Below are 56,990 nucleotides of genomic sequence, written 5' to 3' on the forward strand. Positions count from 1 at the left end.
CTTGCTTTTGTCGCCGACGGTCAGCACAGCGTGCTGCTCTCGAGCCACATTACGTCCGACCTCGATCGCGCCGCCGACCGCGTCATCTGCATCGATAACGGCTCGATTGTGTTTGACCTGCCGCGCGAGGACATTACCGACCGCGCCGGCATCGCCCACTGCACCCAAGCGCAGGCCGCCGAGCTTATGGCTTGCGTCGAAGGTGCCCATGCCGCCCGCCACGCCTATAGCGTGGACGTGCTCGTGCCCAACCGTCGCGAAACGCTCGAGGCCTTTCCCGAGATTCCCTGCGATCGGGCAACCATTGACGACTATCTTCGCCTCACGCTGAAAGGGGCTTCAAAATGAAACGCGCCTTTATGTCCGAGCTCGCCATCGCTCGCACGCTCATCCCGAGCATTGCGGGCGTCGGCCTGTTCATCTTCGTCGTGCTAACCCTTGCCAACGCATCGGACGGCGATTCCGGTATGAGCGCCGGCGCCTGCGCGGTCAGCGCCATGTCGCCCATCATGGTCATGAGCTCGCTGGCCGGCTTCGACAATCAAAACGGATGGGAGCGTTATCGGGCAACGCTGCCTCTCACGCGCAAAGACATAATTTGCGTACGCTACCTGTACATCGTTGTCTTCTCGGCCATCATGGCCTGCGGCGCCGTGCTTTTGAACATCATCGCCCTTCCGTTCTTCAACAGCGCGGGCATGGCCTCGACAGGACAAACCATCTTTGAGATCGCAATTGCCTCGGCAGCATCGATGCTCATCTCCCTCATGATGGTGTTCTTGGCACAGCCGCTGTTCTTCCGATTTGGACACATGGAGGCACTGCGCCTATCCGTTGGCCTGTTTGCCCTACTCGGATGCCTTACCATGGCAGCGCTGAGCTCCTCCAACCCCATCAGCAACTGGCTTATGTCGATTGCCGGGGCGAATCCCGATCCTGCCGTCCTTGGCTGTCTGTGTGCAGGAATTGCCGTACTGGCGCTCGCACTATGTGCAATCAGCTGCGCTGTCAGCACCAAGGTTTATCGAGTACGCGATCTGTAATCGACAGCTAAAAAAGCTTAGGTGGTACCCCGCTTATTTTTTCAATGAAACAAGGCGGCATAGCGTCACCACCGCCCCTCACAGCAGGCCGTCTAGTTCTTGGCAACCAAAAAGACACCGTCAGCATATCGAAGGTGAATACTTTTCCGAGAAGTGAACGAGTAAAAACAGTACCCTGTAGCATCGACATTTTTAAGGACTCAATTCCTGCGGTTTTTGTCTAAGAATCCTGCAGTTTTGTTCGAAAAAGTGTGCATGTTCCAGGGGTCCAGATTTACTCGTTCACTTCGCGGAAAACCATTCACCTTCGATTCGAGCCTTAACCAAATGCCCTCTCGAACTATGGCCCCTGTCTCACCACAGCGATATCAAAGCTTCATGGCGGGACGGTATCATCGGACGAGCGCCGTAAATCTGGCGCGGTTGTTCTTTGGGGAGGCATTTCACCCGTGTCGTGGGTCGTCGCAGCATTTGCGTCAGCATTCTTTGCCGGCATCACATCCATCTTGGCCAAATGCGGCATCAAGCAGACCGACTCCGATGTCGCGACGGCCATTCGCACCTGCGTGGTGCTCGTTTTCGCCTGGGCAATGGCGGGCATTTCTGGATCCATTGGAACCATTGGCAGCATCGAACCCAGATCCTGGCTCTTTCTCGTCCTCTCGGGACTCGCTACCGGCGCTTCGTGGATCTGTTACTTTAAGGCGTTGAGCATCGGAGACGTCAATAAGGTCGTACCGGTCGACAAGATGAGCACCGTGCTCGCCGCGCTGATCGCCATCGTGCTTTTTGGCGAGACGAGCAACCTTGCGGTTAAGCTCGTGGGAACCGCCGTCATTACCCTCGGCACTTTTTTAATGACCGAGAAGCAGCAATCCGCCGGACCCGAACAGCAGCAAGACCGGACCTGGCTCGCTTACGCCCTCGGCGCCGCCATGTTCGCAGCACTCACCTCCGTCCTCGCCAAGATCGGCATCGAAGGCGTCGAGTCAAACCTGGCCACGGCAATCCGCACCTGCGTGGTACTGGTTATGGCATGGGCAATCGTGGCAGCTAAAGGCAAGATGGGCCAAGCCGTGCACGTAGACCGCTACGAGCTCGTATTTCTCGCGGCATCGGGCATCGCGACCGGAGCATCGTGGCTGCTCTATTACTATGCCATCGCCGCAGGCCAGGTGAGCGTCGTGGTGCAGATCGACAAACTATCGATTGTCGTATCGGTACTATTTGCGCGCTTGGCATTCAACGAAAAGGTCTCGCGGCGCAGCGCCATCGGTCTCGCCCTCATCGTACTGGGCACTGCGGCGCTCGCGGTTTGGAAGTAGCACGGCCAGCAGCCGCTACATCCTCACACCTGGCTTGGGATGCCTGTACTGACCGTGGGATGCCGTGCGCTTACCGTGCGAGATGGCAAATTTGGGACAACAGTGCAGGCAACGAAGGCAGGCTGCGCACTCCGGCTTTGTCCAGACGGGAAGGCCGTCGCGCATCTCAATCGCCGCCATGGGGCAGCGCTTGGCACACAGGCCGCAGCCGATGCAGCGATCGGCATCGACGGCAAACTTGCTCGTCTGTTGCATGCGCGGCAGCCCAATTGCGTGATACGCGCACGATGCAAACAGAGGCACGCGATGGCGCATCATGTTACCCGTGCGGCGTGCCCGCACCGCCTCGATCACGGCATCAATCTGCGCCTCGGCAGCTCTATTGATACCCTCAACCTTTTGAGGGTCAGACAGGTCGAAAACAGGCGTCCAGGTATCGGGCATCTTGACGCTCATCGCCGCATCCAACTCGAGCCCACGCTCGTGCAGCAGGTCGCGGGCAAACTTGGCAGATTGGCCGGTCGTCGAACCGTACGTCGAAACATAGAACGTATAGGGGCGCTCGCCGCCCTTTGCACCGGCAGCAATCGACAGGTCGGCAGTCTTCAAAAACTCGATCATCGGTGTCGGCAGACCCCAGGCATACACCGGAGCAACAAATCCCAGCTGGCAGGGGCCTTCCGTCGCAACAAGGCGAAGGGCTTCGGCATCAAAACGCTCAATCGACACAACCTTGTCGTCTGTCGCCGCCGCAATGCGACGCGCCACATGTTCGCTGTTCCCCGTCGCGCTAAAGTACAGGATCATCTCGTACCCCTCTGGAGTTGACTCGCGATTAACCGCGCCATTTGTGCAGCGGCTTGGGCAGTGGGATACCGGCGGCGATGACGGCGGCGATGATCATACAGACGATGCCTTTGAGCGGGAAGCACATGAGCAACAGGCCCACGACCATAACGGGTTGGCGCATGACGGCGCCCATCGTCGAGGCTGTGCAGACGGCGACGCAAAAGACCGGATCGGCGCCGGTGAGGATGGCAAGGCCGTAGCCCAAGCTCACACCCGAGAAGATAACCGGGAAGAAGTGGCCGCCACGCCAACCAAGGTTGATGAGGGCGGGCGTCAGCATGGCCTTAACAAGACCGGTCGCGATCAGCACGCCGGCGGGGATGGTCAGGTAGGTTTCCATGAGCACACCGGCCTGGGTCTCGCCGGCAAACATGGTGTAGGGCAGGACCGTGCCACAGATGGCGAGCGCCAGACCGGCTAGCATGGCCTTGACGACAGGACGTTCCCCTATTGCATGGGCAAATGCTTCGCTCGCGTGCTCAGAGACAAAGTACAGCCAGCCGCAGACCGTGCCGATCAGCGACAGAGGGATGAGCCAGGTAAGCTCCAGGTTGCCCACCACGGCAGCCTCGAACCTCGGCATACCCATGCCGCCGCCCATGAGCTGGCCGAGCAGCAGGTAGGTGCCCAGGCCGCCAGCAATCGCGATGCCGTAAACCACGGTCTTTTGCGCCTTGGGCAGCCTGATGGTGATCTCACCAGATTCGGAATCCTCGCCATCGCCGGCACCCTGGCCGTCAGCACTTCCGGCAAGCGGCGCCACAAAGCCAAACACGGGCGCGGTAAAGAGCGCCGTCAGGGCAGCCTGGGTGCCCAGCAGCGTGAGCTCCCTAAACTCGGCGCCAAAGCGACGCATACGATCGCCGACCCAGCTGCACAGACCTGCGATAACGCCGGTCAGACCGGCCTCCGGCCCAATACTTCCACCAAACAGCAGCGGCAGCAATGCCGCGAGCGAAAGCCTGCCCAGGTTGTCGTACGGGTAGCGCCCGTCTTGCTTAACCTTTGCCATCACCTGGTTGAGGTCATCGGTCTTGATGCCCGTCATCTTTTCGTACAGGCCAATCACCAAGCCGCCCAACAGGCAAACGAAAAACGGGTACGGCAAAAAGCCAAACGGGCCGCTGGCGAGTTCGGGCGAAGAGACACCCAGCATATGCGGGACCTCGGTCCACAAATAATCAATGCCGTGCTCCATCGCAAAGAAGAACAGCCAGACTGCGGCACCTGCGAACGCACCGGTCACGGCAACGCTAACTAAAAACAGCGCGCGGTTTGTGGGTTTGGCAAGGTTATCCATCGGGTCCTCCCGCGGTCAAAGTCGACATAGATACGTTTATTGTAGAGCGAGCGTTGCCGAACGAGCTAACCATCTGCGCCGCAAACGGCACCATTGGGATTCACAGTGAGGAAGGCTCAAGACTTATCCGTTGATAATCGAGGCAATCTCGCGCAAATCGTCGGCAAAGTAGATGCCCTGCTGGCGCCTCAGGCTCGAAAGCCCTTTATCAATCATGTGCCCGAGCAGTGCCTTGAGGTCGTTGTAGTAACCGTCCAGGTTATACAGGATGCACGGAGCACTCAGGTGCCCCAACGACACCGCGGACATAACCTCGGCAATCTCCTCGAGTGTGCCCGTGCCGCCCGGAAATGCGATGAACGCATCGCCGAGCTCAATCATCTTGGCTTTTCGCTCGGCCATATCACTCGTCACGATAAGGTCGTCGATTCCGTCGTGCTGAAACTCGGCCTCGATAAAAAAGCTCGGCTCCACGCCCGTCACATGTCCGCCAGCATCGAGCACGCTATCGGCGAGCGCGCCCATCAGGCCCGATTTGGACCCGCCGTATACCAGCGCGTGGCCGTTGGTGCCAATCCAGTTGCCCAGCTCCTGTACCGCAGGCAGAAACGCCGGGTCATTACCGACGCTGGCACCCAGATACACGGTGATATTCATTTCAGTCCCCCTCGTCGTGACGCGCGGCGCCCGTTCTAGCGTTGGCGCCGGCGATATTCGCGCACGCGGCGCGACAGGTCGGCGAGCTCGTCACGATCGAGCTCTTCCAAATGCTCAAGATCGTCCATAAAGCGCGCCATGGTGTCCTTTTGGCGCAGCTTGATGAGCGTATTGCAGTAGTTCACCGCCACGCCCGTAAGCATGGCGATATAGAAGATACTGATGACGCTTAGGATAACGGTAATGCCGCGGGCAACCGGCGTTTCGGCGGGGATATCGCCAAAGCCGATCGTCGAGACCGTCTCAAAGCTAAACCAAAGTCCATCGCCAAACGTAAGGGTCGTGGGCTCGGACAGCCAGACGGCCGTCGAGCACAGCAGATAGAAGATAAGAAACAGGCCCGTGATGCGCGCAAAGCCAGCCTGTCGCAACACATCGGCAAGCGTCCTCAACTTGTTCATCGCGACCCCTTTTCCCAGACGTCCAATCACGTTTGCTCGGTATTGTCCCACAACCGGCAGTTAGGGACGTTCCTTTTGTGCCGGCAGAAAGGGGCTGTCCCCAACTGCCGGGCGGGAGCGTTTAGCGGTGCAGCCGCCGGCTAGGCAGGCTGAGCTGGTATCCTTATGCGGTATTGTCTCGATTCGTTAGGATTGCACGTGAGAGCTACCGTCGCCCTTCGTTTAGTTATATCTCGCGCCTTGGTCATCGTGCTTGTCGCGCTTACCGTGCTGAGCGCCGCCGCGCCCGCCCCCGTCTATGCCGCCAACACCGTTCAACAGGTCAAGACGGTCCGCGTCGGCTGGCTCGTCAACAACGAGGGCTTCCAGGACGGCACCCCCGGCGAGCGCCTCTCGGGATGGGGCTACGAGTACCTCCAGACCCTGTCGTACTACACGCCCGGCTGGCGGTACGAATACGTCTCCGGCACCTTCACCGAGCTTATGGACATGCTCGAGGCAGGCGAAATCGACCTCATGCCCAACATCTCCTACTCCGAGGAACGCGCCCAAAAGCTGCTCTTTTCCTCGAACCCCGAGGGCACCGAGCGCTACTACATCTACGCCAAGCCCGATCGCGACGACCTCGCAAAGGGTGACCCTCAAGCACTCCAGGGTCTCACTATCGGCTGCAACCCCGGCGTTATGCAAACCTTCGTTGGCCAGCAATGGCTCGCCAACGAAGGAATCGCCTGCGCATACAGGGAGTATGACGGAGGATCCGATCTCTTTAACGCGCTCGCAGACGACGAAGTCGATGCCGCAATCATGAACGACACCATTTCGTCGCCCGAGGCGTCGCCCATGTTCTACGTTGGTTCAAGCGACTACTACCTTGCCGTCCCCAAAAGTCGTTCCGACCTGATGAACGACATCAATGCTGCCATGACGGCAATCGCCCGCGTCAACCCACGCTATAACGACGAAGTCAAATCTAACTACTCGACCCAAAACAGCGGTTCATCATCGCTCAACAGCCCCGAACGCTCCTGGCTCAAAGCAAATGGCAACACCATCACGCTCGGCTACATTACGGGCAAACTCCCCTACTGCAACGAAGACGAAGACGGCGAAATGGAAGGCTCGCTCGCATCGCTTGCAACGACGCTGCACGATCAATTTGGCATTACGGTCAAAACCGTCGCCTTTGATAGCTACAAGATGATGTCGAAGGCCCTGTCAAAGGGAAGCATAGACGTTGCGCTGCCAATATACCGAGATTACTGGTTTGCCGAGCAATCGGGCGTTGTGCAGTCGGTATCGTTGGGGACTATATCCTTCACCGCCATCCACACCGGAAGCAACCTGAACAAAGACCTTCAGAACATCGCCTGCACCAAATCATCGATTATCAACCGAAATGTACTTGAAAGTCTGTTCCCCACAGCGACCGTGACCGAATACCAATCCGACGATGAAGCGTTCGACGCCCTCAGGAAGGGAACGGCGCACTGCATCGTCGCTCCCAGTTCACGCGTAAAAACCATCGGTGACCGTTATGATCTCGAGGACTGCGAGACGGCCGAACTCCCTGACACCCGTGAGCTCTCGTGCTGGATTTCGCGCGGAAAACCCGAGCTGTCGGGAATCATCAACAAGGGCATCATCAATGCCGGAGAATCGCTCTCCGCAAGCAATTACTCCTCAACGTCGTACACGGCGCAAGAATCGGACACGTTCCAGTTTCTCCACCGCAACCGCACCGCCATTGCAGCTACCCTCATCGGTATGTTGTCGGTCGGCATCGTCCTGCTCATCTGGGCGCTCGTGCGCGCTCGAACCGAGCGCAAAAAAGCCGATGCTGCCAACGCTGCTAAGACGGCATTCCTCACGCGCATGAGCCACGACATCCGTACGCCGCTCAACGGTATCCTGGGCCTTATCGAGATCGAGGAATTGAAGGAAGGCGATATGCAAGTCGCCCGCGAGAGCCGTGCCAAGGCGCGCGTTGCCGCCAATCACCTGCTCTCGCTGATCAACGACATCCTCGAGATGGGCAAAATCGAAGACCGCAAGCTAACACTGGAGCATGCGCCTTTTAACCTCAAAGAGCTCTGTGACAATACGCTGGTTCTGTGCAAGCTCCGCGCATCCGATAACGGCATCACCATGCAGGACAATAGTCTGCCATACGCCACGGGGCCATACATGGTCGGCAGTCCCATCCATATCCGACAGATCATGATCAACCTGTTAGACAACAGCATTAAGTACAACAGGCACGGCGGCTCCGTCACCTTTAGCTCAAAGACCAAGCCACTCGATAACGGGCGCGCGCTCTTTTGCTTTAGCGTTTCGGATACCGGCATTGGCATGGCTCCCGAGTTTTTAAAGCATATCTATGAGCCGTTTGCCCAAGAAGGTGACGATGCGCGCAGCAAGTTCCAAGGAACCGGCATGGGCATGCCAATCGTCAAGTCGCTTATTGAACTGATGGGTGGCACCATCGAAGTCACCAGCGAACTCCATGTGGGCACCACGTTCTACGTGGAAATTCCGCTCGATATCGACAAGAACCCCCAGACGCGGGCGAATACGGTCGAGAGGGCGCTCGACTGCTCGCTCGCCGACATGAACGTGCTGCTCGCCGAAGACAACGAATTGAATGCCGAGATTGCCCAGACGCTGCTAGAATCCGAGGGCGTCGTGGTCACCCGCGCCGCCAACGGCAACGAAGTCGTCGATCTGTACCTATCGCATCCCGCCGGCAGCTTCGATGCGATCCTGATGGACATTATGATGCCGGACATGGACGGCTACAAGGCAACCCGCGCGATTCGTCTGAGCGAGAAGGTCGATGCAGCCGATATCCCCATCATCGCGCTCACCGCCAATGCCTTTGCCGAGGACGCCAAGGCGGCACACGACGCCGGCATGAACGCCCATCTGTCCAAACCGCTCGACTTTAACAAGCTCAAAAACATACTCGCCCGCATCAAGAAAAACGGAGCTGTTTCGCTATAGTTTGTGCTCAACAACCATACGCAGCAGAAAGGACGCCAACGATGTTTAGGCCCTTACGTCGAAAGAAACGCGCCATCACCGACGAGGAAGCGCGCGAACTGCTCGCTACATGCAAGCGCGGCGTCTTTGCCGTCAACGGCGACGATGGCTACCCGTACGCCATTCCCGTCAACTACTTCTTCGACGCCGAGCACGACAAGATTTATTTCCATGGCGCCAAGGCTGGCCACAAGGTCGACGCACTCAAGCGCGATGACAAGGTCTGCTTTACCGTTTACGGCAACGAGTGGTACCAGGACGGTGACTGGGCTCCCTACGTTATGAGCACCGTCGTCTTTGGCCGTTGTCGCCTGGCGAATGACACCCCCGCGTTTATCGAGGACAAAGTCCGCCAGCTCGCCCTTAAGTACTACCCTTCTGCCGAGGAAGTCGAAGAGGAAATCGCCAAGGACATTAAGGGCGTCCAGCTCTACGAGATTACGATTGAGCATCTTTGCGGCAAGCAGATTCAAGAAAAGTAAGCCCCTCAGCAGGCCTCATCAATAACAATATGGCCCGGTTCCAACCCACCTTGGAACCGGGCCATATTGTTATAAAGCGTCGGCGGCGATGTGCGCCAGCGCCTCGACGAGCTCTTGCGAGCTCACAGGCTTGCTCAGGTGCGCGTCCATGCCTGCCTCACGCGAAAGTCTGCGGTCGTCGGCAAAGGCGTTGGCGCTCACAGCGATAATCGGCGTGGTCACGGCATCCTCGCGATCGAGTGCTCGAATCCGACGCGTGGCCTCAAGGCCATCGATACCAGGCATCATGATGTCCATCAACACCACGTCATACTCGTGCGGTGCGCTCGCGGCAAACGCCTCAACGGCAGACTCGCCATCCTTAGCATGCGTCACGACGGCACCGGCACGGCTGAGCGTAAACTGCGCGATCTCGGCATTCAGATCGTTATCCTCTACGAGCAAAACGCGCAGGCCCTGGAGCGCATCGCCATCGCCCGCATCTACGCGAACTGCCTGAGGAATCTCGGAGCGCTTACATTTCTCAAACGGCAGGCGGATGGTAAAAGTCGTCCGCTGCCCCAAGACGCTCGTAAAGCTCATGGTTCCGCCCATAAGCTCGACCAACTGTTTTGCGATAGGCGCGCCCAGGCCAGTTCCCGATGAAGCGCCTTCCACCTGTTGCTCCTCGCGGCAAAAAGGCTCGTAGAGGTGCTGTTGGAACTCCTCGCTCATGCCAATACCGTTGTCGGCGATCGTGTATTCATAGACGGGGACGCCATCCGCTGGCTCCACCTCGCGGCACACCAGGCGAACATAGCCGCCCTGGCGGTTGTACTTGACGGCATTGCCGGCAATATTGAGCAACAAGCGCTTGAGGTGCGTCACGCTCACCCGTGCATAGGGATGATCAAGCGCCTGCTGGTCGCAGATAATTGTCACCAGACGCTCCTCGGCCTGGCGCTCCAAAATATCGCGCACTTCACAGTTGAGGGCCACCAAATTTATGGGTACGAGGTTCAGGTCGATCTGTCCGCTCTCCAGGCGGCTCATATCGAGTGCCTCGTTGGCAAGGTCGAGCAGCAGTCCCGATGCCGTCCAGATCTTTGAGCGGCACTCGGTCTGCTTTTGCAGATCGTCCGCATTGGCATCGCCAACCTCGACCATGCCGCGAATGCCGTTGATGGGCGTGCGCAGATCGTGGCTCATGCGACGCAGAAACTCCGTCTTTGCCGAGTTGGCAGACGAGGCCTCACGCGCCGCCTTTGCCAGCTTGTCGCCATAGTCGCGCTCCTGCTGCAGCAAGTCCGTCAAACGTCGACGATCAGCGCGGCGACGCACCGTCACAACAACGGCTATAACACCGCCGTAGAGCACCAGCACGCCGGCGGCAACAGCCGCGGCGACCTCAAAGTAGCGCTGCGCCGAGGCATAGGTGTACACATAGAATTTGTGCGCTTTTCCAAATGTGCCCAAATACCACTCGCCGTCGGCGTTAACCAATCTGACCTTACCAGCCAGGCATCGATCCTTAATACCGTCGACAATGAAGACATCCGTCGCAGGCAGATCGAACACGCCCAATACGGTGGGTTCAACGGCATTGGTCGCAACGACCTTGCCGTCGCTTTCGATCACGATATTGCCGCTATCGATGGTTTCATAGCCATCAAGCAAGCTCTGCAGTTTGAGCGTATTGCTTGCAACTGCCTTCGCGCTCTGATGCCTTACTGCGACAACGATGCCCTCGTCATCCTGCCGGGTTACGCAGCCAATGTCTGCGACCGAATCATCCGCAAGCGTGATGCGGGCGGTATAGGACTTAAGCGGATGGGCTGCCACCTCCAGCACGGGTGATTCTTTGAGATACGTAGCGAGCGACCCGTAGTCCACATCGCCCGTCGAGGACTCGGACACCAAATTGCCCGATGCGTCCGTCACGATCAGCGCGCTCACGTTGAACTGGTCGGCGTATTGCTCCAGCATGGCGTTATCCACCGAACCGTCGCGCTCCATATCGCGGGCAGCCTCTCCGGCGATTTCCATAACGCGTATCAGGTTTTTGGTCGTATAGGCGCTGTTGAATGCATCGTAGGAAAGGCTCTGCGTCGCCACGTAATCGACAACGTCGGCAAAGCGCTGCTCGGCTTGGGCCGTCGTGTAATCGTAGCTCATCATGCCGGCAACAACCGAGAGCGCTATCCCCAGCAGAGCGACAAGGAGCCATGCCCCTGTCGAACGATTGTCCCGCTCCTGAGCGGCGTGGTCGGGCGCATCGATCATGACAGGCCCTCCATATTCAAAAATGGCGAAGGGTCATCGAAGTACTTTGACGCCAGGCGTTCCATGGTGCCATCGGCAAGCATTTCTTGGTAGGCATGAGTGAGCTTGACGTCGATGCCACGCGTATCGTTGATATCGAAAGCGGTGCCCAAACCGACCTCTAGCAGCGGCTCATCCAAAATGCGATATGCCACACCATAGTCTTTTTCGTAGGTGAGGAACGAGGACTCATGCGCGGCGATAGCGTCGACCAGGCCCTCGACGAGCGCCGGGTTCAGGTATGAACCGTCCGAAAAGCTGTAGAGTTCCTTGATCTGCGGAACGTTTTCATTTATGCGATTGAGCAAAATGTCCTCGGGCTTGGTGGTGGACTGAACCGCCACGATCTTATCCTCAAGATCGGCAAGCGTGTAGATATCGCTCTGGGGATCGACCGCGACCACCTGGCGGCTCGCAAGGTACGGGCCGGCCCAACGATATTCGTTTTCGCGACCCGTCATACTAAAGCTGCCCATGACACAATCGAGTTCGCCGCTCGCCAGCAGCTCCTTCTTCTTTTCCCAGTCGATCAGCTGGTATTTTGGCTTGTAACCAATGCGAGTCAAAGCCTCGGTCAATATCTCGACATCCAGGCCAACGATATCGCCGTACTCGTCGGTATACACAAACGGTGGATAGAGGTCGCTGCCGACGTTGAGCGTCTTAAGGTTGTCGTCTTTGGCCTGCGAGGCATCCAGGCCTTCTAATGCAGACGTCGAGGCTCTGCCATTCGACCCGGAACAGCCGGCTATCGCTACGACAAAGGCGCACGCTACCGCAAGCGCAACAAACAACGAAATGGCAACCGAGCGACGGGACCTTTTCATCGAGCTCCATACGATCCTGTTTACAGACTGAAATGGTAAAAAATAATAGCAAACAAAACCACACGAGTGCCCAATGGCTACAGACGTTTTACCATGTGGGGCCTTCCAGCCGACTTGGTAGAAGGCCCCGCATGCAGCGCTCACTTACCGTGCATTAAAAACGTAGCGGTCCAGGCGGTCGCACGCTTCCTTTACGCGCGAAAGCGGCAGCGCCAGATTCACGCGAATGTGGCAGGGCCCGTGGAACGGGCGGCCGTCCTGATATCCCACGCCCACGCGCGCCCCCTCGTCGAGCAGCCACTGAATATCGCGGCCATGCTCGCGACACCACTCGGTGCAGTCCAGAAACACCATGTACGTGCCCTGCGGACGCGAATAGGACACGCCCTCAAAATGCCCGTCCACGTAATCGCAGAAGTACTCGATATTGCCGGCAAGCACCTGGTTGAGCTCGTCCACCCACTCGTAGCCCTGCGGCTGGTAGGCACCGATAAGCGCATGCATGGAGAGGACATTCATCTCGTTGTAGTGGGTCTTGTTGGACACGGCGCAGATGCGGTCACGCAGCGTCTCGTTGTAGACAATGTGGTAGCTGCCGACAAGGCCCGCCAGGTTAAACGTCTTGCTCGGCGCATAGAGGGCAACCGTGCGCATGCGGGCATCCTCGCTCACCGACTGCGTCGGGATGTGCTTGTGCCCCGGCAGGATGATATCGGACCAAATCTCGTCCGAAATCACCACGCAATCGTGCTGGCGATAGATGTCCATGGCGCGCTCGATTTCGTCGCGCTCCCATACGCGGCCGCAGGGATTGTGCGGCGAGCAGAACACCGCGGCATGGATGTGGTTTTGGGCGAGTTTGCACTCCATGTCCTCAAAGTCCATGCGCCACACGCCCTGATCGTCGAGCTTAAGCGGGCTATGGACAATACGATAGCCCGCGGCCTCAATGGACTTGGTAAAGCCGATGTAGGTGGGGCTGTGGACCAGCACCGCATCGCCCGGCTGGACATACGCGCGCAGCGTCGACACGACACCGCCCAGCACGCCGTTTTCGTAACCGATATGTTCAGGGCGCAGGCCCTCGACGCCATTGCGGCGGCTCTGCCATTCGATGATGCGGTCGAAATACTCGGAGCGCGGATTGAAATAGCCAAACATGGGGTGCTGGGCGCGCTGAATGATGTGTTCCTGGACCGTGGGCACCGTGGCAAAGTTCATGTCGGCCACCCACATGGGAATGCGGTCGAAGCCCTCGTCGGGTGCGTTCGGGGCCATACCGGGGATCTCACCCCAAGAGTCAACGGCGATGGCGTCCATGCCGTGGCGGTCGATGATTGAAGTGAAGTCGTATTTCATGCTGGACTCCCGTGCAAAGTTGATTGTTTTGGTAGGCGTTATTGTCCACCAGCGTGGGCGGTTTTGGCGCGGGGTTTGGCGCTTAATTTGACGGGTGCGGACGAATGGCTGGTTAGTCTTGCGCGTCGTTGACGGCAACTACGGTTAGCTGGGTTTCATCGACCGTAAACGATATGTCGAGCCCGGCGTAAGCCAGATGATAGACGCGGTGTGGCTCGTGCTTGCTGCCCGCGCGGCGCGGGTCTTGGCGAAGGACCTCGACCAAGCCGAGGAGCTTTGCGGGCGGGACCATATCCTGCAGTGCTTGCGGAAACTCAACATCGAGCTCTTGCCACGAAGCATCCTCGATCCAGCCTCCGGTCGCATCCGGGTGGCAGTCCGCAAACGGAATGTAGGGCTTGATGTCGTAGATGGGCGTACCGTCGCGCAGGTCGGCCCCCAACACATGGATGATGGGGCCATCGTCGGTGAGCTCGACACGATCAAGCTTGACGCAGGTGAGCCCGATGGGATTAGGGCGAAACGGACTGCGCGTGGCAAACACTCCCACACGTTCGGCTCCGCCCAGACGCGGCGGGCGCACGGTTTTCGACCATTTTGCGTTGGTGCCGGACCTGTCCTGCGTTTTAGCGTCGACGGCAATATCCTTAGCCGTGCCGCCGGGCGTTCCGTTTTCGAAGCGCCACAGCAGCCACAGGTGAGAGAAGGAGTCCAGGCCCTCAACCGCTGCATTGGAGGCAAATTCCGGCTCAAAAACGATGTGCCCCTGCAGATGGGGCGCCAAAAAGCTGTTGCGCGGAATGCCGAACTTCTGCGGCAGGTCGGTATGTATGCGTGCGATAGGTTCCATGCCGGTCATTGTACGGCATGGAGGCGTGGGGCGTTGCGCGCAATTCTTCGCCGCGGTCCCCCGTCGTGCAACCAACGGTTGCTTGGAAGGGCGCCTGCCGCCGCGTATGCTTAAGCCATCAACCAGCAGAAAGGAGCCGCTATGGCCTTTGCAGAAAAGCTCATTGCTGTCCGTCGCGCCCATCACCTTACCCAAGAGCAGCTTGCCGCTAAGCTCTTCGTCACACGCCAGGCCATCAGCCGGTGGGAGCGCGGCGAGGTCACACCGGGCATCGACATGATGAAGCTCATCGCCGCCGTAACCGGAGAACCGCTGTCCCACCTGCTCGAAATGCCTGAGCACTATTGCCAGAGCTGCGGCATGATACTCACGCCCGACGACTGCGGCACCGATGCCACGGGCACCGCGACCGATCATTACTGCAAGTGGTGCTACGACCACGGCAAGTACACCTATGACACCACCATGGAGGCAATGATTGAGGATTGTGCCCCGCGCCTGGCACAAAACACCGGCATGTCGCTCGACGAAGCCGTCTCGCTCATGGGCGCCGTCCTGCCGCAACTGGAGCGCTGGCGCACCGTGCAGGAAAACGAGGCGCGCTACGGTGCCGAGGCGCGGGCGCGCTACGGCGATGAGGCTATCGATGCAGCAAACGAAGCGTTGCTGGACATGGACCCCGAGACATGGAACGACATGAAGGAACTTGAACGCACTATTCTGGGCCAGCTCTCAATTGCCATGGGCATTGGCGACCCAGAGAGCAACGAGGCTCGTAAGCTTGTCGCGATGCATCGTCGCTGGATTGCTCTCAACTGGGGATGCGAGCCCCAAGACGAGGCGTACCTGGGCCTCGCCCACGGTTATCTTGCCGACCAGCGCTTTGTTGACTACTACGACAAGCCCTGCGCCACCGGAGCCACGGCGTTTCTGGTCCAGGCCATCGAGTCTTCGTTGACGCGCGCATAGACCGCGGCGGCTTTGGGTATTTCAATCAAAACCTCAACCGATTGGAGACCTATGGCTACTAATCACGAGCTCGCGCTGTACGTTATGGCCGGCTGCCCGTATTGCATAAAGGTCAAGCGATTCCTTGCCGATAACGGTGTGACCATCCCCGAGCGCAATATCTCGATCGACGGCGATGCTGAGCAGGCACTCATCGCCGTCGGCGGAAAACGCCAGGTTCCCTGCTTGTTCATCGACGGCAAGCCGCTCTACGAGTCAAGCGACATCATCGCATGGGTGCAGGAAAACCTGCTCTAGTGCAACATAGTCATTGGGGACGTTCATAAATGACTAGTCGTTAAAGAACGTCCCCAACGACTAACTAGTCGTTGAAGCGAGCTGTGGGTGCAAGCGGCTGTTCGCGAAAGACGCGCTCGACGGCAGCGCGGTATTCGTCGACCTTTTTGGTCTTGCGTACGATCTTGTGGACGGTAGCGGGATCAGCGAAAGCGCACTTGGCGTAGAACCACCACTCCTTCATGCGGAAGACCGCATTGCCGCCAATCTCTTCTGCATATGCCGCAAACAGCGTGTCGTGGAAGCGCTGCAGCTCAGCAGCCGTTGCAGCAGGGCCGCCCTTGACCATGCGAGCCAGAGCGGGGTTCGCGAGCAGGCCACGCCCCAACATCACATGGCGCGTGCCGGGATAGGCCTCCACCAGCGCGTCCATATCCTCAAGATCAAAAATGTCACCGTTATAGGCCACGGGGAACGGCACACGCTCCAGCGTCTCGCCATAAAACTCTTTGCGCGGCGAACCCGTATAGCGGTCCTTTTGCACGCGCGGATGCACAATGAGCTCTGCCAACGGCATGCGGCAATACAGATCGAGCACGCGCTCGTATTCGTCGTCATTCTCCAGCCCCAGCCTGGTCTTTACCGACACCGGCAACGGCGACCGCTCGCACGCATCACTTAAGAACGCCTCGAGCTCGTCGAGATTGCGCAAGAAACCCGAGCCCTTGCCCTTGGCGACAACCGTTCCCGAAGGGCAACCCAGGTTGAGATTGACCTCGCGGTAGCCCATGTCGGCGAGCACCTGTGCCGCCCACACAAACTCGTCCGCGTTCTTGGACATCAGCTGAGGCACCACGTTGAGCCCCTGGTTATTGGCAGGATCGATCTCCTTAAACGCCTTGCCGCCAAAGCGGTTTCCCACCCGCGGCGGCGGCAAAAACGGCGTGTAATAGCAATCGAGCGCACCGAAGCACTCCGCATGCACGCGACGGAACACATGCCCGGTAATCCCCTCCATAGGGGCCAGCGAAAGGATCATCTACTCTTCTCTCATATCAACACAACAAAGGGGCCGTCCCTTTGTCACATGCATTATGCCTTGCGCTTCAGGCGATTCACAAGGAAGAGGTAGCTACTGAACGATGACCACCCTCCAGCCGCACCCCATACAACGAGGTCTAATACTTTTCCCGAGAAGTGAACGAGTGAAAACGGGCCCCCGAAGCATCGGCACTTTCGAGATGCAATTTCCTGCGGTTTTGCCAGCCAAATCCTGCGGGTTTGACGTCTAAAAATGTCGATGCTTCGGAGGCCCAAGTATGGCCGTTCACTTCTCGGAAAAGTATTAGACCTCGATTTACATGCCACTCAATGTGACAAAGTGGCTGCTCCTTTGTCACATTCGATGAAAAAGGGCACCGATGTTAGTCGATGCCCCAATGCGGCTGCAGGTTAAGCCCTACAGCGTATGTCTAAGACGAATCGAACTATTCGTCCCAGGAGAGGTTCTTACCAGTCTTTTTTGCCAGCAGCAAGAACAGGCCGATAATAACGTTGCATGCGATGCAGAAGATGAAGACGCCCTGGAAGGAGCCGACAAGCTCATAGACCTTCATCATAACGGGCATGCCAAAGGCGCCGACGATATAGCCCACGGAGCAGATCAGCGCGAAGATGCGACCGAAATCGCGGGAGCCAAAGACATCCATAACCAAAACGGTCAGGGCAGTGCCAGCGATGACGTACATTACGTCGTTCACGCCTGCTGCGAGGATGCTGAGCGTCGAGTTGCTGCTGCTCATCATGAGCATGACAAAGGAGAGGATGGAGACAGCGAGCCAGCCCAGAATGGCCTTCGTGCTGCCGAACCTATCGCAAGTGGTGCCGACGATCGGATTGAGGAACAGATCGAAGAGCGATGCAGCGGATACCATGAAGCCGCCCACCATGGGGCTAAAACCAACCTCGGAAGCATACGTCGGGAAGAGCTGGTTCATGCAGCAAGTGAGCTGAACGAGACAGAGGAAGCCGATGCAGAAGAAGAAGGCAGGCGACTTAATGGCGCGCGCATAGCTAACGCCACGCGTGCTATCCTCGGTCGTCTCCTCGGTCTCGGTGACCGTCTCGCCCTCGACGTAGCCATAGGGCAGCATGCCCTTGTCCTGAGGCTTATAGCGAATAATCAGGACGGAAGCGGGGAGAATGAGCACGGCGGAGACGCCAGCGAGCACCAGATAGCCAGTCCTCCAGCCAGCGGCCTCGATGACAGAGGTGATGACGGGACTCATGATGAGCATGTAAATCGAGTTCACTGCCCAAGCGAGACCGATTGCCAGGCCACCAGATTTTTTGAACCACTGGTCAATAACGTCGGACATGGCGACGCCGGTGGTGAAGGCGAAGCAAACGCCAATCAGGGCGCCAGCGGCGATGAACATCCAGACTTCGGTGTAGAAGGCCATGCCTGCGCCGGCAGCGAGCAAAATAAGCTCGACAACGGGGAGCCAAACCTTGCCAACGACCTTGGGAATGAGTTTTCCGACAAACGGAAGAGCTGCCGCAAGACCAATGAGCGTTGCGGTGAAGTAATACGAGAAGATGGAATAGTCAAACCCGAACTCCTCGCACACGGGTGCGACGAAGGAGCCCGCGATGACGCTATAGGATCCGGTCGTGCCGGCAGACATAAGGCCGAGCGCGATTACGAGAACCCATGCGTAAACCTTGCTGCTCTTTAACTTTGCATTATCCATTGATACAGCTCCTAGAGACCCAGAAGGGCACACATAACAGCCTTGATGGTGTGCTGACGGTTCTCTGCCTCACGGAAGATGACCGAAGCGTTGGCCTCAAAGCACTCGTCGGCAATCTCAAAGCCCTCGGTGATGATTTCGCGATGGAGGTCGTTCTTGCACTGGTCGAGGAGCATTTTGCCGACACGGTGATCTGCGTTATGGACAGAGGGAAGCTCATGCATGCAGAAGATGTCGGGATTGTTGGTGCGCTTGCACAGCTCGCTGGTGACGCGATAGGGGTACAAAGACTCGGCATCGCCCAACCAGGAGTTGTAGTCGTCGGGATCCAGAACCTCTTCGCCGCACTCGGGGTTGATGTAGCGCCACTCCTCGGTAACGATAACGTCAACGCCATCCAGGGCATCGAGGTCAGAGGTGATGGTAAAGGTCCTATTGGGAGCGTACTTGGCGTAGCAGGCCTCCACCTCTTCGATCATTTCCTTGCACATCTGATGACGGAGGTCGTCGGGGCCGATGGCGAGGAAGTCCATGTCGAGCATAGCGCACAGACGGCCATACCACACTGGGGCGCCGGCGCAGTTGCCAACGAAAGCCATCTTCTTGCCGCGGCTCGTACGCAAACCGCCCCATTGCTCTTCCATCGTAAGAGCGTCAGCGAGCATCTGAGTCGGGTGATCGCCGAGAGTAAGGGCATTGATGACCGGGATGTCAACCAGGTCGGCGACGTCATAGAGGAACTGCTCGTCCTTCTGTGCGCGGTAGACGATGAGATCGTACATGCCGTTAAAGACGCGCATGGCATCCTTGACGGTCTCGCAGTCACCCATGTGGGAGTTGGTCAGATAAGTGAAGCCCATGCCCAAATCATTGCAGGAGGTCTCGAATGCGCAACGAGTACGGGTCGAGCCCCACTCAAAGTTGGCGAGGACGTTTTTGCCGGGGAAGTAGTGCTGGTCGACACCGGACTTCTTCTGAGCCTTAAGGTTCCAGGCAAGATCGATGAGATAGCGGAAATCCTCGGAGGAAAGATCATGGATGTTGATGTAGTCGCGACCGCGGAGGCTGTTGTTCATGCCTATTTCCTTTCGAATTATTATCAAAATTATTGTTGAATGTGTCCCCGAGGAAAACACGGATATCCCTCGGGGAGCGGTACATGTGGCGCCTAAGCCAAAGAGCGCAGGCTCTAAGGCTCACTAACGACTGGCCGCCACGTCCTTAGTCCAGCAGTGCACGCCGCCGCCGGACAGGTTAAGCGCGAGGGAATCAATCATGATGACCTTGCGATCGGGGAAGCAGCTCTCAAGAACTGCCTTGGCCTGCTCGTCCTTCTCTTTCACGACCTCGCTCATGCCCTCGTGGTAATAACGCTGGCCAAGAACGACGCCGTTGCAAATCAGGAAGTTGCAGTAGCTCGCTGCGGCGTAGAAGTGGACGGGGCCCTCGGGCCAGGGGGTGCCATCCATAAACTTGCCGCCCATTTCGTCGATGAAGCCCTTATAGAGCTCGTAATCTTCATCGCCAGGGGCGATAACGACTTCAATAGGCTCGGCGGTGGGCATACGAACGATCTCGAAGGGCTTGCCCTCCCAGTCCGTTTCGTTGCTCAGGATCTCGTAGGCTGCCTCAATGCGGCGACGAGACTCTGCTCCAGCCTTGCTCGAGGCTGCCTCTTCATCGGACACCTCGGCAAGAAGAATCTTGTTCGGAGTGATAAAGCGACACATCTCATCAATGTGAGCTGCAAAGCTCATGCCAAAGACGGGAGTTCCGTCTTCCTTCTCGTCGAGGATGCCCAGTCGATAGTCGTCGTCCTCGAGCATAGGCTGCGGAAGCCAGATAACCTTGTTGAGGTTGTAGATGCGCTTATACTCGGCCTCTACTTCCTCTTTCGTGAACTCGGGATTACGCTTGCGGCATTCCGTGTCCTCGATTGCGATCAGAGTGCCGTGACCGTCAAACTCGCGGTCGCCGCCCTCCGAAACCATTTCGGAATTGACGATATCGAAGCAACCGAGCGCAACCGCCATGTGAACCGCTGCCTTACGTGCGGACTGGCACTCCGGGGAGTTCTTGTCCCACACGCCGTAATAGGTCCAAGCGGGGTTGACCATATAAGAATGGCCCTTGTCGTCGACCATGATGCTGGGACCGTTGTCGCGGACATAGAAGTTGGAGTCTTCGAACTGCGTGATCTCGATGCGATCGAGATCAACCCCCTCCTCCTTCAGGCGCGAGCAAGCCTCCTCATAGGAGCCGGGGGTACCGCAATTGAGGTTGACCGTAACGTCGCCATACTCGAGCAGAGCCTTGATCACGTCAACGCAGGGCTGGCGGTTATCATAGCCCTCTGCACGGATGTAATCGGGAAGCCATGTCACATAGACGTTGGAGCGCTTCTCGAACTCGCCCGGCATACGATAGTTCTCGTACATGGTTGGTCCTTCCGTCGGGTTTCCCGCGATGCTGTCCGGCCGCGACAATAGCGGGGTTTCACCTGCTATAGTACTACTATACCTACCGTTCGGTAGATAGTTTTGAATAATTGCCGCTCGCCTACTGATACATACCGTTCACCGTATATAGTGGTCATGTTTGGACACAAATTGATGTTCCGTTGCCATCCTTAATAATGTTGGTAGTGCGGAAGTGATTTGCGATGGAGAAATGCAGCGTGAGCACAAGAAAAAAAATATTGGACGCAATGTACGATCTTGTGGCAGAAGTCGGTTATGACAAAGCGTCTATCGGAAAGATTTGCGACTTTGTCGGTATATCCAAGCCGTCGGTGTACTACTACTTTCCCTCTAAAGAGGAGATTTTCACTACGCTCTTGGACAGCATGTTTCCGACCATTGACTATCAGCGCGACTACTCGCTAATAGTTGATAGGGACGGGTTCAAGGCCGCGCTTATCGAGCTCGGCAATTCAGTTATAGGTGGCTATCGAAGCGATGAAAAGCGCCGGCGCGTGCTGGCCGAGGTTAGCGTTCAAGCAAATCGAATTCCTGCAGTTCAGGAACGTCAAGCGACGGCGACCAAACGAACCATGGATGCGCTTAAAGACATCCTTCTTCATGGTGTAGAGATTGGCGCGTTTTCCGATAGCGCCGACGTAATGCTCTACGTACAAATTCTTTATACCGTTCTGGAGGGAGCAAGCAATACGGTCGCTCAGGGTGAGGATATTGATGAAAAAGCGGTTTGGGCGGGAATAGTCGAGCTTATGTTCAAATAAACCAGCCAAGCTGAAGCGCATGTTGGCACCCATGGTGCCTGCGGGCAACCTTTAAAACGAAAACAGGGGTCGACTCCAGTCTGGCTTGGAGTCAACCCCTGTTGCGTGGCAATCTATGCCGATGCAAATCGGCGCTTATTACTTTTCAGCAGCCTTATTGAGAAAGCCGGAAACGATAGCAAACGCAGCAATCATAAGGTTGCAGGCAATGCAGAAGATAAATACTCCCTGGAATGACCCCGCCATGCCGTAAACCTTCATCATGACCGGCATTCCAAAAGCACCGACGACATAGCCCGCTGAGCAAACGATCGAATAGATCCTTCCAAAATCGCGTGATCCAAAGAGCGAGAGTAGAAGCATCGGCATTGCGGTTCCAACGATGGCGAACATGACATCGTTTACACCAGCTGCAATGATGGAAACGGTCTCATTGCTTCCGCCAATGATAAGAAGCAGGAATGAAAGAATGCTGACACCTGTCCATGCGACCGTTGCTTTAATAGCGCCAAGCTTGTCGCATGTTTTGCCCACGAAGGGATTTAGGAAGATATCGGAGAGTGAAGCTGCCGAGACCATTAAGCTTCCTACGATAGGATTGAAACCGACCTCGCTTGCATAGGTTGGAAACAGCTGGTTCATGCAGCAGGTGAGCTGCGCCACGCAAAGCAAGAGGACACAGAGAATAAAAGACGGCGTTTTCGCGGCATCGCGGAGTGCCATGCCCGAAAGAACATCTTCCTGCTCATCGGCGTTGCAGCTCTCATGGGTTTCGGAGGCGGTCTCTCCGTACGGAAGCATGTTGCGATCAGAGGGGTTAAGGCGAATGATAAATGCGCTTGCAGGCAAAATCATAGCTGCAGAAACGGCCGCAAGCACGATGTATCCCGTACGCCAGCCTTGCTGCTCGATGACCAGCGTAATGACAGGACTCAATAGCAGCGTACAGAGAGAATTAACGCCCCAAGCGAGGCCGATGGCAAGACCGGACGATTTGCTGAACCATTGGTCAATGACATCGGACATGCAGACGCCCGTTGTAAACGAAAAGCAGATGCCGATCACTGCGGCGGAGACGGTGAACATCCAGACCTCGGTGTAGAACGCCATTGCGGCGCCGGCGACAATAAGGACGAGTTCAATGCAAATATGCCATGGTTTGCCGATTACTTTTGGAATGAAGCGACTCAAAAGCGGAAGCCCAAGCGCAAGGCCAAGAAGAATCGCGGTGAAATAGAAAGAAAAAGAAGTGTAGTCAAAGCCCAGATCTTCACATACTGGAGCAACGAATGAGCCGGCAATAATGCTATATGTGCCAGTTGTTCCGGCGGACATTAAGCCGAGCGCAATAACGACGACCCAAGCAAATGCGCCGCTTTCACGGAGACAATCTTTTTTGGCTGGTGTGGTGAGAGTCATGGTTGCTCCATTTCTATCGGCAATACATCCTATATGCCTACCGATAGGTATATAAACCAGAAGACTCTTCGTCAAGCATTAAGCGGGGAGAGGGAGTTCTTAACCTGCCGAACGGTAATTAGACCCCGATTTCGCAAGGGTCTCAATGTGACAAAGGGACTGTCCCTTTGTCACATTATTCGGAGCGTAGGGCTTCGACGGGGTCCTTCTTGGATGCGCTGCGAGCAGGCAGCAGGCCGGCAACGACCGTCAACAGCACCGAAATTGCAATGAGTACCAGCGCATCCTGCACGGGCAGGCTCATCAGGTTGGGTACTTGTTTGGCAGCAAGCGCCCAGGTATTAACTGGGAAGCTCACGGCCACCACGACGACAATGGCAAAGACGCCGGCAATGAGGCCCTCGATAAAGGTCTCGGCATTGAATACGTTGGCCACGTTACGCTTCGACGCGCCGATCGCACGCAGGATGCCAATCTCCTTTTTGCGTTCCAGCACGCTGATGTAGGTGATGATGCCGATCATGATGGAGCTCACCACCAGGCTGATACTCACGAATGCGATGAGCACCAAGCTGATGGTATTCACGATGTCGGTCACCGAACCCATGATGATGCCCATGTAGTCTGTGTACGAAATTGCCCGATCATCGTGGCCAGCGGCTTTGACCTGCTTGTTGTACGCATCGATGTGATCGAGTACGCGCTCCTTGGCCTCAAAGTCGCGCGGGAAAATCTTGACCGAGATGGGATCGGCCTCGTCCGCATAGCCCAGTATGGTCAGATTGTTATCGTAGGTGAGCTTCGACGCCTTGGCATAGCTCATCATGAGCGAACTCAGGTCCTCGGCGTCCATGTTGAAATGGATGGCACGAGCAAAGGCGCTCGCATCCACGTGCATGGCGCTCGCCAGGTTGGCAAAACTCGAAGACATCTGCGTCGCCATCTGGTCCATAAGCCCTGCCGCGCCCGCCTTGAGCTGGGATGATACCGTCGACGTTATCTGCTCGCTGATTGCCTTCATCACCTGATCCATAGCCTGCTGCAGATACGGAGCCAGCTGCTTTTGCACATAGTCGGTCATCGCCTGCTGCAGGCGCTCGGCCAGGGCATCGCCGCCGAGGGCCTTCAGCTGAGCCAGGCATTGCTGGGCTGCGGCATCATTCTCAAGATACGTCGAGAATGCGGCAGCGAGCGTTGACGCGTCTTTAAGATCTTCGGGTGTCAGCGCCTTAAACTGATCAGACTGTAAAAAGCCTTCAAACAGCTGGTTGGCAAGCGTTCCCACCTGCTGCATTTGCTCGGGCGTGAGTTCCAGACCGTCAAAGATACCCGAGAAATCTGGGGTTGGCGCTTTTGCCATGATGTCGCTGAAGTCGATGTCCTTGCCAACGCCCGAAAGATCAATATCCAGCCCGGACAAATCGATACCAGAAAGGTCCATACCGCCGGCTGCACCCGAGAGCGCAGACGCATCGAACGAGAACGCGCTCTTGAGCGCCGCCTCGTCCACACTGAACATGCTGCCCAAATCCACGCCTTGCTTGGCATCACCCTGCAGTTCATCGAAAGACTTGCCCGTAAAGACATCCGTCTCGGGACGGGCGAGTTGCTCCTGCACAATCTGCGAATCGGCGGCGCGCTCCATAAGCTGACGAGTTAGTGCATGCGTATAGGCAATGCCCGGGGTCAATGCGCTCGCATTGGCCGTCTCGTTAGGTCGCACCACGCCCACAATGCGCACGTCAATACCGTCGGCAACCTTGGCCGTCATAAAGTCGGCATCGTCAGACATGTCAGTCCACATGCCGGTCTCTTCGTTTTTGCGATACGCATCGGCCGGCGACAGCACCTTAAACGTGGTAGACAACGCATCGTCGTAGGTAAAGTCGGTACCGGTCTCGGGCGCTTCGACCTTGCCGTCGGCCGCCATGGCACTGTTAACCAGATCGTTGAGCTCATCGATATCCAGCGCGCCGATGCTGTAGAGCGTGTAGTCGCCCACCGTACCGCGGCTCGAAAGCACCATCACGGCTTCGTTGGCAGACGTGGGCCAATGACCGGCGACGACATCGTACTGGCTGTCGAGCAGGCTCTGGTCGTCAATCATCTCGTTAAAGACTGAGGTTCCCATGGATTCCATGCTCACCGTTGCCGCCGAGCTCGCGCCTCCGCTCATGGCCTCGGTCATGGCGTTGGGCACCAGCCGGACAGGCTTCTCATCGCCCTTGCCGGCACGATAGACAACCGGCGATACACCGTAGCCGTACTGAATGGCGTTGACCTCTTTATCGATGCCGTCGCCACCGGCATCGAGCCATGCCTTAAAGCTCGTCATGTCGTTAGACTTAACGCTCGCAAACATATCCTTTACGGCCGTAACCACGGGAATCTTATCGGTTCCCTGAGCCTTGCCGCCGGCACTGTCGTCGGACGAATCCTCGCTCTTGGACGTATCGTCGCCCGTGGCCCCCTGACCGCCCATCATGGACGACAGGTCGTAATCCTGCTTGGAAATGGTGAGCGGGTAGCTCGAGAGCGTATCCTCCTCGACCTTTTTGATGTAGCCGTTTACGCCGTTGGACAGCGCCAGAATCGCCGCGATACCGATAATGCCAATCGAGCCCGCAAAGGCAGTCATGGCCGTGCGGCCCTTCTTGGTCATGAGGTTTCGGGCAGAAAGCCCCAGCGCCGTCACAAAGCTCATCGAGGTTTTGCGCGTAGGCTTTGCCTCGCGACGCGCGGCCTTGGCAACATCGAAGGGGTCGGAATCGTCGGTGATCTTGCCGTCCGCCAGATTGACGATGCGCGTGGCATATTGGTACGCCAGCTCGGGATTGTGCGTGACCATGATGACCAGGCGGTCGCGCGCCACGTCCTTGAGCAGGTCCATGACCTGTACGGATGTCGTTGAATCCAAAGCGCCGGTCGGCTCGTCTGCCAGCACGATCTCGGGATCGTTGATCAGGGCGCGGGCGATGGCCACGCGCTGCATCTGTCCGCCCGATAGCTGGCTCGGGCGCTTGTTAACATGCTCGCCCAGGCCAACTTTCTCCAACGCCTCGCGCGCACGCTGGCGGCGCTCGGCATGCCCCACGCCCGTAAGCGCAAGCGCCAGCTCCACGTTTTCCAAAATGGTCTGATGCGGAATGAGGTTATAGCTCTGGAACACAAAGCCGATGCGGTTGTTGCGATAGGCATCCCAATCGCGATCGTGAAAGTCCTTGGTCGAGATGCCGTCGATCAGCAGGTCGCCGGAATCAAAATGATCAAGCCCGCCGATAACGTTGAGCATCGTGGTTTTGCCCGAGCCCGAGGGGCCCAGAATGGCCACGAACTCGTTATCGCGAAAAGACAGGCTTACGCTGTCGAGCGCCACCTGCGTAAACGACTGCGTAACGTACCTTTTGCAAATACCTTTGAGCTCCAACATGGACGGCAACCTCTCCCACGCGGGCGCACTTGCCCGCTCTCCCCCGCCGTTCGTATTCGACGCGTTTGTCCTACTCTATCCCCATTTTTTGCCGGAGCCAGTGAGGAATGTAGGGAACCGCGCCAAAAAACGAACGGGATGACGCCCAAAAGAAGAGGTCCCGAGCGGGACCTCTATATGGTGGAGCTTATTTTGAAAGGTAGCGAACTACTTCGCACAGCGGCGCACGATCCTCGCTATGCTTACACGTTTTTTACTGCTCGCTATTCGCAATCGCCTGGTCGATAAGCTTGTCGAGTGCTGCGCGCTGCTCGGCGGAGCTGATGGCTCCCACGATTGGATCCCCTACGATGTTGCCATTCTGATCGATGACATACGTTGTCGGGAACGAGAACAAATTTGACGTAAACTTACCGGCCTCGCTGTCCGACTTGAACCAGATGTTCTTATATGTTACGCCTTTCTTGCTCAGCACGTCCTTGGCATCTGCAATCTCGCCCTTGTTGCCATCGAGCGTAAAGGAATTGACGCCCACGACCTGGCCGCCCTTCTCGGCAAGCTCCTGATTCAGTTTCTCAAGATCGCCCAGCTCGCCCACGCACGGCTTGCAAGTAGTGAACCAGAAGTTCATGACGGTGACCTTGTTCTTAGAGAACAGCTCGTCGCTGCTCACGTCGTTGCCATCCAGGTCTTTGCCCGTAAAGCTGGGGAACTTCGTCGCCTCGCTCGAAGCATTGGCACCAGCCGTCATGCCAGCGGTCGAAGCGTCGACGCTCTCGCCTGCGCTCGGCGTGCTTCCACAGCCGGGGAACTCCTTCTCCAAGCTCTCGAGCTTGTCCTCGATCTCCTTGATCTGCTGCGCACCGGCCTTGAGCGTCTTAAGCTCATCCGCCGTAAACTCATCCTTGGCGCCGTCGATGGTCTTGAGCAGGAAATCGCCGTAATTGCTGCCGTCCTCAATCATTGCCGAGTCTTTATTTGCCGCATTGAATACCTTTTCCCACAGCGCGTTATCACTCGAAAAGATATCGTTCTCCTTCTGCATGAGTTTTGCATACAACTCGGCGGCCTCGTCGGCATTGGTCGGCTTCTGCGCAGTGAGTTCTGCGATCTTAGGATCGGAGCCCGCAGATTCGCTCGCATTGCCACCAGGTGCCGAGCACGCCACAAGACACAAGGCCAGTACCGGCACCATAAACAGGGCCGCAATCTTAGAAAGCTTCATAGTCATTCCTCCGTTTTGTCGAAGCTTGTTTACTTTTTATCGGCGGTCAAGGGAAGCTTTTCCGCCGACACATCCAGGCCATAGCGATAGCTGATGGCATCGACAGGACAGGCCCCGATGCACTTTCCGCACCGGATACATTCGGCATGATTGGGCGCGCGGACCACATCAACGTCCATCTGACAAACCTTTGAGCACTTGCCGCACGAGACACATTTGCATGCGTCAACCCGAATCCCCAGTAGGGACACCCTATTCATGAGCGCATAGAATGCGCCGAGCGGGCAAATCCATTTGCAGAAGGGGCGGTAGAACAAAACGCTCAGCACTACCACGGCAATGAGAACGGCAAGTTTCCAAGTAAAGAGCTGTCCCAACGCAGATCGAATGCCGGCATTGGCAATGGCCAGCGGAATGGCGCCCTCGAGCACACCCTGTGGACAGATGTACTTGCAAAAGAACGGGTCCCCCATCCCCACATCGTTGACCACCAAGACGGGCAGCAGCACCACGGCAAACAGCAGCACGACGTATTTGATGTACGTGAGCGGCTTAAGCTTTTTCGTGGAAAGCTTTTTGCCGGGAATCTTATGAAGCAGCTCCTGCAGCCAGCCAAACGGGCACAGAAAGCCGCATACAAAGCGTCCCAGCAGCACGCCGACCAAAATGAGCGTACCAGTGACATAGTAAGAAAAGTTGAACTTGGATGAACCTACCACCGACTGGAACGACCCGATGGGGCACGCACCCGATGCCGCGGGACACGAATAGCAATTAAGTCCAGGTACGCAGACTGTTTTTCCCGTGCCCTGATAGATGCCGCCTTTGGCAAAGTTTGGCAGGTGAATATTGGTGACCAGCGTCGCCGCCGCCTGAATGAATCCGCGAAATCGGGCCAAAACATGCGACGCAGTGTTTTCTCTTTTATCCAATTCCGATACACTCCAAGCACAGCCTAATCGCTTTGGCCAGCACGGCATCCGCCTCGCCACGCATAACACCAAAGCACACCATGGCAATTCCGACGATCAACAAAGCGACCTGTACCATGGGTTTTACCGCTTTGAACAACCCAACCACTCCTTTCGTTACGCGACCATTGGACCATATCGACTATAAAATCCGTGTTAAGCGCGATTTGAAATGTGCAAGGAGACTGTTATGCGTATTTTGATCGTCGAAGACGAGCAGGCGCTGTGTGACGCAATCGCGCGCAGCTTGCGAAACTTGGCGTACAGCGTCGACTGTTGCCACGACGGGCAGGAGGCGCTCGACCTACTGGACGTCGAGGCCTTCGACCTCGTGGTACTCGACCTCAACCTTCCCCGTATCGACGGCATGACCGTACTCAGGGAACTTAGGAAAACCGACTGCGAGACCAAGGTGCTGATTCTGTCCGCGCGTGGCGAAGTATCCGATAAGGTCGACGGACTCGATGCCGGCGCCAACGATTACCTCACCAAGCCGTTTCATCTGGACGAACTTGCGGCAAGGATCCGCAGCCTTACCCTCAGGCGCTTCGCACAAAGCGACATAGTATTAACCTGCGGAAAACTCAGCTTTGACACCAAGGCGCGCATCGCTTCCGTGGGCAGCGAGGCCTTATCTCTTACACGCAAGGAAACGGGAATCTTGGAATACCTGATGCTTAATCAGGGGCGACCGGTAAGCCAAGAGGAGCTTATCGAGCACGTTTGGGATAGCAGCGTAAACAGCTTTAGCAACGCAACCCGCGTTCATATCTCGTCGCTCCGCAAAAAGCTACGCAGCGCTTTGGGATACGACCCGATTCGCAATCGGATTGGAGAGGGCTACGTCATGGAGGATGGAGAATGAAAGGGCTTTCGCTGCAATGGCGCATAACGATCATGACGGCACTGCTCACGTGTGCGGCATGCGTTCTGACGAACTGCCTGGTCGGCTATACGGGCATGCGCTACATGGATGCCATCGGCAGTGACATCTCAGCCTTTAACGCAACCGGCGAAGATTCGCCCCAGGCGTTCGACCCGACGAAAGCGGTCCCCGATGACAGAGTCACGATCGTCGTAAACGACGCACAGGAGTCTTTTGGCACGACAGCCTGGTACATCACGGCTGGAGTCACGCTCCTTGGCGGCGTGCTGGCATACTTTGTGAGCGGCCGTGCACTTAAACCGCTACGGGCTTTTGCAGCCCAGGTTGAGCGCGTGCAGCCTGACAACCTAAGCGAAATCAGACTCAATGAAGATATGCCCACCGAGCTACAACGATGCAGCGCCTCTTTCAACGACATGATCGCTCGTCTTGGCGAAGGGTTCTCTGCACAGCGTCAGTTTACCGGCAACGCCGCACACGAGCTGCGCACCCCACTCGCCCTTATGCAAGCACAGATTGAACTATTCATCTCCGAGCACTCCGGTTTGCAACCCGAAACAGCCGAGCTGCTCGGCCTGCTACAAGAACAAACCGAGCGAATGTCGCGGATGACCAAGGTATTACTCGAGATGAGTGAGCTCCGCAGCGTTCCTTGCGAGGACGATGTTGAACTTGGCCCCTTGTCCGAAGAGGTCCTCACCGACCTTACGCCACTTGCCGAAAATAAGGGCATAGCCCTCAATTGTGCTGGAGACGCTTTAGTAATCGGGAGCGACACGCTACTGTACCGGCTGGTGTTCAACCTGGTCGAAAACGCTATCCGCTACAGCCGCACCGACTCGACTGTCAACGTCTCCATCAGCGACAGCGACAGCCACGTGCTCCTACGAGTCAAAGATGAGGGCCCGGGAATACCCAAGCAGTACCGTGAGAGCATCTTCCAACCGTTCTTTCGTCTAGACAAATCCCGCAGCAGGGCATACGGCGGCGCAGGACTCGGGCTAGCACTCGTTTGGGAGATTGCAGCGCTTCACGGTGGCACAGTAGAGGTCGAAACAAGTTCCGAGAACGGGACCACCATGCTCGTAAGCCTTCCAAAACGATCCGCAGCGTTAACCGAACAGTAAAACGAAAGGGGTCCCGAGCAACAGGAGTACAATTGCTGCTATTGTTGCCAGCTGTTGGGAGATGGAAGATGGACTGCGATGGCTACCCATGCGTTCCCATGCCGTTGATGTGCACCGCCTTTGTGCCGGGGCAGATTGACGTTGCGGTTGCAGGCATTTCCGACCCCGATTCGCGCGCCATCGCCACGGCAGAAGCGCTGTACTTTCGCGGACAGGCCACGCTCGCCGCCGGGACAGCACGCCCCTATCTTGACGCCACCGACCCCGCACTGCGCTATTCCGCATGCTTTATCTGCGGATATGCCAGTCTGTCGCTCAACCGTATCGCCGACGCCCGCCGGTGCCTTGCGGGCATCCTCGATACGCCGGCCGACGAGGAATCATCCGCTATCCACGCCACGCATATCCTGTTCGCCTCGGCCGCAAGCGTCCTGCTGCACTTGCCTTCCCCGTATTCTGCCGAAGAGTTTTATCCACTTGCGGCGCATCTGCCCGAAGGCCTGCGCCTGTTCGCCAGCTACGTGATGGCGCACGCCTTGTATCTGCGCGGCGAATACGGCCGCAGCCTGGGCATGGCGGAAAACGCCCTGATTATGAAACAGGGAAGTTATCCGATCTCGGAACTGTTCCTGCACCTGGCAGCCTCCATGGCATGCATGAGCCTCAAGGACATCGACGCCGCAAAGGCACACTTCGGAGCCGCTTGGGGCATTGCGCGCCCCGACGGCCTTATCGAGCTCATTGGCGAGCACCACGGCCTTTTACAGGGGCTCATCGAGGCGTGCCTAAAAACGCAATACCCAGACGACTTCGCGCGCATCATCGAGATCACGTACCGCTTCAGCTACGGCTGGCGGCGCATCCACAACCCTGATTCGGGCGAGGACGTGGCCGACGATCTAACGACCACGGAATTCACCATGGCCATGCTCGCCTGCCGCGGATGGACCAACGCCGAAATCGCACGCCACATGGAAGTATCGCCGGGCACTGTTAAAAACCGCCTATCAGGAGTGTATGCCAAGCTTGGTATCGGAACTCGCGCCGAGCTGGTTGCCCACATGTTGCGCTAGCGGCCAGACTGCCCGGCGTATCGAAAGCGCTCCGGGGGGCCTGACGCTTTCGCGCGCTCAAATTGGACATTTTGGCCATCGAACGGCACTACCGTGACAGGATGCCTTCTCGCAAAATTGGATTATTTCCACCGATGCCTGCGGGATGGGAGCCAAAGATGCTTGATCGCCGTTCGTTACTTGTTGCCGGAGCGTCCTCGCTGGCGAGCATTATGTTGCCGCGCGTGCCAGGAAGCGCAAACGCCTTCATATTGCCGTTCGCGCCCACCGAAGCCTATGCCGACGAAAAAGACCCCTTCAGGGTGCTCGTTCTCTCGCGCACCATGTTTGGTGTGGTCGTGGTCGATGTCGCCAACAAGAATACGCCCATCGCGGGTGCCCAGGTCACGCTCACATCGCGCTATGCCGCAGGCAAGCAGCTCACCGCCACGACCGATGACGAAGGCACGGCCATCTTTGAGGTCGCGCCGCTTTCGGAAGGCTACGTGGACGAGACAACGCTTCTCGACGCGTACGATTTTAACGGCGGCATCTCCATTAGCATGGCAGGCTACCGCGATGTCGAGATTCCCCTCGCGCGTATCCAGGGTGGCACCGCCATAACCGCGCCAACGCGTCCGCTTTCTGACGGCAAGCCGTACTTTCGACAGCTCACGTTCGACGAATGGGACATCCAGTACGCCGACGCTACGTTCATGACATTGCCGAAGGACGACACGGCAAACGAACAGCCCGATACGCACGCCTTTACCGTGCAGGCACATCTGCCACAGGGTGGACAGGCAACGCTGTGCATCAACAAGGTAATGCCCGCCACGGGTAGCTCGCCCGAAACCGTCACGCAAATTGGCCAAGTCAAGGCCAGCGCATCGGGTTCGGATAATCTGGCGACGTTCACGCTCGAAGACACGTTCCTCGATGCAGCGTCAAACCTTCTGGAGGAAGGATGCAAGCTGCGCTTTGGCCTCGACTATCAGGGCAAAACCTACACGCTCTCATCCCCCATGGCCGTTGTCACCGCGCCGGCCGCAAAGGCGGAATCCGGATCGACCACTATCGTCCCCACTACCATGGACCAAGAGATTACTCCGTTTGATTTCCCCGCGGCGTTTCCCGGCATTGGCGGCAACAAGTTCACGTGCTGGATGCCCTCGTTCCCCATTTTGTTCGATTTCTCTTTTGCCGGGTACGTGCTGTTTGGCGGAGGATACAAACCGGTCGGCTACATGAACGATTCAGGCAATCCGGATCCAGAGTACTGGAAGAAATCGCCGCGCGAGTCGGGCGCCAAGCAGGCAAACCGCTACCTCGACGAGATGGAGGGGAAGTGGAATCAGTACAAGAGTATGAGTGCCGGTTCGGGCACCGATCCAAGAAACACTAAGCTCCTTCACCACCATTGCACGCCGCTGTTCACGATGGATATCGCCACACAGCTGTACGGCTCGCTCGCCTACGATTGGGTGGGCAAAACCTGGGGCAGCAACAACGACCCCGCATACGGCAATATTAAGGCACTCTTCCAAGTAAGAACCGACCTCAATTGGACCGAGCAGTTTACCCTAGGACCGGTGCCGTTTTTCCTAAACGTCAACCCCTGGGTGCTGGCAAAACTGGCGCTCGCCGTGGGTGCCCACACGCACGGCAGCGGCGCGGCGTTTTTCAAGAACATTTCGCTCGACTATTCCAACACGTCGGGCTCATTCACTATCCAGATCGGGCTTGCCGTCACCTTTGGCGCCGGCGTTGCAGGCGTCGCTTCGTCTGCCGTGCGTGGCGCCGCATCCCTCACCCTGTTCATTGGGTACGAGAAGGCGGACGGGCACCAGCTTCCGCGGCTGCGCGTGGGTGCAGACGTCGATGTCGATGTGATACTCCAGTTCGTAATGTTCAAGTGGACCACCAAGGCTTGGTCGGGGTCGTGGCCCACACTCCTCGATTCGTGGAATATGTCGGTGAACAATGGCAACCAGTATGTGCTCCAGCGCTCTGAGCTCGCATTGGGTGGAGATACGCCTTACACGTTGGATGCCCGCTTCGGCACGTCCAGCAACATCGAGGCGGGCGGCGTGCCGCAATTTATCGCATCGGCCACCATCGTCACCAACGCCGAGCTGCTCGCACGCGCCGAGGTTAAGGCCACTGCCGTAAACGCCGCGCCTGTCGTGCGCGATTGGGATCAAGCGGTCACGTGCATTGAGCTCGAGGCGGATGCAGAGAGCGACGACACGGGACAGATCGAGCATTTCGTCCATGCACTGATAGGGAACGACGAAAACGCCGCGCCGATGTACGAGTACACCTATATCGGGCAGGCGACGAACGCTGTTGCGGACCCCAACGCTAATTCTGCTGGTGTATCGGAGGACGAGCGTGGCGGCATCAAACCCTCGAGCGACAACGTGCTGTTTGCTAGCGTGCTCAGCGAAGCTCACATGAAGCTGGCGATTATCGCCGGCGTAGAATGCCTATTCCGTATCGCCTCGGTGCGCTACGGCGACAATGGCCGCTCGCGCCTAGTGGTGCACACAAAGGCAAACGGCACGTGGTCCGCTCCCACGCCCGTGGACTTCCCCCTTGGGTTTGGCGAGGGCGACGTGGAGCGCACCGGCATATTCGATTACGACTTCGACGTGGTGGAATATACAGACGGGAGGGGAAACCGGGACGCCTACGTGCTGCTGGTCTCGGGCGAGCGCCCCGCCGGTGACAACACCCTTTTCGATACGGCGAGCACATCCGGCATACTGTCCGTTGTGCGCCTGCGCATAAGCAACGACGGAGTTCGCGTGATATCGCACACGTCGTGGCGCAGCATCTCGCGCGGCCGCCTTCAGGAGGATGGCTACCATTGCCTGCAGTGCCCACGCATCACGGTGGGCAAGACGCTGGTCGACGGACGTCTGTCGGGCGCTTACCTCCACCGCCACGGAGCCACCACAGAGAAGGCGCTCGGCAGCGAGGCCGAGGTTGCGCTGGAATGCTTTACCCTGTGGTCGGATGATTTGGGCGACAGTCTCACGTTCCGTCAGGTCCTCCGCTTTCCGCAAGCGCCATCGAGCATCGAGCTGGGCGTACCCGAGAATATCAACGGCAAAATGGTGGTGCCCGTTGCATACGAGACCGCAGGCGGTTGTGGCTGTGCATCGTACGCCGTGATCGGCCAGTCCATTGCGGGCTGGGGCGTTATGTCGCCAGATGCCACAGCACCCCACGCGGTGCCGTGGCCGCAGCACACGGGCTTTTTTGCTACCGTCAACGAGCAACTGCAGCATGTTACGTGGACGCGAGGCGCATCGGCATTTGCAACGCAGCCCGTGGGTGCCGCAGGCTGTGGCCCGGCATCGTTTAGCGTAAGCAACAACGGCAGGTGCGTGCTCTATGTAGAGAACACCGATGGCAAGGTGGGGCAAACCTACGACGAAGAAGGCAACCCGGTAGCAGTGATGGGCAAGCACTTCCGCATCTTCGCCAGCACCTTGGCAGGCGATCTGTTTACGGAGCCGTTCGTGATGTGCGAGCTGGACCATCCCGTCGATCAGATAACGACATTTTTGACGTCGGGGAGCATGCTCTCCGCGCTCGCCACGCACATTGTGAGCGCGGAGAAGAGCGAGGCAGAGTTGCACGGCATCGAAGTGCCCTTGGTGGCGTGTGTCACTCCGACGGGCGCGGTCGCTACCTCGGGCGCGGTGGTGCCCGGAGCAGCAGGCGAATCCTTCATGGTCACGGTGCGAAACGACGGCAACACCTTGCTGACCGCTGGCACGATCGATCTGTACCGAGAGGGCTCCAGCCAGCCGTTCTCCAGCGCATCCATCGGATTCGGAGTGAACGCACGCATGGCTTCGATCTACGATCCAGAGCTTGCCGAGGACGCTTCGGCCAACGATATGGCACACGTGAAGTACGCGCTCGAGACGCTGGGCGCACGTTTTGCAACGCACCCGCTGGTAGCCGACAACGGCAACGCCGTGCTGGCACCGGGTTGCACGGCACAGTTCCGTATGAGCTTCGCCATCCCCGAGAGTTGGAGCGACGAAGTGGGCAAACGCGTAACGCTGTATGCGAAGGCGCGTAATCTGGTGGCGCTCGATCCCGTAACGCTCGAAGAAATTCGACCGGGCGCGAACTCGGCGCTGGGTGCTGTACTGCATGAGCTCCACGTGCCCGACGCGGCATGCGAACGCTCAGAAGTTCAGGTCGGCGTATGCGACAGCGCGGACGCCACAGGGCTTCACGACGCCCCGATGACGGCGGACGGCGATGGTGGCTCAAGTGGCGGCGGTACTGACGAGGGCGGCGGCTCCGGCGGAAGCAGCTCCGGCAGTGGCAAGGACCACGGCAATAACAAGCGCTCCGGAAAAGCGGGCGCGCTTGCGGGCACGGGCGATGCCAACGTTCCCCTCACGGCAGCCGCTGCAGCACTCGCCGCGGCAGGCGCCGGCCTCGTCGCCTACAGTGCCCGCCGCACGGCGCTCGAGATCGACACCGCCAATGAGGCCAATTCGGATAGGCCTCGCTAGCTCCTAGTTACTTTTGTGAGAGACGTCGACTCGGCTCATCGAACATCAAATGGGCTGGTTCTGGATACCCAGAGCCAGCCCATTACGCATTAGATATCGTCAGAGGAGTCGAGTTCTGCCTCGAGCTTGGCACGGCGTCTTTTCGCCGTGAAAAACGCTGCGCACAGGCCAGCAAACGTGGCCGCGAAAATCGTCGCACCGCAGAACACGCCCGTGGCCAGGTTCGCCAACCAAAAGACGCTTTCGAGCGGTACGATCTGCGCCTCAGCGATACAGCGCATTGCGGCAATAACAAGCGCGAACGCGGCGCCGCTAAGACCGCTGAGAAGTAGGAAATATCCAACAGGAAGATGCTCGGTTTGCCCAAAACGATTGGTATCGACATAGCCCTTCCGCGTTTGCAGTCCTGCGCAAATCAACATCACGAGAACGAGCCACAAATACATGGCTGCCTCGAACGGCGTTGCAAAACCATGCGGCATTTCACTGGCGTCGCTGTGAACCCACGCAACCTGTCGAGCTATAAACTGGTAGAAAAATATCATCAACATGCCAAACGAAAGCAGCACGAAACCAATCTTGTAGATCTTCGCGCTCTCAGCCTCCAGGCGCTCATCCTTTGGGCCGGCATATTCACGCCACTTTTGCACGAGTTTTAAATCTTCAAATTTCATAGCGAACTCCTAAAGAGCGTTAGGGTCGACGTCGATCCCGTCTTCCCAAAACAGATCGTTCAACGTAACGCGTAGCGCTTTGCAGATCGCCACGCACAAATTGAGCGTGGGGTTGTAGCCGCCCGCCTCGATCAGGCCGATGGTCTGGCGCGTAACGCCCACGGCCTCGGCCAAGTCAGCTTGCGAAAGGCCAACCGCCGCGCGCGCCGCCTTCATGCGTAGGTTCTTTTTGCCCGGCATGGATTTCCTTTCGTAGTAATGGACAGATATCCGTTACAACATGACAGAAATATATTGCATCCATCAGAAGATGTCAACTATATCTGTCATTATGAAAACCATATTCGTCATCGCCATGCGGACATTACAACTTCGGTTCACTATTCAAACTTACTCGGACAGAACCGACTCGGTTTTGTCCGAGTAAACTCGAGCATAAACTGATTCATGCGATACAATTAACTCGGACAAAACCGAGTCGGAAGGAACCGAGTAAGTGGAATTCATTGGCAGGGAGCGTGAACTCGCCCGTATTAAGAAAACGCTCAAAGCACCCGAGCAGCGCAATGTTCTCATTTACGGCAGGCGTCGCGTCGGAAAAAGTGAGCTCATCAAGCAGGCGCTAACGGATTTGTCAGACGTCGCAACGGTCTATTACGAGTGCCGCCAAACCTCCGAGGCAGACAACCTCGAGAGTCTGTCCGTCCTTGTTGCTGAAGCGCTGAGCTTTCCTCCGCTCGCCTTCACAGGCATCCGCGAGCTCATCGAATTTCTGTTTGCCCAAGCCAAAGACAAGAACATTACCCTCGTTCTCGACGAATACCCCTACTTGAGAGATGCGGTTAAAGGCTTAGACAGCATTCTTCAGACCTCAATCGACGCCCACAGGGAAGACTCACGTTTAAACATTGTCCTGTGCGGCTCCTACGTTGAGATTATGAAATCCCTCATCGAGCATGAAAGCCCCCTCTACGGGCGAATTGATCTCGCACTTGAGCTTAAGCCCATGGATTACTTTGACGCTGCGAAGTTCTATCCCGCGTTCTCGCCCGAGGACAAGGTGCGGCTCTATAGCGTTTTTGGCGGCATCCCCTTTTACAATCGCCTCATCGATCAATCCCAAAGCGTACGCGACAACATCATCGAGCTCGTCACGGAACCTGGCGCCCGCTTAGAAAGCGAGGTGCCGTCCTATCTCAACGCCGAGATCTCGAAGATGACCAACGCCAACGAAGTTTTCGCGGCTCTCGCACAAGGTTACTCCCGTTGGGGGGACGTGCTGGCACAGTCGCACGTCTCGAGCGGTCCGGCCATGGCAGACGTGCTCGACAAGCTCATGTCACTCGAAATCGTCCAAAAGCGTGCACCCATCAACGACCCTACGAACAAGCGCAAGTCTGGCTACTTTGTAGTGGATCCGCTTTCGCTCTTTTACTATCGCTATGTTTTCCGCAATGCCTCAGCACGTCAGCTGCTCGACCCGGAAGTCTTCTATGATCGTCACGTCTCCCAAGACTTCGAGGAAAACTACGTTCCTCATATGTTCGAGGAGATCTGCCGTCAATACCTCGTGCGGCAGAACAGGACCGGCAAGATCGAACCGGCTTTCGACGCCATAGGCAAGTACTGGTACGACGATCCCGCAAACAAAACGAGCGGCGAATTCGATGTGGTAACGCAAGACCCCGAGGGCTACGCATTCTACGAAGCAAAGTTCCGCAAATCCCCCGTCACGCAAAAAATGGTCGACGAGGAAATCACCCAAGTCGAGGCAACGGGGCTCAAGTGCCATCGCTATGGATTCTTCTCCCGTTCGGGCTTCGAAGCTGGCGAAAGCGATCGAACCGTCTTCATCGACCTGCCGCAGATGTTTGGATAGGACAGGACAGGTCCCTCCCGCATTCCAAGCATTCATTATCTAATCGAACGATTGTTCGATGGATTTCGTGTTGGTTGGAATCGTCTGTGGGCTGGGCTATGCTACCTTGACTATCTATATGACTTAAACGCAGCAAAGGAGCACCGAGAGAGCGAGTATGGCAAAAAACACCGCAAACTATGGTAACGACAGTATCCGCCAGCTCAAGGACGAGGAGCGCGTACGCCTGCGCCCCGCCGTCATCTTTGGCTCGGACGGGCTCGACGGCTGCGCACATGCCGCCTTCGAGATCCTGTCCAACGCCGTTGACGAGGCGCGCCAGGGCTACGGCAAGCTCATCACCCTTACCGCCTTTCGCGATGGCTCCATTCAGGTAGAGGACAATGGCCGTGGCTGCCCGCTCGACTGGAACCCTTCCGAGAAGCGTTTTAACTGGGAGCTCGTCTTTTGCGAACTCTACGCCGGCGGCAAGTATAACAACAACCAGGGCGGCGACTACGATTTCTCGCTCGGCACCAACGGCCTGGGCTCCTGTGCGACTCAGTACGCCTCCGAGTACATGGACGTCACGGTTTGGCGCGACGGCAACAAGTACTCCCTGCACTTTAAGAAGGGCAAGGTCGTCGGCGCCAAAAAGAAGGCGCTCGAGATTGAGCCCAGCGACGAGAACCGCACCGGTACCACCATCAAGTGGCGTCCCGATCTTGAGGTCTTTACCTCCATCAGTATCCCCCACGATTGGTATCGCGAGACCATGCGCCGTCAGGCCGTGGTCAACGCCAACGTGACCTTCCGCCTGCACATCGAGGGCGACGATGGTGAGTTTTCCGAAGAGGATTTTTGCTATCCCAAGGGCATCGAGGACTACGTGCTCGAGAAGGTCGGTACCGACTACCTTACCGAGCCCTTCTTTATCGAGGCCGACCGTCGCGGTCGCGATCGCGAGGACCTGCCCGATTACAACGTAAAAATCACCGCATGCATGTGCTTCTCGCGCACCTTCATGATGCAGGAGTACTACCACAACTCATCGTGGCTCGAGAACGGCGGTTCGCCCGAGAAGGCCGCCCGCAGCGCTTTGACCAGCGCCATCGATGCCTACATTAAGCAACAGGGCAAATACAACAAAAACGAGAGCGGCATTAAGTGGCAGGACGTCCAGGACTGTCTGGTACTAGTGACCAACTGCTTCTCCACCCAGACGTCTTACGAAAACCAGACTAAGAAGGCCATCAACAACCGCTTTATCCAGCAGGCCATGACTGCCTTCTTTAAGGAGCGCCTCTCGACCTACTTGATCGAGAACAAGGACGCCGCCAATAAGATTATGGAGCAGGTGCTCATCAACAAGCGTTCACGCGAGAATGCCGAGAAGACGCGCCAGAGCATCAAGACCAACCTGCAGCAGAAGACCGATATGGCCAACCGCGTGCAGAAGTTCATCGACTGCCGCTCCAAGGACAAGAACCGTCGCGAGATCTACATCGTAGAGGGCGACTCGGCAGCAGGCGCCATTCGCACCTCGCGCGATGCCGAGTTCCAGGGCGTCATGCCCGTCCGAGGTAAGATCCTCAACTGCCTGAAGGAGGATTATCCGCGCATCTTTAAGTCCGACATCATCATGGACCTTATGCGCGTGCTGGGCTGCGGTGTGGAGATCAAGGACAAGCGCATCAAGAACCTGGGCGCCTTTGACCTGGACAACCTCAACTGGAACAAGGTCATCATCTGTACGGACGCCGACGTCGACGGTTATCACATCCGCACGCTCGTGCTCACCATGCTCTATCGCCTGGTGCCCACGCTTATCGACGAGGGCTACGTGTATATCGCCGAGTCGCCGCTCTACGAGATCAACTGCAAAGAGAAGACCTACTTTGCCTACACCGAGCTCGAGAAGAACGGCATCCTTAAGGAGATCGGCGACCAAAAGTGCTCGATCAACCGCTCCAAGGGTCTTGGTGAGAACGATCCGGACATGATGTGGCTCACCACCATGAACCCCGAGACGCGCCGCCTGATCAAGGTGGAGCCCGAGGACGTCACCAAGATGGAAACCATGTTCAACCTTTTGCTTGGCAACGACGAGGCAGGCCGCAAGCGCCATATCTCCGAGCACGGCAAGGAATACCTGGACCAGCTGGACCTGCAGTAGCAGCAAATCGATAACGACGGCCCATAAGAAGTTCAAGAGGAAATCGTGGCAAAGAAGAAGACGAAGAACCAGCCAAAGAAAAAGCAGGTCAACGCCGAAAACGTCATCGGCCTGCACTCCGAGGTCACCGACCAGCCGATCACGCAGACGCTCGAGGTCAACTACATGCCCTACGCCATGAGCGTCAACGTCTCGCGTGCGTTCCCCGAGATCGACGGCTTTAAGCCCTCGCACCGCAAGCTGCTCTACACCATGTACAAGATGGGTCTGCTCAAGGGCGAGCGCCAGAAGAGCGCCAACATCGTGGGGCAAACCATGAAGCTCAACCCGCACGGCGATGCCGCGATCTACGAGACGATGGTGCGCCTGGCGACGGGCAACGAGGCACTGCTTGCGCCCTTCGTGGAGTCGAAGGGCAACTTTGGCAAGTACTATTCGGGCGATCTGAGCTACGCCGCCTCGCGTTATACCGAGGCCAAGCTCTCCCCCATCAGCGCCGAGATCTTCAAGGACATCGACAAGGACCCGGTCGACTTTGTCGACAGCTACGACGGCGCCATGAAGGAGCCGCGTTTGCTGCCCACCACGTTCCCCAACATCCTTGTCTCGGCCAACAAGGGCATCGGCGTCGCCATGGCGTCCGACATCTGCGGTTTCAACCTCAACGAGGTCTGCACCGCCACCATGCACTACCTGCAGGATCCCGACTGCGACCTGCTCGAGTACATGCCCATGCCCGACTTCTCGACCGGCGGCGAAATTATCTACCGCCGCGAGGAGATGGAAAAGATTATCGAGACCGGCCTTGGCAGCTTCCAGATCCGCTCCCGCTGGCGCTGGATTCCCGAAGAGCGCATCATCGAGGTCTACGAGATCCCCTACACCACCAAGACCGATGTCATCATCGAACGCATCGTCAAGCTCTCCAAAGAGGGCAAGGTCAAGGAGATCGCCGATATCCGCGATGAGACCGACCTCTCGGGTCTGCGTATCGCCATCGACCTCAAACGCGGCGTCGACCCCGACAAGCTCATGGCCAAGCTCTATCGCTCGACCACGCTGCAGGATTCGTTCTCGTGCAACTTCAACGTGCTCGTCGACGGCTATCCCCGTGTTATGGGCGTGCGCCAGATTCTGCACGAGTGGGTCAAGTGGCGTATTGAGTCCACGCGCCGCCGCATTAACTTTGACCTGGGCAAAAAGTCCGAGCGCCTGCACCTGCTGCACGGCCTTGAGGCAATTCTGCTCGACATCGACAAGGCCATCGCCATCATCCGCGGCACCAAGCTCGAAGCCGAGGTCGTGCCCAATCTTATGAAGGGTTTCGACATCGACGAGACCCAGGCCGAGTTTGTTGCCGAGCTCAAGCTTCGCAACATCAACGAGGAGTACATCCTCAACCGCACCAAGGACATTGCAAAGCTTGAGGGCGAAATTGCCGAGCTGGAGGAGATTCTCTCGAGCGAAGACAACATCAAGAAGGTCATCAGCGACGAGTTGGCCGCGGTCAACAAGAAATATGTGATGCCGCGTCGCACGGGCAGGATCGAGCCCCATGAGGTCATCGAGGTGAGCTTGGAACCCGAGGTCGAGGAGTACCCGGTCACCATCATGCTCTCGCGCGATGGCTACCTTAAGAAGATGACGGACCGCGTACTCAAGAAGGCGACCACGCTCAAGTACAAGGACGGCGACAAACCCTTTATCGAGTTCCCGTCCTCCAACACCCACGAGCTGCTGGTCTTTACCAACAAGAGCCAGGTGTACAAGTGCAAGGTTGCGTCGTTTGAGGACACCAAGTCGGCCCAGCTGGGCTCGTACCTGCCGACCGATCTTGAGATGGAACCCGACGAGGGTGTCATCTGGGTCATCGACCCCGAGGACTACAAGGCCGACGTGCTGTTTGTCTTTGAGAACGGTCGTGTGGTGCGCGTCGCACTTGCCGGATACGTTACCAAGACCAACCGCAAGCGCCTTAAGAACGCCATCTACGGCGGCAGCAAACTGCTGTATGCCCAGGTGCTCAAGGAAGATCGCGATATTGCACTGGTCTCGAGCGACTATCGCCTGATGAACTTCAACACGTCGTTGCTCAAGACCAAGACGACCACCAACACGCAGGGCGTCCAGGCCTTTACGGCTAAGAAGGGCCGCTCGGTCACCACCGTCGGCACAACCGAGGAGATTCTTGGCGCCGGCGTCTCGGCCGAGAAGTTCACCGCACAGAGCCTGCCTTCTGCCGGTGCCCTCATGAAGGAAAACGACATGCCGAGCCTGTTTGACTAGGTGCCACGGCAACGAGACCGTTAGATACTTCTCAAAGCGACGAGGCCCGGAACGCAACGGCATTGCGCCCGGGACTCGTCGTTTTTCTTCTCAACTATTTTTTAACGCAGATAAATTGATTTCTGCTTATTTTTCTGCGTAAAAAATGTCAGCGTCACTGCTTCGATGCCCTTTGGTCAGCTGTTAGCAAAACTTGCAAAAATTAGCAAAACTTGCAAAAATTAGCAAAACTTGCAAAAATTAGCAAAACTTGCAAAGGAGTCACCATGGAGTACAGCAAGAACCCCTTTACCCCGACGTTCGGAAGCGTCCCTCCCTTTCTAGCGGGTCGCGAGCATATTCTGCGTGACATCAACCGTGGTTTTATCAACGGCCCGGGAGATCCAAACCTGTCGACTATTTTTACGGGCGCAAGGGGAACGGGCAAGACGGCGCTTCTCTCGCTCCTTTCAGAAACGGCGCTTGAACACGGTTGGATCGCAGCAAATGTCTCCGCCATGCCAGGCATGCTCGAAGATATTATCGAGCGAACCAAAGAAGCCGCAGATAGCTACCTCTCACAGCCTCATGCGCGCATAAACGGCGTTCAAATTGGTCCAGTGGGCATCGATTGGACATATGCTCAAGAGGCTCAGGGCAACTGGCGCACGCGCATGAATGGCATCTTTAAGCAACTCGAAAAACATGACATCGGACTTCTCATTACCATCGATGAAGTCACCGTCGATCTCGAAGAAATGCTTCAATTTGCCTCTGTTTACCAGCACTTTGTACGCGAAGGTAAAAAAGTTGCCCTACTCATGGCAGGACTGCCCTACAAAGTATCGGCGTTGCTGCGTAACGATTCCGTCTCGTTCCTCAGGCGTTCCCAATATCATCAGTTAGGACGAATCACTGACGTTGAAATTGCAAACGCGTTTCGCAAAACCGTTGAGGCCGGAGGACGTTCAATCACACCAGAAGCGCTCGAGAATGCTGTGAAGGCCGTCGACGGATTCCCCTACATGATGCAGCTCGTCGGATATCGCACTTGGGATGTTTCGGAGAACTCGCCCCAAATCAGTGCATCCGATGTCCAGCAGGGTTCCCTACTCGCACGCATGGAGCTGCGTGATCGCATTCTCGAAACGACCTATCGAGAGCTTTCCGATAAAGACATTGAGTTTTTACTCGCGATGCTGCCCGATTCTGGCCCCAGCAGGGTCTCGGAGATAGCCAAACGCATGGGCGTCGCCAGCAACTACGCAAGCCAATACAAACGCCGCCTTCTCGAGGACGGCGTCATCGGGGAACGTGGGCGTGGTCTCGTTGGCTTTGACATCCCCGCATTCAGGGAGTTCCTGAGCGAGAAAGTCTCCTAGCACGCGGAGATTGTCCATAAGGACATCAACGCATGGCAATCAGTAATCCTCTTGGTAAGGGAAGTAGGCTTTCCGCCAACGCTGATTGCCATGCGTTCTTCTTGTCCTTAGGCGAGTTTGCGAGCGAGCTCTCGCACCTCTTCCAACTTGGGCGAGGAGACCATGCTGTCACGCTCGGTCATACCGCTGATGGTGACAATGCCCTGGTCCTCCCACTTGCAGTACGCACAGGTTGACTTGTACATAGCGATCGCCGCATCATAGACGCCCTCGCTATGGCTATCGAGCAAAAGGGCCGTCTTGGTGAACGGGAAGCCCGTAGCACCGAAGGCATACAGGCGGTCGATGGCGGCCTTCTCCTGCGCAGTGATATCAAACCAGTAGATAGGCGAAGCGAAGACAACCATATCGGCGCCTTTCAGTGTCTCGAGCACACCGGCCATGTCGTCCTTCTGCATGCAGGCACCCTCATGGGCAAAGCAGTACTGACACCCCAGGCAACCAGCAATCTTCTTGCCGGCAACGCGGATGACCTCGACCGTATGGCCGGCCTCGCGCGCGGTCTCGGCAAACGCCTCGACCATGGTGTCGGTATTGGCGCCCTTGCGCGGGCTACCGCTCAATACAACGATATTCATAAGAATCTCCCTTCTTCATGCCGCAGGCGCGCGGCATACATTTCGTTGTAACCAAAACGGATAGAGCTATTCAGTCGTCTGTAGATCGCATCTCTCGTTCGTGTTCTCTAGACACAATCTCATTGCCTGATAACTCCTCGGCCACCTTGATTTTCTCTCCGAGAATTGAACAGCAAATCGTTGCTCGCAAAGTATCGACTGTGAGAAAATTAGCTTGAGCTTTCTCCCTGCTCGCATAAGCGTTCGCGTGAAAGAGCCTAGCCGCATCGGCCAGGCGCAATATAGATCCGCGGAAACCGGCCTACGAACAAGGAGTGTCTTATGTATGGACAGCATGTTGCACCGCAGACCCATAACAAACGGACTGGCCTGTCTATCCGCGACGTCAAGCGTCATGCAGACGCCAGAATCGCCGCCTTCGGAGTAAGCATTCTTGTGGCAGGACTGCTTTTGCTACCCTGCGCAGCACTGGCGACAGAAATGCCCGAAACCGATGTCGCAGCACCCATTACCTGCGACGAAGCCAACGCGGAAGGCAGCCTCACAGCTACCACCGTTGTCGACCATAACTATGACCTGGAGCTCCCTCCTGCCTTTATGTTGGTCCAGAATGAGGCGTTTGTATACGATTTCCCCGACAAACCCGAAGACTTCATCTACGGGCTTAACGACACCGTCCTTCTCTTCAAGATCGACACCGATACCGAAGGCCTTATAAAAACCGAGAACCCCAAAGAGGCCAGCGTCTCTATTGCCCTGACCATGATCGACAATCACGTTAGAGCAACCGTAGTCTTTACAGGCAGTTACGCCGACGACCAAATCCCTTACAGGCTGAACCTCAACAGCTCAGCCCACCTTGGCACACACGTTGACCGTGACTTCGACAGCGGGCAAGGGATTATGCACGAGACGCGGCACGATTACTACATCCGTTACATCTTCGACAGTGACGTGCACTTGATTGCAACCGATACGAGCGGTTCCAAACCCGATCCAAGTGTTAAGCCGATCCCAGAGGTCAAACCCGAACCGGAAACCAAGCCCGAGCCCACACCGCAGCCCAAGACAGAAAAGCCCGCGGCAAATCCCGTTTCCACCAAGGCAGTAACGGCAGCTAAACCAGCCAGGACCACCCTACCCGCTACGGGCGACAACGGCGCGATAGCAGTCGCCCTGAGTGTTGCCGGTGGCGTAGTTGCATCAGTTAGCATTTCCGCAACAAGGCGTCGCAACCGCTAGCTAAAGCAAATACGCCATTCACACAGGCAAACAACCAAGCTCCAACGAAAACGGTCCAGTCATCCGACTGTGCCGCACTCCAGTAGTTCGTGGAAGATATCAAAGAGGTATCCCAGGCTCCCTTGAGCTGTGCGACAGACAGATCAGGTTTGGGAAGTAGAACGGCCCTTGCGCGAAGCGTGAATCGGGCAAGTCTGACGTTTATTCCCAGGGCCAAGCAGGGCCGGAGGTTTTATTGGCGGCTCTTACGGGCGTCGCGAGTTTTGGCGAGGACGTAGGCATCGGGGTCGTCTTTGAACCAGGGGCAACGGCGCTCGCCGGAGACCATATGGCGGTGGGGGCAGCCGCCCATGCACATGGGCAGAATGTGGTGCACGGATGATTGGGCGTCCGCAGGCTGAGTGAAGCCATAACAACACTTCGCGCATCGAGCAGTTTGAGCCGGCGTGCGCATGTCGGCGCCATACCGGGAAGAGAGGGCCTTCTTGTGGGGCGGACGACCCCATTGCAGTCTCCTTCCGCTCTAATCCTGCGGGAACGACAGCGGCCGTAGGAGTACCGCTACCGTACTCGTAGCGGTTCTCCGCCCCCTAAGCAGCGTGTCCGCTACGAAACGACCGTCTTGTAATAAGCGCCGAAGTCTGCGAGCGAGTCCATGATGGGCATCATCTGGCGGCCGAGCTCGGTAAGGCCATACTCAACGCGGGGAGGATTCTCGCCATAGTCATGGCGAAAGACCAGCCCATCATCCTCCATCTGCCGCAGGCTGTCGGTAAGCACCTTCTGAGAGATCCCCTCGAGGTCGCGGCGCAACTCGTTGAAACGCCAAGGGCGTACGCGCAAGTTACGGATAATGAGCAGCTTCCACTTGCCGCCAATGAGCGTTACCGCCGTTGCGACCGGACACTCCGGAAGCTCCTCTTTCGCCATCACGGGAGACCCAACCTCCTTGACCATACCGGTTTCACAAAAAAGTACGCAGTTACAAATATGTGCGTACTCGTATTTGCATTCGCCTTCGCGTTGAATATAACTCACGCAGGAGATGCCTGCAAGGTACATCAACCCCAAGAGAGGAACCATTATGGCTAATTATGCAAGGACCCACATCGGTAATGAGAGCCGTGTCGAGCTGCACGAAGTGCTCGGGCTTACCGGGGCAGAGGTGAGTGTCAACAATCTTCCCGCCGGCGCTGGCGTTCCGTTCGTCCATGCACACAAGGAAAACGAGGAAATCTATGGCGTGCTCGAAGGCGCCGGCTCGGTCACGATCGACGGTGAGGAAATCGAGCTTGCAGCCGGCGACTGGCTGCGCATTTCCCCCGCCGCACACCGTCAGTTCCGCGCCGCATCCGACTCGGGCATCACATACGTCTGCATTCAGGTCAAGCAGGGATCCCTTGATGCCTTCACGGCCGACGACGCTATCATGTTCTAATTCGCGATCGGTGTGCAAGGGGCCGATACCGCCCGCATGCCCCCTTCGGAATAGGCGCTGAGCAGCTCCTGGGCGTGGGCGAACTCGGGCCCTCGCCTCCAACCGAGTAGGCGGTTGACCGCGAGATTTCCCTGGACGTTGTGAACGAAGAGCAGATAGGCGTCCTCGCGCGAGAGCCCGGTCTCCTCCATGATCGAGGGAACCATCTGCTCAGCGCCGCGCTCGACGACGCGCTGTGCCACCCGGGCGTATGCATCGTCATCCGAGTAGAGCAGATAATAGTCATCGTTTGCCGGCGGGCGCTGGCAGAGAGCCTCCGCCTCCGTTCCCTCAAGCGGGGGCGCCGCCGCCAGGGCCTCGTCGATAAGTGCATCAAGCAGCGCGAACTTGTCCTCGTAGTGCAAATAGAACGTGCCGCGGTTGATATCGGCACAGCGGCAAATATCCGCCACCGTCATCTTCGCGAAGCCGACCTCGGCCAGCAGCGCAAAGAACGCCTCCCGTATGACCGAAAGCGTATAGCGTCGGCGACGATCGATCTTCCCCGATTCCATGGCCCCTCCAATTGCAGCGCTCAACAATATCCAGAAGCCGCTCGTTTATCGACAGCAGCTCGAAACTGTTCATTGCTCTGACGCAAATCAACACTGATACTTTTTATAGACACCTGTTCATTGTAGTTGAAAGAGAGTATCAAGTGACTCTATACGAGCGGCTCGTTATCGAACTCACCAACCAATCGTTTTCCCATCAGGCCGCCTACCGCACCGGCGGCACGCCCTATGAACTGAGTGCCCGCGAGCCCGAGCGCTACGACCAGCAAATCGAAACGTTTGCCCGCATGATCGATGAAGCCGATTGCGTGCTTGTAGGCGGGGCCTCTGGGCTCTCCGCGGCGGGCGGCGGCGACTTCTACTACGAAGACAACGCGACCTATCGCAGGCATTTCGGCAAATTCGCCGAGCGCTACGGTTTCAGGGGCGCTTTTGAAGGGTCGTCCTACCGCTGGCCCACCGCCGAGTCGCGCTGGGGCTACCTTGCCACCTTCCTCGACACCACGCTCAACGCCCCGCTGCGCGAGCCCTACAAAGATCTCGACGCCATTCTTACCGAGAAAGACTTCTTCGTTCTCACCACCAACCAGGACACGCAGTTCATGAAAATCTACCCTTGGGAGAAGGTAGCAGAGATCCAAGGCGATCACCGCTTCTTCCAGTGCTCCCACTGTTGCACCGGCGAGGTGTGGGACGCGGTCGAGCCGGTCTCCCGCATGGTAGAGGCCATGGGAGACGGCCTTGAGGTTCCGACAGAATTCGTGCCACGCTGCCCGCACTGCGGGGCAGAGGCGTTCCCTTGGGTTCGCGGCTACGGCAACTTCCTGCAGGGCGAGCTCTACGAGGAGCAGTACCGCAAGGTGTCCGACTGGCTCGACGCGCACGCGCGGCAGAGGATCCTTTTCCTCGAGCTGGGCGTGGGCCGCATGACGCCTGCGTTTATCCAGGAGCCGTTCTGGGCCCTCACGGCGCAGTTGCCGCAGGCTGGCTACATCGCCGTGAACAACAGGACGCAGTTTCTCCCCCGTGCAATCGAGGATCGGGGGCTCGCCGTTCGTGCCGATATCGCCGACGTGCTCGCCGACGTGCGCAAGACGCTGGGTAGGTAGCGCATGGAAACGATAAAAGCGGTTCGTATCGGCCAGGCACTTGCCGAGGCGGATCTTATCATCATCGGCGCCAGCAACGGGCTCGACATGGCAGAGGGGCTCAACCTCTTCTACGCCGATGCTCATTTCCAAGAAGCGTACGGAGACCTCGCCCAGGCTGATGGCATCGGCTGCATACTGCAGGGGCTCACCTCTCCGGATGCAAACGTGCGACGCCGATGGGCCGATCGATTCCATCAAAAGGAGTATGTCGAGTATGAGCCCGGCCCAATCATGAACGGGCTGCGGCATCTTACGGAGCACGCTGATACCTTCGTGATCACATGCAATATTGACGGGCACTTCGCACGCGCAGGGTTCAACGAGAACCACGTGCTCGAGACGGAGGGGAGTACGTGCACGTCGATTGACGAGCAGCGTCTCGCCCACCCAGATGCCCTCGCCATGGCGCAGCTCGAAGATCTCGCGCACCTTGTGCAAGCGCATCGCAACCACAAGGTTGCCATCCTCGAACTTGGCGTGGGGCTGCGCAACGGCGTCATAAAGCGCATGCTCGCTCGGGTCGCGAACGCCTGCGAACACGCCACCTACATCGTGTTCAACTACAGTCAGGCTCTGACGCCCGACGCTTCGTGCGAGACAATTCTCGTTGACGGCGATATGACCCCGGCTTTCGAGGAGATCGTTCGATGCCACCTCTAGAAAGAGAAGCGATGAGGCTTCGAAGCCTCATCGACGATGCCGACGCCATCATCGTCGGCATCGGCTCGGGTATGTCGAGCGCCGCCGGGTTCAACCATTACAACCATGCGGGCATGACGTGTGCCGGAATGGCGGACTGGCAGAAAGCCTTTGGCTTCAAGAGCCTTTTCGACGGCTTCTATCACCTCTACCCCAGCCTCGAGCAGCAATGGGCCTACTACGCGCGATACATCGATTTCATGCTGCGCGAGCCGGCCTCACAACCCTATCTCGACCTGCGGTCCCTCATCGGCCATAAGGATTACTTCATCCTGAGCACCAATGTGGACACCCAGGTTGAGAAGACGTTTCCTGCCGAGAGGACCTGCAACTATCAGGGAAGCTTCGCACACCTTCAGTGCAAGCAACCATGCTGCGACGAGATCTTCGATGCGAGTCCCTACGTCGAGCGCATGCTCGCAGGCATGGCGGGGTTCGAGATCCGCAGCGAGAATGTCCCCCGATGCCCGCACTGCGGTTGGCAGCTTGTGCCGTGGGTGCGCGACGACACGTTTTTGCAGGGCACGGCATGGCGCAAGGGCCTCGAACGATATGAGCACTTCGCGCGCGAGCGTGGTAGTAGCCGCGTGCTGTTGCTGGAGCTCGGCGTGGGCGAGATGACCCCCGGCATCATCACGCTCCCGTTCTGGAGCATGACCGCAAAGCTACCGGATGCGCACCTACTGAGCGTAAACATCTCGGGCGACTCGGCCCCGTTGCAGCTCGGAAACAAGGCGGAGGCGATTCGGGCCGATTTGCGCACGCTGCTCGCGGCGGCGCGGGTGACGAAGGTATTTAAGCCTCCTTGTCAGTCGCTGTAAGGTATTCCTCGTCGTCCACGGGCTCCAACCACTCGTTGGAGGTCTCCTCACCCGGAACCTCCAGCGCGAGATGGGAGAACCAGCTGTCGGGCGCGGCTCCGTGCCAATGCTTTACGCCCGCGGGAATATTTACTACATCGCCAGGGCGCAGCTCCTGTGCCGGTTTGCCCCATTCCTGATAAAACCCTCGACCAGCCACGCAGACGAGGATCTGTCCGCCACCGCTTTTGGCGTGATGGATGTGCCAGTTGTTGCGGCAGCCGGGCTCGAACGTAACGTTGTAAATGCCGACCTGCTCGGTGGAAAGGGGCACGAGGTAGCTTTGCCCGATAAAGTACTTCGCAAATGCGTCGTTGGGGGCACCGATGGGAAAGGCCATCTCGTTTTGGTGTCGGGCCTTTGCGTCGGCGCCGTCATCTTCGTCCGCCCAGACCTCCTTCGCCATGCGAAAGGCCGCCCACGCCTTGGGCCATCCCGCGTAAAACGCCGCATGCGTAAGGATTTCCGCTATCTCAGCCCTGGTCACCCCGTTGCTCTTTGCGGACATCAGATGATATTGGAACGAAGAGTCCGTCAGCCCCTGCGCCATTAGGGCCACCACCGTCACCACGCTGCGGTCTCGAAGGGAAAGCCCATCTTCTCGGCTCCACACCTCGCCGAACAGCACATCGTCATTGAGCTGAGCGAATTTGGGGGCAAAATCCCCCAGGGCGTCTCTGCCCGCCGTCTGTTTAATTGCCATGATCGATTTCCTCCTATCGATGGTTCTGGACACGAATCTGTTTACGCATGGCCAAGTGGCCCGCCTAGATTCCCATGCCCATTCGTCGCGCCTGCTCAAGAGCAGGGTGCCCAGCGATTTCGCCCACGCCGTTCACGCCGCCGGCGAAAACCGTTTTGCCCATTACGGACCACCCCTTGCGCTACCGATTTGTATTGACGAGAATGAAGGTAATACCTAAACCTAACTTTAGGTCAAGGAATGAATTCGAGATTTATTCGGAGGGGCCATGTACACAATCGGACAGGTGGCGGAAATGTTCGGCTTGCCCGCCTCAACGCTGCGGTATTACGACAAGCAGGGATTGTTCCCGGGGCTGGAGCGGACGTCCGGCATTCGCCAATTTGGCGATACGGAACTCGAGGCGCTTCGGGTCATCGAATGTCTGAAGAAAGCGGGGATGGAGATCAAGGACATCCGTCTGTTCATGGAATGGTGTGCGGAGGGCCCGTCCACTTACCCCCAGCGCAAGGCCATGTTCGAGGAGCGGAAGGCCCACATGGAGTCGGAAATCGCGAACATGAACCGTGCGCTGGATATGCTGAGATTCAAATGCTGGTACTACGAGCAGGCGATTCAAGATGGCAGCGAGGATAGGCTGGAAGCGCTGATTCCCGACAATTTGCCGGAAGAAATCAAAGGCGCCTACGAGAACGCGCACGCTCGATAATGCCGACCGATCTCAAGGGAATTCGGTGAGGAGTCCTCTTCGGTTAGTGATGTACTTCTTTCCCTTGATGTCGTAGCGCTTCGCCTCATAGAAGACGAAGGCGTCACGGAGGTAGGAGATGTAGCGCCCGACGATGACGTGGTTGGTGGGAACCTTGTTGGCGTCGAGGACGTTGGCGATGTTGTTGGGCGAGTTGAGGTTGCCGGAGTTGTCCATCATGTACTCGGCCAGCCTCTCCAACACGGTGGAGTCGGTACGTATTGCGGTCTACCCAAGCCATAATCCACTCCTTCTCGGTTTCGAAACTCGATTATTTCTAAAGTTTCGAAACCGAGAAGGCAATGTACACAAGGATGCATCGAGGAGCGAATCCCAGTAGCGCCATGTCAGCAGCGATGCCGGGCGCATTCGCACGTGCCACAATCCAACCACCAGAGATGAAAACACAGTCCCCGTCGGGTAGTCGTGGGCGTGCGCTAGTCCGCATCAGTAACCTGCCTCCTTGGTTGTCCCTTCTCTGCATGGTCATCTACATAAAGGAGGAACCAACCATGCAGATCAGCGTGTCGTCCACCCTGACCGTATATCACGACGGTCAATTCTGGGTCGGGCTGGCGGAGCACGTCGAGAGCGGAAGGTATGGCGTCGCCCGCATCGTCTTCGGCGCGGAGCCGTCCGATGAGGAGATTCTGCGATTCGTTACAAGCGAATGGGAGAAGCTCTCGTTCTTCGGCGACAAGGCCACCGAAACAAGCAAGCCCGCGAAGAACCCCAAGCGGCGCGCTCGCGAGGCAGCGAAAGCCCTTAAACGGCCCGCGGTGAGCACCAAGGCGCAACAGGCGCTCGCGGCACAGCGGGAAGCAATGAAGCGGGAGTCGGCTCAAGCAAGAAGTCAGCGTCGCGCGGATGAGGCGGAGACGCGCTTCGAGCAGCGAAAGTTGAAGCGCAAGCAGAAGCATCGCGGGCATTGATCGCCATTTGCAGCAAGGCAAACCATATACAGCAGCGGCGCCAGTTCCACTTGAAGCCGACGCCGCGTAGACGCTGATGGTGACGGCTATGCACGGGCACGGGCGCGCCACCGCACTTCACAGCTTGTTTCTCAAGTATTTGGGACGCACACGCGGCGTTCAAAAATGCGGAGCGACTCCGCATGGCTCGAGACTGAGCCGAGATGCCCTACTTCTCGCCCTCCAGCAGCCCCACGATGCGGTCGATGTCGACGGCAAAGCGAGGCCTTCCCTCGCGCTCGTAGCGGTCAAGGTATGCCTGGCACTCGGAGACAATGCGCTTGGTGTTGCCATCGATGATGCGCTGGAGCGTCTCGTAGTAGGCCGAGCCCTCGGTCCTGAAGCGGCGCTGGTGGGCCTTGGTTATGGGGAACATCTTGATGTAGTGGATGCCGTGGCGGCAGCCGGGGCGCGTCGTGGGGCGGGGTGGCAACGCAAAGTACTGGTCTTTGGGCACGTTAGGGGCGATGTTGGAACGCAGCGGCACAGCGAAGTCCCTGCGCTTTCCGCGGAAACGCAGCCTCACCACCACGATGCAGGGGCGATTGTGCTTAAGCATGAGCTCGCGGTCGCCATCGACGAGGTCGAAGAAGTCCTGGGAGATGGATACGATCTTCATCGGTTGCGCCCCCCCTTCATACGAAGCGGGGCCCGCATCGCTGCAGGCCCCTACAGGTGGGCGATATTCTACGCCTTGCGGCACCCCGTCGCCCACGGAGGTTAAACGTACACGTAAGCCGTACTCTGAAAGCCGCGGCTTCCGGCAAGTAGTTTATACCACGAAAGGTCGCTTTCGATGCGCCTAGCTCGCAAAATAACACTCGCTGGGCCGTCACCCCTGATCTTCTCGACCGTCTCCTCCGGGTACTTATTGCGTGCCACGGGCACCTCCGTCCTTGTTATCGCGATAAACATACCATGAGTGGCGTACGGGTCGAAAAGGGCTGGCGCCAAAAGAGCCCAACGGCCGTTACAGCTTCGTTAGAAACGCGCCCCACCATGGATGGTGAACCCGAAAGGTAAGGCGCACGGGCACGGCGACTCGGCCCGCGCACCCGGAAGAGAAAGGACGAACCCATGGGTTACATGCTCGAGACGCGCGGGCTCACCAAGCGCTTCGGCAGTGGCGACCAGGCGCAGGACGCCGTAGCCGACGTGAGCCTTCATATCCGCGAGGGCGAGGTGTACGGGCTGCTCGGCCCCAACGGCGCCGGCAAGTCGACAACGCTCAAGATGATCTGCGGGATGCTGCGGCCGACGGTCGGGGAGATCCTCTTTGCCGGGCACGCCTGGCGCCGCGAGGACCTCTACGCAATCGGCAGCCTCATCGAGGAGGCGCCGCTCTACCCCAACCTCACCGCGCGCGAGAACCTGCGCGTGCGCACCACGCTGCTGGGCCTTCCCGAGAGCCGCGTAGATGAGGTGCTCGCCGCCGTGGACCTCGCGGACACCGGGAAGAAGCGCGCCGGGCGCTTCTCGATGGGCATGCGGCAGCGCCTGGGGCTCGCGCTGGCGCTGATCGCCCGGCCACGTCTGCTCGTGCTCGACGAGCCTACCAACGGCCTCGACCCCATCGGCATCGAGGAGCTGCGCGACCAGATCCGCGGCTTCGCGGCGGCGGGCACGACGGTGATCGTCTCGAGCCACATCCTCTCCGAGGTGCAGCAGATGGCGGACACCATCGGCATCATCTACGGGGGGCGCCTCGCCTACGAGGATGCGCTTCGGCCCGGGCAGGACCTCGAGGAACTCTTCATGAGCGTCTGCCGGGAGGGGCGTCGAGCGCGCGGGGAGGTGGCGGCATGACGGGCGAGAAAGGCGGCCTGCTCGCGGGCCTGCGCGCCGAGGCCCTGAAGTCGCGCCACGCGGCACCGGTTCGCCTGGCCGTGCTCATGGCGCTGCCGATGCCGCTGCTCGGCGCGATGCCCTACCGGGGCGTGCAGATCTTCAGCGCGTGGAACTACTGGTACGCGCTCTTCCTGCCCGTGGCTCTCTCGCTCGTGGTGGCGTGCGTCGCGCGGGCGGACGCGCGGACGCGGATGCGGGGGCTTCTGGGCCTGGGCTTCCCGCTCGGGCGCGCCTGGTGGGCCAAGGCGCTCTGGTGCCTCGCGCTTTGCACGCTCTCGAACCTCGTGGTCTTCGGCATCTACCTCGCGGGCTCGGCGTTCTCCTCGCAGGGCCTCACGGCCGCGGGCACGCTCACGATGCTCCTCTGCGCGCTCGCCAACACGGTGACCGCGGCGTGGATGATCCCCGCAGGGCTCTTCCTCACGGCGCGGCTCGGCATGCTCGCGGGCATCTTCTGCCCGCTCGCCGCGCAGCTCGTGGGTGGGTTCGCCTGGTCGCTGGTGCCGCTGCCGCAGCTCTTTCCGCCGTCGGCGAGCATGGTCATCCCCACGAGCTTCATCCCCGTGCTGCCGAGCGGCGAGCCACTCGCGGCGGACATGGCGCTCGGCGGGGCGCTCGCGGCGGACGGCATGCTCACACTGGCGGGCCTTGCGGTCTGCGCGCTCGCGTTCGCCGCGCTCACGGCGGCGGGCGCGGCCTGGTTCGCGCGCTCCGAGGAGAGGTGATGGCCATGACACGACTCCCCGACCCGACGCCGCGCATGACTCTCCCGCGGGCCCTGCTCTCCGAGGCCCTGCGCCTGGCGCGCTCCCCGCTCGCAGCTGTGCACCTCGTCTGCGGCCTGGCAGCCGGTCTTGCCTGCGGCGAGTACTTCTCCGTAACCCGATGGGACCCGGCGCTGGGCGCGGACGCCTACGCCCAGTTCCTCGGCGCCCTCATGCCGCTCATGTCCGCCATCGTCTGCGGGCTCGCCGTGGACGAGGAGCGCGCTGCCGGGCGCCTCGCCAACCTCACGGCGGTCCCCTCGCGCGGGCGCGCCGTCGCGGCGAAGCTGCTCGCCCTTGCGGTGCTCGGCGCGGGCGCGCTGGCCGTGGCGCTCGGCGTGTTCGGGGCCGTGCTCGCCGTCGCCGGGCGCCTGCCGCTCGGGCCCGCTCCGCTTGCGGCCGCCTGGGCGGGCATCGTGCTGGGCAGCCTGCCCCTCTACGCGCTGGGGCTCGGCGTGGCCCTGCGCCTCGGCCGCAACGCCGCTATCGGCGCCGGCGCGGCGGGGATGCTCCTCGCGTTCTTCTCAGTGGGCGGACTTGCGCACGGCCTCATGACCGGCGAGCTCACCGGTGCCCTGGCGACACCCCTGAGCTGGGTGCCGCTCGCCTGGCCCGCGCGCCTGGGGT

Annotated in this window: 51 protein-coding genes (2 of these 51 cut by a window edge); 26 read left to right on the plus strand and 25 right to left on the minus strand. The window is 58.1% G+C overall.

Translation table 11 applies throughout. The features are described 5' to 3' along the window. The 3 genes from ABHR63_RS00255 to ABHR63_RS00265 all read left to right on the plus strand — a co-directional run. Nucleotides 1–348, plus strand: the 3' portion of a protein-coding gene (locus ABHR63_RS00255) for an ABC transporter ATP-binding protein (protein ID WP_346964578.1). The gene continues 534 nt to the left of window position 1, outside the view; only the last 348 of its 882 coding nucleotides appear in the window; the start codon falls outside the window, past its left edge; it ends in the stop codon at nucleotides 346–348. Beyond that, the gene (locus ABHR63_RS00260) at nucleotides 345–1,043 is read left to right on the plus strand and encodes an ABC-2 transporter permease (RefSeq protein ID WP_346964579.1); all 699 of its coding nucleotides are present in this window, start codon (nucleotides 345–347) and stop codon (nucleotides 1,041–1,043) included. The genes ABHR63_RS00255 and ABHR63_RS00260 overlap by 4 nt, the downstream gene beginning before the upstream one ends. 449 nt (nucleotides 1,044–1,492) lie before the next feature. Then, complete coding sequence (locus tag ABHR63_RS00265; protein WP_271736980.1) at nucleotides 1,493–2,368, plus strand: EamA family transporter; 876 nt, start codon at nucleotides 1,493–1,495, stop codon at nucleotides 2,366–2,368. Between the two features lie 15 nt (nucleotides 2,369–2,383). Here the strand turns inward: ABHR63_RS00265 and ABHR63_RS00270 are convergent, their stop codons facing one another. The 4 genes from ABHR63_RS00270 to ABHR63_RS00285 form a co-directional block, all read right to left on the minus strand. Next, a complete protein-coding gene (locus tag ABHR63_RS00270; RefSeq protein WP_346964580.1) occupies nucleotides 2,384–3,175 on the minus strand; it encodes an EFR1 family ferrodoxin in 792 nt (263 codons plus the stop codon). 28 nt (nucleotides 3,176–3,203) lie between these two features. Beyond that, nucleotides 3,204–4,517: a chloride channel protein gene (locus ABHR63_RS00275; RefSeq protein ID WP_346964581.1), complete on the minus strand. Its 1,314-nt coding sequence runs from the start codon at nucleotides 4,515–4,517 to the stop codon at nucleotides 3,204–3,206. A 123-nt stretch (nucleotides 4,518–4,640) separates the two neighbouring features. After that, the gene (locus ABHR63_RS00280) at nucleotides 4,641–5,174 is read right to left on the minus strand and encodes an LOG family protein (RefSeq protein ID WP_250786952.1); all 534 of its coding nucleotides are present in this window, start codon (nucleotides 5,172–5,174) and stop codon (nucleotides 4,641–4,643) included. A 35-nt stretch (nucleotides 5,175–5,209) separates the two neighbouring features. Beyond that, nucleotides 5,210–5,635, minus strand: a complete 426-nt coding sequence (locus ABHR63_RS00285) for a potassium channel family protein (protein WP_148346595.1) — start codon at nucleotides 5,633–5,635, stop codon at nucleotides 5,210–5,212. A 198-nt stretch (nucleotides 5,636–5,833) separates the two neighbouring features. Between ABHR63_RS00285 and ABHR63_RS00290 the strand changes: the two genes are divergently transcribed. Together ABHR63_RS00290 and ABHR63_RS00295 are read left to right on the plus strand one after the other, a co-directional pair. Then, a complete protein-coding gene (locus tag ABHR63_RS00290; RefSeq protein WP_346965849.1) occupies nucleotides 5,834–8,638 on the plus strand; it encodes an ATP-binding protein in 2,805 nt (934 codons plus the stop codon). A 41-nt stretch (nucleotides 8,639–8,679) separates the two neighbouring features. After that, nucleotides 8,680–9,159, plus strand: coding sequence for a pyridoxamine 5'-phosphate oxidase family protein (locus ABHR63_RS00295; protein WP_055309987.1), 480 nt, complete (start codon nucleotides 8,680–8,682; stop codon nucleotides 9,157–9,159). A gap of 69 nt (nucleotides 9,160–9,228) precedes the next feature. Here the strand turns inward: ABHR63_RS00295 and ABHR63_RS00300 are convergent, their stop codons facing one another. The 4 genes from ABHR63_RS00300 to ABHR63_RS00315 form a co-directional block, all read right to left on the minus strand. After that, complete coding sequence (locus ABHR63_RS00300; protein ID WP_346964583.1) at nucleotides 9,229–11,421, minus strand: hybrid sensor histidine kinase/response regulator; 2,193 nt, start codon at nucleotides 11,419–11,421, stop codon at nucleotides 9,229–9,231. Then, nucleotides 11,418–12,287, minus strand: coding sequence for a substrate-binding periplasmic protein (locus ABHR63_RS00305; RefSeq protein WP_346964584.1), 870 nt, complete (start codon nucleotides 12,285–12,287; stop codon nucleotides 11,418–11,420). The genes ABHR63_RS00300 and ABHR63_RS00305 overlap by 4 nt, the downstream gene beginning before the upstream one ends. Nucleotides 12,288–12,431: 144 nt before the next feature. Next, nucleotides 12,432–13,646 (minus strand): MalY/PatB family protein, encoded by a 1,215-nt coding sequence (locus ABHR63_RS00310; protein ID WP_055309984.1) that lies wholly within the window; start codon nucleotides 13,644–13,646, stop codon nucleotides 12,432–12,434. Between the two features lie 112 nt (nucleotides 13,647–13,758). After that, on the minus strand, nucleotides 13,759–14,496 hold the full coding sequence (locus ABHR63_RS00315; RefSeq protein WP_346964585.1) for a tRNA (N6-threonylcarbamoyladenosine(37)-N6)-methyltransferase TrmO: 738 nt from the start codon (nucleotides 14,494–14,496) through the stop codon (nucleotides 13,759–13,761). Nucleotides 14,497–14,637: 141 nt separating this feature from the next. On the opposite strand from ABHR63_RS00315, the gene ABHR63_RS00320 reads away from it, so the two are divergent. Both ABHR63_RS00320 and ABHR63_RS00325 read left to right on the plus strand, forming a co-directional pair. Further along, complete coding sequence (locus ABHR63_RS00320; RefSeq protein ID WP_346964586.1) at nucleotides 14,638–15,465, plus strand: TipAS antibiotic-recognition domain-containing protein; 828 nt, start codon at nucleotides 14,638–14,640, stop codon at nucleotides 15,463–15,465. Between the two features lie 51 nt (nucleotides 15,466–15,516). Next, the gene (locus ABHR63_RS00325) at nucleotides 15,517–15,762 is read left to right on the plus strand and encodes a glutaredoxin family protein (RefSeq protein ID WP_346964587.1); all 246 of its coding nucleotides are present in this window, start codon (nucleotides 15,517–15,519) and stop codon (nucleotides 15,760–15,762) included. Nucleotides 15,763–15,826: 64 nt separating this feature from the next. On the opposite strand, the gene ABHR63_RS00330 is transcribed toward ABHR63_RS00325, so the two are convergent. The 4 genes from ABHR63_RS00330 to ABHR63_RS00345 form a co-directional block, all read right to left on the minus strand. Further along, on the minus strand, nucleotides 15,827–16,780 hold the full coding sequence (locus ABHR63_RS00330) for a tRNA dihydrouridine synthase (protein WP_346964588.1): 954 nt from the start codon (nucleotides 16,778–16,780) through the stop codon (nucleotides 15,827–15,829). Nucleotides 16,781–17,228: 448 nt separating this feature from the next. Next, nucleotides 17,229–18,494 carry an MFS transporter gene (locus ABHR63_RS00335; protein ID WP_346964589.1) on the minus strand — a complete coding sequence of 422 codons (1,266 nt, stop codon included), beginning with the start codon at nucleotides 18,492–18,494 and terminating at the stop codon, nucleotides 17,229–17,231. Between the two features lie 11 nt (nucleotides 18,495–18,505). Further along, entirely contained in the window at nucleotides 18,506–19,570 is a 1,065-nt protein-coding gene (locus tag ABHR63_RS00340; RefSeq protein WP_138374949.1) for an ornithine carbamoyltransferase, read from the minus strand. Nucleotides 19,571–19,693: 123 nt separating this feature from the next. Then, entirely contained in the window at nucleotides 19,694–20,932 is a 1,239-nt protein-coding gene (locus tag ABHR63_RS00345; RefSeq protein ID WP_148346582.1) for an agmatine deiminase family protein, read from the minus strand. Between the two features lie 269 nt (nucleotides 20,933–21,201). Between ABHR63_RS00345 and ABHR63_RS00350 the strand changes: the two genes are divergently transcribed. Then, nucleotides 21,202–21,735, plus strand: a complete 534-nt coding sequence (locus ABHR63_RS00350) for a TetR/AcrR family transcriptional regulator (RefSeq protein ID WP_161162250.1) — start codon at nucleotides 21,202–21,204, stop codon at nucleotides 21,733–21,735. Nucleotides 21,736–21,873: 138 nt separating this feature from the next. Here the strand turns inward: ABHR63_RS00350 and ABHR63_RS00355 are convergent, their stop codons facing one another. The 5 genes from ABHR63_RS00355 to ABHR63_RS00375 all read right to left on the minus strand — a co-directional run bounded on the left by ABHR63_RS00355 (nucleotide 21,874) and on the right by ABHR63_RS00375 (nucleotide 28,859). Continuing rightward, nucleotides 21,874–23,154, minus strand: a complete 1,281-nt coding sequence (locus ABHR63_RS00355) for an MFS transporter (protein ID WP_346964590.1) — start codon at nucleotides 23,152–23,154, stop codon at nucleotides 21,874–21,876. Between the two features lie 175 nt (nucleotides 23,155–23,329). Next, entirely contained in the window at nucleotides 23,330–26,584 is a 3,255-nt protein-coding gene (locus ABHR63_RS00360; RefSeq protein ID WP_346964591.1) for an ABC transporter ATP-binding protein/permease, read from the minus strand. A gap of 253 nt (nucleotides 26,585–26,837) precedes the next feature. Next, nucleotides 26,838–27,809, minus strand: a complete 972-nt coding sequence (locus ABHR63_RS00365; RefSeq protein WP_346964592.1) for a TlpA family protein disulfide reductase — start codon at nucleotides 27,807–27,809, stop codon at nucleotides 26,838–26,840. 29 nt (nucleotides 27,810–27,838) lie between these two features. Beyond that, nucleotides 27,839–28,789 (minus strand): 4Fe-4S binding protein, encoded by a 951-nt coding sequence (locus ABHR63_RS00370; protein WP_430392737.1) that lies wholly within the window; start codon nucleotides 28,787–28,789, stop codon nucleotides 27,839–27,841. Next, the gene (locus tag ABHR63_RS00375) at nucleotides 28,734–28,859 is read right to left on the minus strand and encodes a CD1871A family CXXC motif-containing protein (protein ID WP_035586275.1); all 126 of its coding nucleotides are present in this window, start codon (nucleotides 28,857–28,859) and stop codon (nucleotides 28,734–28,736) included. Before ABHR63_RS00375 ends, ABHR63_RS00370 begins: the two co-directional genes overlap by 56 nt. A gap of 93 nt (nucleotides 28,860–28,952) precedes the next feature. Here ABHR63_RS00375 and ABHR63_RS00380 point away from each other — a divergent pair, with 93 nt between their 5' ends. The 4 genes from ABHR63_RS00380 to ABHR63_RS00395 all read left to right on the plus strand — a co-directional run bounded on the left by ABHR63_RS00380 (nucleotide 28,953) and on the right by ABHR63_RS00395 (nucleotide 36,392). Next, nucleotides 28,953–29,645, plus strand: coding sequence for a response regulator transcription factor (locus ABHR63_RS00380; RefSeq protein ID WP_430392735.1), 693 nt, complete (start codon nucleotides 28,953–28,955; stop codon nucleotides 29,643–29,645). Beyond that, on the plus strand, nucleotides 29,642–30,793 hold the full coding sequence (locus ABHR63_RS00385; protein ID WP_346964595.1) for a HAMP domain-containing sensor histidine kinase: 1,152 nt from the start codon (nucleotides 29,642–29,644) through the stop codon (nucleotides 30,791–30,793). Before ABHR63_RS00380 ends, ABHR63_RS00385 begins: the two co-directional genes overlap by 4 nt. A 68-nt stretch (nucleotides 30,794–30,861) precedes the next feature. After that, nucleotides 30,862–31,866 carry a helix-turn-helix domain-containing protein gene (locus ABHR63_RS00390; protein WP_346964596.1) on the plus strand — a complete coding sequence of 335 codons (1,005 nt, stop codon included), beginning with the start codon at nucleotides 30,862–30,864 and terminating at the stop codon, nucleotides 31,864–31,866. 158 nt (nucleotides 31,867–32,024) lie between these two features. Continuing rightward, nucleotides 32,025–36,392 carry a hypothetical protein gene (locus ABHR63_RS00395; RefSeq protein WP_346964597.1) on the plus strand — a complete coding sequence of 1,456 codons (4,368 nt, stop codon included), beginning with the start codon at nucleotides 32,025–32,027 and terminating at the stop codon, nucleotides 36,390–36,392. Nucleotides 36,393–36,481: 89 nt separating this feature from the next. Here ABHR63_RS00395 and ABHR63_RS00400 read toward each other — a convergent pair whose 3' ends face one another. Both ABHR63_RS00400 and ABHR63_RS00405 read right to left on the minus strand, forming a co-directional pair. Further along, nucleotides 36,482–37,066 (minus strand): hypothetical protein, encoded by a 585-nt coding sequence (locus tag ABHR63_RS00400; protein WP_346964598.1) that lies wholly within the window; start codon nucleotides 37,064–37,066, stop codon nucleotides 36,482–36,484. Between the two features lie 9 nt (nucleotides 37,067–37,075). Next, nucleotides 37,076–37,306, minus strand: coding sequence for a helix-turn-helix transcriptional regulator (locus tag ABHR63_RS00405; RefSeq protein ID WP_195568536.1), 231 nt, complete (start codon nucleotides 37,304–37,306; stop codon nucleotides 37,076–37,078). Nucleotides 37,307–37,562: 256 nt separating this feature from the next. On the opposite strand from ABHR63_RS00405, the gene ABHR63_RS00410 reads away from it, so the two are divergent. The 4 genes from ABHR63_RS00410 to ABHR63_RS00425 all read left to right on the plus strand — a co-directional run bounded on the left by ABHR63_RS00410 (nucleotide 37,563) and on the right by ABHR63_RS00425 (nucleotide 44,747). After that, on the plus strand, nucleotides 37,563–38,945 hold the full coding sequence (locus tag ABHR63_RS00410; RefSeq protein ID WP_346965850.1) for an ATP-binding protein: 1,383 nt from the start codon (nucleotides 37,563–37,565) through the stop codon (nucleotides 38,943–38,945). 157 nt (nucleotides 38,946–39,102) lie between these two features. Then, nucleotides 39,103–41,100: a DNA gyrase/topoisomerase IV subunit B gene (locus tag ABHR63_RS00415; protein WP_195568533.1), complete on the plus strand. Its 1,998-nt coding sequence runs from the start codon at nucleotides 39,103–39,105 to the stop codon at nucleotides 41,098–41,100. A gap of 45 nt (nucleotides 41,101–41,145) precedes the next feature. Next, nucleotides 41,146–43,386 (plus strand): DNA gyrase subunit A, encoded by a 2,241-nt coding sequence (locus tag ABHR63_RS00420; protein WP_346964599.1) that lies wholly within the window; start codon nucleotides 41,146–41,148, stop codon nucleotides 43,384–43,386. A gap of 266 nt (nucleotides 43,387–43,652) precedes the next feature. Next, nucleotides 43,653–44,747 (plus strand): P-loop NTPase family protein, encoded by a 1,095-nt coding sequence (locus ABHR63_RS00425; protein WP_195568529.1) that lies wholly within the window; start codon nucleotides 43,653–43,655, stop codon nucleotides 44,745–44,747. 107 nt (nucleotides 44,748–44,854) lie between these two features. On the opposite strand, the gene ABHR63_RS00430 is transcribed toward ABHR63_RS00425, so the two are convergent. Next, the gene (locus tag ABHR63_RS00430) at nucleotides 44,855–45,385 is read right to left on the minus strand and encodes a flavodoxin family protein (protein WP_346964600.1); all 531 of its coding nucleotides are present in this window, start codon (nucleotides 45,383–45,385) and stop codon (nucleotides 44,855–44,857) included. Nucleotides 45,386–45,706: 321 nt separating this feature from the next. Between ABHR63_RS00430 and ABHR63_RS00435 the strand changes: the two genes are divergently transcribed. After that, nucleotides 45,707–46,627: a hypothetical protein gene (locus ABHR63_RS00435; protein ID WP_195503675.1), complete on the plus strand. Its 921-nt coding sequence runs from the start codon at nucleotides 45,707–45,709 to the stop codon at nucleotides 46,625–46,627. 606 nt (nucleotides 46,628–47,233) lie between these two features. Here the strand turns inward: ABHR63_RS00435 and ABHR63_RS00440 are convergent. After that, nucleotides 47,234–47,557 (minus strand): winged helix-turn-helix transcriptional regulator, encoded by a 324-nt coding sequence (locus ABHR63_RS00440; protein ID WP_229066807.1) that lies wholly within the window; start codon nucleotides 47,555–47,557, stop codon nucleotides 47,234–47,236. A 154-nt stretch (nucleotides 47,558–47,711) separates the two neighbouring features. On the opposite strand from ABHR63_RS00440, the gene ABHR63_RS00445 reads away from it, so the two are divergent. Further along, nucleotides 47,712–48,065, plus strand: coding sequence for a cupin domain-containing protein (locus ABHR63_RS00445; protein WP_195568526.1), 354 nt, complete (start codon nucleotides 47,712–47,714; stop codon nucleotides 48,063–48,065). Here ABHR63_RS00445 and ABHR63_RS00450 read toward each other — a convergent pair. Beyond that, the gene (locus ABHR63_RS00450) at nucleotides 48,062–48,619 is read right to left on the minus strand and encodes a TetR/AcrR family transcriptional regulator (RefSeq protein WP_195568524.1); all 558 of its coding nucleotides are present in this window, start codon (nucleotides 48,617–48,619) and stop codon (nucleotides 48,062–48,064) included. The genes ABHR63_RS00445 and ABHR63_RS00450 overlap by 4 nt on opposite strands. A 143-nt stretch (nucleotides 48,620–48,762) precedes the next feature. On the opposite strand from ABHR63_RS00450, the gene ABHR63_RS00455 reads away from it, so the two are divergent. From ABHR63_RS00455 to ABHR63_RS00465, 3 genes are read left to right on the plus strand one after another with little or no spacing between them, the layout of a single operon-like run. After that, on the plus strand, nucleotides 48,763–49,728 hold the full coding sequence (locus tag ABHR63_RS00455; protein WP_195361423.1) for an SIR2 family NAD-dependent protein deacylase: 966 nt from the start codon (nucleotides 48,763–48,765) through the stop codon (nucleotides 49,726–49,728). Between the two features lie 3 nt (nucleotides 49,729–49,731). Beyond that, complete coding sequence (locus tag ABHR63_RS00460) at nucleotides 49,732–50,430, plus strand: SIR2 family NAD-dependent protein deacylase (protein WP_195568522.1); 699 nt, start codon at nucleotides 49,732–49,734, stop codon at nucleotides 50,428–50,430. 11 nt (nucleotides 50,431–50,441) lie between these two features. After that, on the plus strand, nucleotides 50,442–51,290 hold the full coding sequence (locus tag ABHR63_RS00465; protein WP_195568520.1) for an SIR2 family NAD-dependent protein deacylase: 849 nt from the start codon (nucleotides 50,442–50,444) through the stop codon (nucleotides 51,288–51,290). On the opposite strand, the gene ABHR63_RS00470 is transcribed toward ABHR63_RS00465, so the two are convergent. Beyond that, complete coding sequence (locus tag ABHR63_RS00470; RefSeq protein ID WP_238057657.1) at nucleotides 51,265–52,032, minus strand: carboxymuconolactone decarboxylase family protein; 768 nt, start codon at nucleotides 52,030–52,032, stop codon at nucleotides 51,265–51,267. The genes ABHR63_RS00465 and ABHR63_RS00470 overlap by 26 nt on opposite strands. A 268-nt stretch (nucleotides 52,033–52,300) precedes the next feature. Between ABHR63_RS00470 and ABHR63_RS00475 the strand changes: the two genes are divergently transcribed. Next, nucleotides 52,301–52,741: a MerR family transcriptional regulator gene (locus ABHR63_RS00475; protein ID WP_195568516.1), complete on the plus strand. Its 441-nt coding sequence runs from the start codon at nucleotides 52,301–52,303 to the stop codon at nucleotides 52,739–52,741. A gap of 12 nt (nucleotides 52,742–52,753) precedes the next feature. Here the strand turns inward: ABHR63_RS00475 and ABHR63_RS00480 are convergent, their stop codons facing one another. Beyond that, nucleotides 52,754–52,984, minus strand: coding sequence for an ATP-binding protein (locus tag ABHR63_RS00480; RefSeq protein WP_195568515.1), 231 nt, complete (start codon nucleotides 52,982–52,984; stop codon nucleotides 52,754–52,756). Between the two features lie 308 nt (nucleotides 52,985–53,292). Between ABHR63_RS00480 and ABHR63_RS00485 the strand changes: the two genes are divergently transcribed. Continuing rightward, nucleotides 53,293–53,712, plus strand: coding sequence for a YjdF family protein (locus ABHR63_RS00485; RefSeq protein WP_195568513.1), 420 nt, complete (start codon nucleotides 53,293–53,295; stop codon nucleotides 53,710–53,712). Nucleotides 53,713–53,920: 208 nt separating this feature from the next. On the opposite strand, the gene ABHR63_RS00490 is transcribed toward ABHR63_RS00485, so the two are convergent. Beyond that, nucleotides 53,921–54,370, minus strand: a complete 450-nt coding sequence (locus ABHR63_RS00490; protein WP_195568511.1) for a hypothetical protein — start codon at nucleotides 54,368–54,370, stop codon at nucleotides 53,921–53,923. Between the two features lie 458 nt (nucleotides 54,371–54,828). Between ABHR63_RS00490 and ABHR63_RS00495 the strand changes: the two genes are divergently transcribed. The 3 genes in view from ABHR63_RS00495 to ABHR63_RS00505 are tightly spaced (each overlapping or abutting the next) and all read left to right on the plus strand, a layout consistent with a single transcriptional unit that may run on beyond the window. Beyond that, complete coding sequence (locus ABHR63_RS00495) at nucleotides 54,829–55,557, plus strand: lantibiotic protection ABC transporter ATP-binding protein (protein ID WP_195568509.1); 729 nt, start codon at nucleotides 54,829–54,831, stop codon at nucleotides 55,555–55,557. Beyond that, entirely contained in the window at nucleotides 55,554–56,324 is a 771-nt protein-coding gene (locus ABHR63_RS00500) for an ABC-2 family transporter permease (protein ID WP_161160558.1), read from the plus strand. The genes ABHR63_RS00495 and ABHR63_RS00500 overlap by 4 nt, the downstream gene beginning before the upstream one ends. Continuing rightward, nucleotides 56,324–56,990: the 5' portion of an ABC-2 family transporter permease gene (locus tag ABHR63_RS00505; RefSeq protein ID WP_050766095.1), read on the plus strand. The gene runs 149 nt beyond the window's last position; the window shows 667 of its 816 coding nt (coding positions 1–667); it begins with the start codon at nucleotides 56,324–56,326; the stop codon falls past the right edge of the window. The genes ABHR63_RS00500 and ABHR63_RS00505 overlap by 1 nt, the downstream gene beginning before the upstream one ends.

Source organism: Collinsella aerofaciens (assembly GCF_039752775.1).
GTDB lineage: Bacteria > Actinomycetota > Coriobacteriia > Coriobacteriales > Coriobacteriaceae > Collinsella > Collinsella aerofaciens_R.

Excerpts from the sequence above, each read along its gene's own strand:
- ABHR63_RS00260 (WP_346964579.1), top strand. The coding sequence starts at position 345 with ATGAAACGCGCCTTTATGTCCGAGCTCGCCATCGCTCGCACGCTCATC.
- ABHR63_RS00270 (WP_346964580.1), bottom strand. The coding sequence starts at position 3,175 with ATGATCCTGTACTTTAGCGCGACGGGGAACAGCGAACATGTGGCGCGT.
- ABHR63_RS00275 (WP_346964581.1), bottom strand. The coding sequence starts at position 4,517 with ATGGATAACCTTGCCAAACCCACAAACCGCGCGCTGTTTTTAGTTAGC.
- ABHR63_RS00280 (WP_250786952.1), bottom strand. The coding sequence starts at position 5,174 with ATGAATATCACCGTGTATCTGGGTGCCAGCGTCGGTAATGACCCGGCG.
- ABHR63_RS00285 (WP_148346595.1), bottom strand. The coding sequence starts at position 5,635 with ATGAACAAGTTGAGGACGCTTGCCGATGTGTTGCGACAGGCTGGCTTT.
- ABHR63_RS00295 (WP_055309987.1), top strand. The coding sequence starts at position 8,680 with ATGTTTAGGCCCTTACGTCGAAAGAAACGCGCCATCACCGACGAGGAA.
- ABHR63_RS00300 (WP_346964583.1), bottom strand. The coding sequence starts at position 11,421 with ATGATCGATGCGCCCGACCACGCCGCTCAGGAGCGGGACAATCGTTCG.
- ABHR63_RS00305 (WP_346964584.1), bottom strand. The coding sequence starts at position 12,287 with ATGAAAAGGTCCCGTCGCTCGGTTGCCATTTCGTTGTTTGTTGCGCTT.
- ABHR63_RS00310 (WP_055309984.1), bottom strand. The coding sequence starts at position 13,646 with ATGAAATACGACTTCACTTCAATCATCGACCGCCACGGCATGGACGCC.
- ABHR63_RS00315 (WP_346964585.1), bottom strand. The coding sequence starts at position 14,496 with ATGGAACCTATCGCACGCATACATACCGACCTGCCGCAGAAGTTCGGC.
- ABHR63_RS00320 (WP_346964586.1), top strand. The coding sequence starts at position 14,638 with ATGGCCTTTGCAGAAAAGCTCATTGCTGTCCGTCGCGCCCATCACCTT.
- ABHR63_RS00325 (WP_346964587.1), top strand. The coding sequence starts at position 15,517 with ATGGCTACTAATCACGAGCTCGCGCTGTACGTTATGGCCGGCTGCCCG.
- ABHR63_RS00330 (WP_346964588.1), bottom strand. The coding sequence starts at position 16,780 with ATGATCCTTTCGCTGGCCCCTATGGAGGGGATTACCGGGCATGTGTTC.
- ABHR63_RS00335 (WP_346964589.1), bottom strand. The coding sequence starts at position 18,494 with ATGGATAATGCAAAGTTAAAGAGCAGCAAGGTTTACGCATGGGTTCTC.
- ABHR63_RS00340 (WP_138374949.1), bottom strand. The coding sequence starts at position 19,570 with ATGAACAACAGCCTCCGCGGTCGCGACTACATCAACATCCATGATCTT.
- ABHR63_RS00345 (WP_148346582.1), bottom strand. The coding sequence starts at position 20,932 with ATGTACGAGAACTATCGTATGCCGGGCGAGTTCGAGAAGCGCTCCAAC.
- ABHR63_RS00350 (WP_161162250.1), top strand. The coding sequence starts at position 21,202 with ATGTACGATCTTGTGGCAGAAGTCGGTTATGACAAAGCGTCTATCGGA.
- ABHR63_RS00355 (WP_346964590.1), bottom strand. The coding sequence starts at position 23,154 with ATGACTCTCACCACACCAGCCAAAAAAGATTGTCTCCGTGAAAGCGGC.
- ABHR63_RS00360 (WP_346964591.1), bottom strand. The coding sequence starts at position 26,584 with ATGTTGGAGCTCAAAGGTATTTGCAAAAGGTACGTTACGCAGTCGTTT.
- ABHR63_RS00365 (WP_346964592.1), bottom strand. The coding sequence starts at position 27,809 with ATGAAGCTTTCTAAGATTGCGGCCCTGTTTATGGTGCCGGTACTGGCC.
- ABHR63_RS00370 (WP_430392737.1), bottom strand. The coding sequence starts at position 28,789 with ATGCCGTGCTGGCCAAAGCGATTAGGCTGTGCTTGGAGTGTATCGGAA.
- ABHR63_RS00375 (WP_035586275.1), bottom strand. The coding sequence starts at position 28,859 with ATGGTACAGGTCGCTTTGTTGATCGTCGGAATTGCCATGGTGTGCTTT.
- ABHR63_RS00380 (WP_430392735.1), top strand. The coding sequence starts at position 28,953 with ATGTGCAAGGAGACTGTTATGCGTATTTTGATCGTCGAAGACGAGCAG.
- ABHR63_RS00385 (WP_346964595.1), top strand. The coding sequence starts at position 29,642 with ATGAAAGGGCTTTCGCTGCAATGGCGCATAACGATCATGACGGCACTG.
- ABHR63_RS00390 (WP_346964596.1), top strand. The coding sequence starts at position 30,862 with ATGGACTGCGATGGCTACCCATGCGTTCCCATGCCGTTGATGTGCACC.
- ABHR63_RS00395 (WP_346964597.1), top strand. The coding sequence starts at position 32,025 with ATGCTTGATCGCCGTTCGTTACTTGTTGCCGGAGCGTCCTCGCTGGCG.
- ABHR63_RS00400 (WP_346964598.1), bottom strand. The coding sequence starts at position 37,066 with ATGAAATTTGAAGATTTAAAACTCGTGCAAAAGTGGCGTGAATATGCC.
- ABHR63_RS00405 (WP_195568536.1), bottom strand. The coding sequence starts at position 37,306 with ATGCCGGGCAAAAAGAACCTACGCATGAAGGCGGCGCGCGCGGCGGTT.
- ABHR63_RS00415 (WP_195568533.1), top strand. The coding sequence starts at position 39,103 with ATGGCAAAAAACACCGCAAACTATGGTAACGACAGTATCCGCCAGCTC.
- ABHR63_RS00425 (WP_195568529.1), top strand. The coding sequence starts at position 43,653 with ATGGAGTACAGCAAGAACCCCTTTACCCCGACGTTCGGAAGCGTCCCT.
- ABHR63_RS00430 (WP_346964600.1), bottom strand. The coding sequence starts at position 45,385 with ATGAATATCGTTGTATTGAGCGGTAGCCCGCGCAAGGGCGCCAATACC.
- ABHR63_RS00435 (WP_195503675.1), top strand. The coding sequence starts at position 45,707 with ATGTATGGACAGCATGTTGCACCGCAGACCCATAACAAACGGACTGGC.
- ABHR63_RS00440 (WP_229066807.1), bottom strand. The coding sequence starts at position 47,557 with ATGGCGAAAGAGGAGCTTCCGGAGTGTCCGGTCGCAACGGCGGTAACG.
- ABHR63_RS00445 (WP_195568526.1), top strand. The coding sequence starts at position 47,712 with ATGGCTAATTATGCAAGGACCCACATCGGTAATGAGAGCCGTGTCGAG.
- ABHR63_RS00450 (WP_195568524.1), bottom strand. The coding sequence starts at position 48,619 with ATGGAATCGGGGAAGATCGATCGTCGCCGACGCTATACGCTTTCGGTC.
- ABHR63_RS00460 (WP_195568522.1), top strand. The coding sequence starts at position 49,732 with ATGGAAACGATAAAAGCGGTTCGTATCGGCCAGGCACTTGCCGAGGCG.
- ABHR63_RS00465 (WP_195568520.1), top strand. The coding sequence starts at position 50,442 with ATGAGGCTTCGAAGCCTCATCGACGATGCCGACGCCATCATCGTCGGC.
- ABHR63_RS00470 (WP_238057657.1), bottom strand. The coding sequence starts at position 52,032 with ATGGCAATTAAACAGACGGCGGGCAGAGACGCCCTGGGGGATTTTGCC.
- ABHR63_RS00475 (WP_195568516.1), top strand. The coding sequence starts at position 52,301 with ATGTACACAATCGGACAGGTGGCGGAAATGTTCGGCTTGCCCGCCTCA.
- ABHR63_RS00485 (WP_195568513.1), top strand. The coding sequence starts at position 53,293 with ATGCAGATCAGCGTGTCGTCCACCCTGACCGTATATCACGACGGTCAA.
- ABHR63_RS00490 (WP_195568511.1), bottom strand. The coding sequence starts at position 54,370 with ATGAAGATCGTATCCATCTCCCAGGACTTCTTCGACCTCGTCGATGGC.
- ABHR63_RS00495 (WP_195568509.1), top strand. The coding sequence starts at position 54,829 with ATGGGTTACATGCTCGAGACGCGCGGGCTCACCAAGCGCTTCGGCAGT.
- ABHR63_RS00500 (WP_161160558.1), top strand. The coding sequence starts at position 55,554 with ATGACGGGCGAGAAAGGCGGCCTGCTCGCGGGCCTGCGCGCCGAGGCC.